Annotated in this window: 48 protein-coding genes, 2 tRNA genes and 3 pseudogenes (2 of these 53 cut by a window edge); 18 read left to right on the top strand and 35 right to left on the bottom strand. The window is 70.5% G+C overall.

Annotated elements, in window-relative coordinates; genetic code table 11:
• Nucleotides 1-380, bottom strand: partial view of a D-alanyl-D-alanine carboxypeptidase family protein gene (locus ACZ5SK_RS10095; protein WP_334578726.1) — the beginning only. It extends 523 nt beyond the left edge of the window; only the first 380 of its 903 coding nucleotides appear in the window; the start codon lies at nt 378-380; its stop codon lies beyond the left edge, outside the window.
• 257 nt (nt 381-637) lie between these two features.
• On the opposite strand from ACZ5SK_RS10095, the gene ACZ5SK_RS10090 reads away from it, so the two are divergent.
• The 5 genes from ACZ5SK_RS10090 to ACZ5SK_RS10070 all read left to right on the top strand — a co-directional run bounded on the left by ACZ5SK_RS10090 (nt 638) and on the right by ACZ5SK_RS10070 (nt 5,617).
• Entirely contained in the window at nt 638-1,345 is a 708-nt protein-coding gene (locus ACZ5SK_RS10090) for a GntR family transcriptional regulator (RefSeq protein ID WP_334578725.1), read from the top strand.
• Nucleotides 1,346-1,407: 62 nt separating this feature from the next.
• On the top strand, nt 1,408-2,655 hold the full coding sequence (locus tag ACZ5SK_RS10085; RefSeq protein ID WP_443041341.1) for an MFS transporter: 1,248 nt from the start codon (nt 1,408-1,410) through the stop codon (nt 2,653-2,655).
• Nucleotides 2,656-3,110: 455 nt separating this feature from the next.
• Nucleotides 3,111-3,186 (top strand) — tRNA-Trp (locus ACZ5SK_RS10080).
• Nucleotides 3,187-3,188: 2 nt separating this feature from the next.
• A tRNA-Pro gene (locus ACZ5SK_RS10075) sits at nt 3,189-3,260 on the top strand.
• A gap of 2 nt (nt 3,261-3,262) precedes the next feature.
• A complete protein-coding gene (locus ACZ5SK_RS10070; RefSeq protein ID WP_468417798.1) occupies nt 3,263-5,617 on the top strand; it encodes a hypothetical protein in 2,355 nt (784 codons plus the stop codon).
• A 63-nt stretch (nt 5,618-5,680) separates the two neighbouring features.
• Here ACZ5SK_RS10070 and ACZ5SK_RS10065 read toward each other — a convergent pair whose 3' ends face one another.
• From ACZ5SK_RS10065 to ACZ5SK_RS10050, 4 genes are all read right to left on the bottom strand, one after another.
• Nucleotides 5,681-7,198, bottom strand: coding sequence for a dihydrolipoamide acetyltransferase family protein (locus ACZ5SK_RS10065; protein ID WP_468157976.1), 1,518 nt, complete (start codon nt 7,196-7,198; stop codon nt 5,681-5,683).
• A gap of 10 nt (nt 7,199-7,208) precedes the next feature.
• On the bottom strand, nt 7,209-8,216 hold the full coding sequence (locus tag ACZ5SK_RS10060) for an alpha-ketoacid dehydrogenase subunit beta (protein WP_079661110.1): 1,008 nt from the start codon (nt 8,214-8,216) through the stop codon (nt 7,209-7,211).
• 1 nt (nt 8,217) lies between these two features.
• Nucleotides 8,218-9,426, bottom strand: a complete 1,209-nt coding sequence (gene pdhA, locus ACZ5SK_RS10055; RefSeq protein ID WP_334578720.1) for a pyruvate dehydrogenase (acetyl-transferring) E1 component subunit alpha — start codon at nt 9,424-9,426, stop codon at nt 8,218-8,220.
• A 425-nt stretch (nt 9,427-9,851) separates the two neighbouring features.
• A complete protein-coding gene (locus ACZ5SK_RS10050; RefSeq protein ID WP_468575739.1) occupies nt 9,852-11,396 on the bottom strand; it encodes a protein kinase domain-containing protein in 1,545 nt (514 codons plus the stop codon).
• A 414-nt stretch (nt 11,397-11,810) separates the two neighbouring features.
• On the opposite strand from ACZ5SK_RS10050, the gene ACZ5SK_RS10045 reads away from it, so the two are divergent.
• Complete coding sequence (locus tag ACZ5SK_RS10045) at nt 11,811-13,445, top strand: protein kinase domain-containing protein (RefSeq protein WP_334578719.1); 1,635 nt, start codon at nt 11,811-11,813, stop codon at nt 13,443-13,445.
• Nucleotides 13,446-13,563: 118 nt separating this feature from the next.
• Here the strand turns inward: ACZ5SK_RS10045 and ACZ5SK_RS10040 are convergent, their stop codons facing one another.
• Nucleotides 13,564-14,109 carry a bacterial proteasome activator family protein gene (locus tag ACZ5SK_RS10040; protein ID WP_334578718.1) on the bottom strand — a complete coding sequence of 182 codons (546 nt, stop codon included), beginning with the start codon at nt 14,107-14,109 and terminating at the stop codon, nt 13,564-13,566.
• A gap of 163 nt (nt 14,110-14,272) precedes the next feature.
• Here ACZ5SK_RS10040 and ACZ5SK_RS10035 point away from each other — a divergent pair, with 163 nt between their 5' ends.
• Nucleotides 14,273-14,824: a hypothetical protein gene (locus ACZ5SK_RS10035; RefSeq protein WP_334578717.1), complete on the top strand. Its 552-nt coding sequence runs from the start codon at nt 14,273-14,275 to the stop codon at nt 14,822-14,824.
• A gap of 76 nt (nt 14,825-14,900) precedes the next feature.
• On the opposite strand, the gene ACZ5SK_RS10030 is transcribed toward ACZ5SK_RS10035, so the two are convergent.
• Together ACZ5SK_RS10030 and ACZ5SK_RS10025 are read right to left on the bottom strand one after the other, a co-directional pair.
• Nucleotides 14,901-15,881 (bottom strand): NAD(P)H-quinone oxidoreductase, encoded by a 981-nt coding sequence (locus ACZ5SK_RS10030; RefSeq protein ID WP_334578716.1) that lies wholly within the window; start codon nt 15,879-15,881, stop codon nt 14,901-14,903.
• Nucleotides 15,882-15,969: 88 nt separating this feature from the next.
• A pseudogene (locus ACZ5SK_RS10025) lies at nt 15,970-16,668 on the bottom strand (potassium channel family protein); the annotation flags it as partial.
• A 120-nt stretch (nt 16,669-16,788) separates the two neighbouring features.
• On the opposite strand from ACZ5SK_RS10025, the gene ACZ5SK_RS10020 reads away from it, so the two are divergent.
• On the top strand, nt 16,789-17,907 hold the full coding sequence (locus ACZ5SK_RS10020) for a potassium channel family protein (RefSeq protein ID WP_334578715.1): 1,119 nt from the start codon (nt 16,789-16,791) through the stop codon (nt 17,905-17,907).
• 99 nt (nt 17,908-18,006) lie between these two features.
• On the opposite strand, the gene ACZ5SK_RS10015 is transcribed toward ACZ5SK_RS10020, so the two are convergent.
• The 5 genes from ACZ5SK_RS10015 to pdhA (ACZ5SK_RS09995) all read right to left on the bottom strand — a co-directional run bounded on the left by ACZ5SK_RS10015 (nt 18,007) and on the right by pdhA (ACZ5SK_RS09995) (nt 23,994).
• Nucleotides 18,007-19,383, bottom strand: coding sequence for a molybdopterin molybdotransferase MoeA (locus ACZ5SK_RS10015; protein WP_334578714.1), 1,377 nt, complete (start codon nt 19,381-19,383; stop codon nt 18,007-18,009).
• Nucleotides 19,380-20,369 (bottom strand): NTP transferase domain-containing protein, encoded by a 990-nt coding sequence (locus ACZ5SK_RS10010; protein ID WP_334578713.1) that lies wholly within the window; start codon nt 20,367-20,369, stop codon nt 19,380-19,382. The genes ACZ5SK_RS10015 and ACZ5SK_RS10010 overlap by 4 nt, the downstream gene beginning before the upstream one ends.
• 105 nt (nt 20,370-20,474) lie before the next feature.
• Complete coding sequence (locus ACZ5SK_RS10005) at nt 20,475-21,857, bottom strand: dihydrolipoamide acetyltransferase family protein (protein WP_334578712.1); 1,383 nt, start codon at nt 21,855-21,857, stop codon at nt 20,475-20,477.
• Nucleotides 21,857-22,861 (bottom strand): alpha-ketoacid dehydrogenase subunit beta, encoded by a 1,005-nt coding sequence (locus ACZ5SK_RS10000; protein WP_334578711.1) that lies wholly within the window; start codon nt 22,859-22,861, stop codon nt 21,857-21,859. Before ACZ5SK_RS10000 ends, ACZ5SK_RS10005 begins: the two co-directional genes overlap by 1 nt.
• Nucleotides 22,858-23,994 carry a pyruvate dehydrogenase (acetyl-transferring) E1 component subunit alpha gene (gene pdhA, locus ACZ5SK_RS09995; RefSeq protein ID WP_334578710.1) on the bottom strand — a complete coding sequence of 379 codons (1,137 nt, stop codon included), beginning with the start codon at nt 23,992-23,994 and terminating at the stop codon, nt 22,858-22,860. The genes ACZ5SK_RS10000 and pdhA (ACZ5SK_RS09995) overlap by 4 nt, the downstream gene beginning before the upstream one ends.
• Before the next feature lie 175 nt (nt 23,995-24,169).
• On the opposite strand from pdhA (ACZ5SK_RS09995), the gene ACZ5SK_RS09990 reads away from it, so the two are divergent.
• A complete protein-coding gene (locus ACZ5SK_RS09990) occupies nt 24,170-24,679 on the top strand; it encodes an Lrp/AsnC family transcriptional regulator (RefSeq protein WP_319676458.1) in 510 nt (169 codons plus the stop codon).
• A 37-nt stretch (nt 24,680-24,716) separates the two neighbouring features.
• Here ACZ5SK_RS09990 and ACZ5SK_RS09985 read toward each other — a convergent pair whose 3' ends face one another.
• A complete protein-coding gene (locus ACZ5SK_RS09985) occupies nt 24,717-25,307 on the bottom strand; it encodes a TetR/AcrR family transcriptional regulator (RefSeq protein WP_079661124.1) in 591 nt (196 codons plus the stop codon).
• Entirely contained in the window at nt 25,304-26,818 is a 1,515-nt protein-coding gene (locus tag ACZ5SK_RS09980) for a 3-hydroxyacyl-CoA dehydrogenase (RefSeq protein ID WP_334578709.1), read from the bottom strand. The genes ACZ5SK_RS09985 and ACZ5SK_RS09980 overlap by 4 nt, the downstream gene beginning before the upstream one ends.
• Nucleotides 26,819-26,977: 159 nt before the next feature.
• Here ACZ5SK_RS09980 and paaN point away from each other — a divergent pair, with 159 nt between their 5' ends.
• Nucleotides 26,978-28,672, top strand: coding sequence for a phenylacetic acid degradation protein PaaN (gene paaN, locus ACZ5SK_RS09975; protein WP_334578708.1), 1,695 nt, complete (start codon nt 26,978-26,980; stop codon nt 28,670-28,672).
• A gap of 89 nt (nt 28,673-28,761) precedes the next feature.
• On the opposite strand, the gene ACZ5SK_RS09970 is transcribed toward paaN, so the two are convergent.
• From ACZ5SK_RS09970 to ACZ5SK_RS09960, 3 genes are read right to left on the bottom strand one after another with little or no spacing between them, the layout of a single operon-like run.
• On the bottom strand, nt 28,762-29,550 hold the full coding sequence (locus ACZ5SK_RS09970) for a TrmH family RNA methyltransferase (RefSeq protein ID WP_334578707.1): 789 nt from the start codon (nt 29,548-29,550) through the stop codon (nt 28,762-28,764).
• Nucleotides 29,547-30,758, bottom strand: a complete 1,212-nt coding sequence (locus ACZ5SK_RS09965; RefSeq protein ID WP_334578706.1) for an HTTM domain-containing protein — start codon at nt 30,756-30,758, stop codon at nt 29,547-29,549. The genes ACZ5SK_RS09970 and ACZ5SK_RS09965 overlap by 4 nt, the downstream gene beginning before the upstream one ends.
• Complete coding sequence (locus tag ACZ5SK_RS09960) at nt 30,755-31,771, bottom strand: DUF5819 family protein (protein WP_334578705.1); 1,017 nt, start codon at nt 31,769-31,771, stop codon at nt 30,755-30,757. The genes ACZ5SK_RS09965 and ACZ5SK_RS09960 overlap by 4 nt, the downstream gene beginning before the upstream one ends.
• A gap of 285 nt (nt 31,772-32,056) precedes the next feature.
• On the opposite strand from ACZ5SK_RS09960, the gene paaA reads away from it, so the two are divergent.
• The 6 genes from paaA (at nt 32,057) to ACZ5SK_RS09930 (ending at nt 37,027) form a co-directional block, all read left to right on the top strand.
• Entirely contained in the window at nt 32,057-33,094 is a 1,038-nt protein-coding gene (gene paaA / locus ACZ5SK_RS09955; protein ID WP_457494616.1) for a 1,2-phenylacetyl-CoA epoxidase subunit PaaA, read from the top strand.
• Nucleotides 33,091-33,378: a 1,2-phenylacetyl-CoA epoxidase subunit PaaB gene (gene paaB / locus ACZ5SK_RS09950; protein WP_319337667.1), complete on the top strand. Its 288-nt coding sequence runs from the start codon at nt 33,091-33,093 to the stop codon at nt 33,376-33,378. The genes paaA and paaB overlap by 4 nt, the downstream gene beginning before the upstream one ends.
• Entirely contained in the window at nt 33,375-34,169 is a 795-nt protein-coding gene (gene paaC / locus ACZ5SK_RS09945) for a 1,2-phenylacetyl-CoA epoxidase subunit PaaC (RefSeq protein ID WP_334578703.1), read from the top strand. The genes paaB and paaC overlap by 4 nt, the downstream gene beginning before the upstream one ends.
• Nucleotides 34,163-34,708, top strand: coding sequence for a 1,2-phenylacetyl-CoA epoxidase subunit PaaD (gene paaD / locus ACZ5SK_RS09940; RefSeq protein ID WP_361706284.1), 546 nt, complete (start codon nt 34,163-34,165; stop codon nt 34,706-34,708). Before paaC ends, paaD begins: the two co-directional genes overlap by 7 nt.
• Nucleotides 34,708-35,769 carry a 2Fe-2S iron-sulfur cluster-binding protein gene (locus tag ACZ5SK_RS09935; protein WP_334578701.1) on the top strand — a complete coding sequence of 354 codons (1,062 nt, stop codon included), beginning with the start codon at nt 34,708-34,710 and terminating at the stop codon, nt 35,767-35,769. The genes paaD and ACZ5SK_RS09935 overlap by 1 nt, the downstream gene beginning before the upstream one ends.
• A 91-nt stretch (nt 35,770-35,860) precedes the next feature.
• The gene (locus ACZ5SK_RS09930; RefSeq protein ID WP_468157988.1) at nt 35,861-37,027 is read left to right on the top strand and encodes an acyl-CoA dehydrogenase family protein; all 1,167 of its coding nucleotides are present in this window, start codon (nt 35,861-35,863) and stop codon (nt 37,025-37,027) included.
• A 62-nt stretch (nt 37,028-37,089) separates the two neighbouring features.
• Here the strand turns inward: ACZ5SK_RS09930 and ACZ5SK_RS09925 are convergent, their stop codons facing one another.
• From ACZ5SK_RS09925 to ACZ5SK_RS09895, 7 genes are all read right to left on the bottom strand, one after another.
• The gene (locus ACZ5SK_RS09925) at nt 37,090-37,419 is read right to left on the bottom strand and encodes a rhodanese-like domain-containing protein (protein ID WP_079661136.1); all 330 of its coding nucleotides are present in this window, start codon (nt 37,417-37,419) and stop codon (nt 37,090-37,092) included.
• Nucleotides 37,420-37,519: 100 nt separating this feature from the next.
• Nucleotides 37,520-38,317 (bottom strand): J domain-containing protein, encoded by a 798-nt coding sequence (locus ACZ5SK_RS09920; protein WP_334578699.1) that lies wholly within the window; start codon nt 38,315-38,317, stop codon nt 37,520-37,522.
• A 310-nt stretch (nt 38,318-38,627) separates the two neighbouring features.
• A complete protein-coding gene (locus ACZ5SK_RS09915; RefSeq protein WP_468157989.1) occupies nt 38,628-40,142 on the bottom strand; it encodes a DUF2252 domain-containing protein in 1,515 nt (504 codons plus the stop codon).
• Between the two features lie 876 nt (nt 40,143-41,018).
• Nucleotides 41,019-41,702: a hypothetical protein gene (locus ACZ5SK_RS09910; protein ID WP_468575732.1), complete on the bottom strand. Its 684-nt coding sequence runs from the start codon at nt 41,700-41,702 to the stop codon at nt 41,019-41,021.
• 155 nt (nt 41,703-41,857) lie between these two features.
• The gene (locus tag ACZ5SK_RS09905) at nt 41,858-42,121 is read right to left on the bottom strand and encodes a hypothetical protein (protein WP_451299867.1); all 264 of its coding nucleotides are present in this window, start codon (nt 42,119-42,121) and stop codon (nt 41,858-41,860) included.
• Nucleotides 42,122-42,567: 446 nt separating this feature from the next.
• Nucleotides 42,568-43,695: a PD-(D/E)XK nuclease family protein gene (locus ACZ5SK_RS09900; protein ID WP_468575730.1), complete on the bottom strand. Its 1,128-nt coding sequence runs from the start codon at nt 43,693-43,695 to the stop codon at nt 42,568-42,570.
• Entirely contained in the window at nt 43,692-44,465 is a 774-nt protein-coding gene (locus ACZ5SK_RS09895; RefSeq protein WP_468575728.1) for a GIY-YIG nuclease family protein, read from the bottom strand. The genes ACZ5SK_RS09900 and ACZ5SK_RS09895 overlap by 4 nt, the downstream gene beginning before the upstream one ends.
• Nucleotides 44,466-44,694: 229 nt before the next feature.
• Between ACZ5SK_RS09895 and ACZ5SK_RS09890 the strand changes: the two are divergent.
• A pseudogene (locus ACZ5SK_RS09890) lies at nt 44,695-45,760 on the top strand (IS630 family transposase).
• A 44-nt stretch (nt 45,761-45,804) separates the two neighbouring features.
• Here the strand turns inward: ACZ5SK_RS09890 and ACZ5SK_RS09885 are convergent.
• From ACZ5SK_RS09885 to ACZ5SK_RS09875, 3 genes and pseudogenes are all read right to left on the bottom strand, one after another.
• Complete coding sequence (locus tag ACZ5SK_RS09885) at nt 45,805-46,185, bottom strand: transposase (protein ID WP_468575726.1); 381 nt, start codon at nt 46,183-46,185, stop codon at nt 45,805-45,807.
• Nucleotides 46,151-46,420: pseudogene (locus ACZ5SK_RS09880) on the bottom strand (IS1380 family transposase); the annotation flags it as partial. The pseudogene ACZ5SK_RS09880 and the gene ACZ5SK_RS09885, both read right to left, overlap by 35 nt.
• A 40-nt stretch (nt 46,421-46,460) precedes the next feature.
• Nucleotides 46,461-46,592, bottom strand: coding sequence for a hypothetical protein (locus ACZ5SK_RS09875; RefSeq protein ID WP_468575724.1), 132 nt, complete (start codon nt 46,590-46,592; stop codon nt 46,461-46,463).
• 202 nt (nt 46,593-46,794) lie between these two features.
• Between ACZ5SK_RS09875 and ACZ5SK_RS09870 the strand changes: the two genes are divergently transcribed.
• Nucleotides 46,795-49,572, top strand: coding sequence for an ADP-ribosylglycohydrolase family protein (locus ACZ5SK_RS09870; RefSeq protein WP_468575722.1), 2,778 nt, complete (start codon nt 46,795-46,797; stop codon nt 49,570-49,572).
• 122 nt (nt 49,573-49,694) lie between these two features.
• On the opposite strand, the gene ACZ5SK_RS09865 is transcribed toward ACZ5SK_RS09870, so the two are convergent.
• From ACZ5SK_RS09865 to ACZ5SK_RS09835, 7 genes are all read right to left on the bottom strand, one after another.
• Nucleotides 49,695-50,066, bottom strand: a complete 372-nt coding sequence (locus tag ACZ5SK_RS09865; protein WP_468575720.1) for a hypothetical protein — start codon at nt 50,064-50,066, stop codon at nt 49,695-49,697.
• Nucleotides 50,067-50,126: 60 nt separating this feature from the next.
• On the bottom strand, nt 50,127-50,642 hold the full coding sequence (locus ACZ5SK_RS09860) for a DUF3293 domain-containing protein (RefSeq protein WP_468575719.1): 516 nt from the start codon (nt 50,640-50,642) through the stop codon (nt 50,127-50,129).
• Nucleotides 50,643-51,272: 630 nt separating this feature from the next.
• Nucleotides 51,273-51,752 (bottom strand): cyclophane-containing RiPP N-acetyltransferase HaaN, encoded by a 480-nt coding sequence (gene haaN / locus ACZ5SK_RS09855; RefSeq protein ID WP_468575717.1) that lies wholly within the window; start codon nt 51,750-51,752, stop codon nt 51,273-51,275.
• A 41-nt stretch (nt 51,753-51,793) separates the two neighbouring features.
• On the bottom strand, nt 51,794-52,957 hold the full coding sequence (locus ACZ5SK_RS09850; protein ID WP_468575798.1) for an FxsB family cyclophane-forming radical SAM/SPASM peptide maturase: 1,164 nt from the start codon (nt 52,955-52,957) through the stop codon (nt 51,794-51,796).
• A gap of 13 nt (nt 52,958-52,970) precedes the next feature.
• Entirely contained in the window at nt 52,971-53,162 is a 192-nt protein-coding gene (gene haaA / locus ACZ5SK_RS09845; RefSeq protein WP_468575716.1) for a HaaA family cyclophane-containing RiPP peptide, read from the bottom strand.
• A gap of 149 nt (nt 53,163-53,311) precedes the next feature.
• The gene (haaT, locus tag ACZ5SK_RS09840) at nt 53,312-56,092 is read right to left on the bottom strand and encodes a cyclophane-containing RiPP biosynthesis TPR protein HaaT (protein WP_468575714.1); all 2,781 of its coding nucleotides are present in this window, start codon (nt 56,090-56,092) and stop codon (nt 53,312-53,314) included.
• Nucleotides 56,093-56,321: 229 nt separating this feature from the next.
• A protein-coding gene (locus ACZ5SK_RS09835) for an IS630 family transposase (RefSeq protein ID WP_468575712.1) occupies nt 56,322-57,066 on the bottom strand; the annotation gives its coding sequence in 2 pieces (ribosomal slippage) (nt 56,322-56,920 and nt 56,920-57,066; 1,071 coding nt in all); it runs 325 nt beyond the window's last position.

Here is a 57,066-nt window from a genome sequence, read left to right as displayed (position 1 = left end):
CCGTAGAGCAGCTGACGGACGGTCACCTTGTCGCCGACGATCAGCCGGGCGGACGACGCGTTGTTCGCCACGATGTAATCGCTGTACGCCTTCTGGATCACGACGGTGGCGTTCAGGTTGAGGTTCGTCTGCGACAGCACGACGTTCGCCGTCATGATCTTCGTCGTGGAGCCGGTGGACAGCTTGGTGTCCATGCCCTTGTTGTAGAGCGCTGCACCGTTCGCGTTGTTCATCACGAAGCCGGTCTTGGCGGCGATCGTGGGCGTCGCGACGGCTTGCGCAGGTGCCGCGGTGAGGGCTCCGGTCGCGAGCACTGCCGCGGCGGTGACACCAACGGCTGCGGCCCTGCGGACTCGGATGCCCTTGATAGCGGTTATCAACTGAAATACCCCGATTACGTCGAATGCCCCTGCGATGCGGCCAAGTTGAAGGGGAAAGCAGAAAGGGGCCGCATGTGTGTGACACGTAAGTAGCACAGAAAGTTGTGCGGCTGCTGGACCGAATTTCCGATTACTTGGCGAGGCTCTTACCTGCGCCTGACGCGGATCGCGTGATCCGTCTCGCCACAACCCCCCTTTCCGGTCCCGCAATATGGACCGGCCCCCCGATGCGTACGTGTTGTATCTATCCTGTGGACATGCCATCGTCCGCGCCGCCCGCCCCCGCTACGACGCCCACTCCCACGCCCGCCCCGACCCCCGCTCCCGTCAAGCAGCCGCCCGCCGCCGACCGTGTGTACGCCCACGTCAAGCAGGGTGTCCTGGACCGCCGCTACGAGGGCGGCACCCTGCTCACCGAGGGCGAGCTCGCCGAGGCCGTGGGGGTCTCGCGCACACCGGTGCGGGAGGCGCTGCTGCGCCTGGAGGTGGAGGGGCTGATCAAGCTCTACCCGAAGAAGGGCGCCCTGGTCCTGCCGGTCTCCGCACAGGAGATCGCGGACGTCGTGGAAACCCGCCTGTTGGTCGAGGAGCACGCGGCGCGCAAGGCCGTCCCCGCGCCGGCCGCTCTCATCGAGCGCCTGGAAGAGCTGCTGGCGAAGCAGCAGGAGCAGGCCGCGGCGGGCGACCTGGCCGGGGCCGCGGTGACGGACCGCTGTTTCCACGCGGAGATAGTCCGCAGCGGCGGCAACGCGATCCTGTCCCGACTCTACGACCAACTCCGCGACCGGCAGTTGCGGATGGGCGTCGCCATCATGCACTCCCACCCCGACCGGATCGCCAAGACGCTCACCGAGCACGAGGAGATCCTCCAGGCGCTGCGCTCCGGCGACGCGGAGGCCGCCGTCAGGATCGTGCACCGGCACGTCGACTGGTTCTCCCACCTGGCCCGCGGGGAGGTCCGATGAGCGCCGGCGCCCGCCGCGTGAACTCCACTCTTCCGGGTGACCCGCCGGGCGGACGGCGTGCGATGGCCGTCTGGGGGATCGGCGTCTCCGTCTACTTCGTCGCGGTCATCTTCCGTACGTCGCTGGGGGTGGCGGGCCTCGACGCCGCCGACCGCTTCCACGTGAACGCCTCGGCGCTGTCCACGTTCTCGATCCTCCAGCTCCTGGTCTACGCGGGCATGCAGATACCGGTGGGCCTGCTGGTCGACCGGCTCGGCACCAAGAAGGTGCTGACCATCGGCGTCGTGCTGTTCACCGCCGGCCAGCTCGGCTTCGCCTTCTCCCCGTCCTACGGCACCGCCCTCGCCTCCCGCGCGCTGCTCGGCTGCGGCGACGCGATGACGTTCATCAGCGTGCTGCGGCTGGGCAGCAGGTGGTTCCCGGCGCGCCGCGGACCGATGGTCGCCCAGATGGCCGGTCTGGCCGGCATGGCGGGCAACCTGGTCTCGACGCTCGTCCTGGCCCGCCTCCTGCACGGCATCGGCTGGACGGCCGCCTTCGCGGGCAGCGCGCTGGCGGGAGTCGTCGTCCTGGTCCTCCTGCTGCTCTTCCTGAAGGACCACCCCGAGGGCCACGAGCCCGAGCCGTTCCCGCACCGGGGCGCGGCGTACGTCCGCCGTCAGATCGTCGCGTCCTGGCGCGAGCCGGGGACCCGGCTGGGGCTGTGGGTGCACTTCACCACCCAGTTCCCGGCGATGGTGTTCCTGCTCCTGTGGGGCCTGCCGTTCCTGGTGCAGGCACAGGGCCTGTCCCGGGCGACGGCCGGTGAACTCCTCACCCTGGTGGTGCTGTCCAACATGCTCGTGGGCCTGGTCTACGGCCAGATCGTCGCCCGCCACCACGAGGCGCGGCTGCCGCTGGCCCTGGGCACGGTGGGCGCGACGGCCCTGACGTGGGCGACGACACTGGCCTACCCGGGCGAACGGGCGCCGATGTGGCTCCTGGTGACGCTCTGCGCGGTCCTCGGCGCATGCGGCCCCGCCTCCATGCTCGGCTTCGACTTCGCCCGCCCGGCCAACCCGCCCGAGCGTCAGGGCACGGCCTCCGGCATCACGAACATGGGTGGTTTCGTGGCGTCGATGACAACGCTCTTCGCGATCGGCGTGCTCCTGGACGCGACCGGCGACAACTACACGGTCGCCTTCTCCTGCGTCTTCGTCCTCCAGGCCCTCGGCATCAGCCAGATCCTGCGCCTGCGCAAGCGAGCCGCCCGCCGGGAACGCGAACGCCTGGTGGCCAGCCGCGTGGAGACGGTGCACGTGCCGGTGTAGGAGCGCTCGCGGCCGCCGCCATGACCGCACGGGGACGGGCACCGGCACGGGGACGGGCACGGGTACCGGCACGGGTACCGGCACGGCCACGGGCACGGGTACGGGCACGGGCACGGGTACGGGTACGGGCACGGGCACGGGTACGGGCACGGCCACGGCCACGGGCACGGGCACGGCCACGGGCACGGGCACGGCCACGGGCACGGGCACGGCCACGGGCACCGGTACGGGCACGGGCACGGGTACGGGCACGGGTACCGGCACGGGCACGGGCACGGGCACGGGTACGGGCACGGGTACCGGCACGGCCACGGGCACGGGTACGGGCACGGGTACCGGCACGGCCACGGGCACGGGTACGGGCACGGGTACGGCCACGGGCACGGGCACGGGTACGGCGCCTCGCGAAATCCGGTTGCCCACACACCCGTTCGACCTCTACCGTCACGTCTCATCGACGTGTAGCTCAGTAGCCAGAGCACCGGGCTCCACACCCGGAGGGCGCGGGGGCGGAACCCGCCACGTCGGCCAATCGGCGTGTAGCTCAGCAGCAGAGCACCGGGCTCGGGACCCGGAGGGCGCGGGGGCAGCACCCGCCATGCCGGCTATGAACGACGACGCTGACCAGCAGCATCCGGCCCCGGCAACCCCGCAGGCCAACCCCGGCTACGCCGCCGGCCAACTCGCCAGGGCGCTCAGGACCGCGCTCACCCACGACGACCCCGACACCCGCAACCGGGCCGAGGAACGCGGGCGTGCGTGGCGGTCCGTGCTGACCGGCATGGCGAACGGGCTGCTCGGCATCGGCTCCCGCACCCCCGTCAAGGGACTGCCCGCGTGGGTCACCCCCGCGGTGCTCCGTGGCGGCTTCGCGACCGGCGAGCCGAGCGCCGGCGGCCCACTGACGGAGTACGAGATCGAGGCCGCGCGCCGGGCCGGAGTCCCGCAGGACCGGCGGGCGCTGTTCGCGTACTGGCTGTCCGAGGACGGGCTGGCGCAGCTCTGCGGACTTCTCGACAGCGGACGGTACGAGGTGACCGTCCCCGAGGAGGCCGCCCTGCTCACCGTGGCCTGGCTGGCCCGGGCCGGGGAGACGGACGCGGCGCTCACGCTCGTCGACGAACTCGCGCCGTTCGCGGATCGACTGCGGTTCGCACCGCGCCCGGCCGACCGCCCGGCGCCCGACATCGCGACGGTCCACCGACGGACCGTCGCCGAGGCCGGTCAGACCCTGGCGCGACGGCGGACCAACGCGGCGGTGGAGACGCAGCGGGAGGCCCTGGCCGTCTGGCAGCCGTTCGGCGACGAACTCCTCGCGCACTGGCTGGAGACCGCCGACGCCGGTCAGCCGGACGCCCGGCAGCCCGACCGGGTGGGAACGCGCGTCCCCGACGACACCTGGCACGAGCGCGGCGCCGAACTGCTGCGCCGCTACCGCGACCTGGCCCGCCGCCACACCCGCTGCACCAAGCACCTGAAGCCCAAGGGGAACCTGGCGATCCTGCGCGGGGCCCTGGAGGAGACCGTCGCCGGGCGGGAGTTGGACGCCCGCCGGCTCGGACTGCTGCGGCACGCCGTCACCTCCATGGTGCGGCGGCGCGGACTGCCCGGCTCGGCGGAGCTCCGGGCGCTGCGCCGGGAGCAGGCCGCCCAGGTCGCGCTGCCCTCGCACCACGCGCTGGCCCAGCTGGTGCTGCGCCGGCTGTCCGGGCTGGACCAGCGGGCGGGCGTGGCCGAGGTCGCGCCGCTGGTCGCCCCGGTGAGCGGCGAGGAGGCGCGGGAGACCGGGCTGCCCGTGGGAGCCGTCGTCCCGGCCGGTGTCCGCCGGCCCGTCGAGGCCGCGTTGAGCGCGCCCCTCGGCACGCTGGTGGAGCGCGGGATCGTGCCCTCGGCGGAGGTGCTGGCGGAGCTCGTCCCGCAGCTCGTCGCCGTCACCGCCGCGCAGGCCCACCCCGACCCGGCCCTGCGGACGCTGGCGGCCGCCCACCACCGGGCGTTCGCGGGCCGCCGTTCGCTGCTGCTGCTCAGCCTCCAGCGGCAGGTACGGGCGGAGGAACTGCCGTGGGTGCGGGCCGTGGCCGGGCAGCGCTCGGACCCCGAGGCGGGCGAGGTGTCGGCCCGCGCGCTGCGGCAGCTCGGCGAGCTGGCCGTGCAGGCCTTTCCCGGCACGCTCCTGCCCAACCCGCTGATCCGCGAGCTGTCCGTACTGGCCCGCCAGGCCGAGCTGGGCGCGCCTCTGGTCGAGGAGCTGGCCGCCGACATCTTCATGGGCACGTTCACCCCGAAGTTCCTCACCGCGGCCCGGATCGCGGCGGAACTGCTGGGCGGCGGCTCGCTCTACGAGCGCTACTACGGCATCGACTACCGGGCCGTCCGCAACCTGGCGATCGTCGAGACCGGAGAGGCGCTGACCCGGTCGTACGGAGCGAGGACCTCGCCCGGGTTCGCGAAGCTGTGCGTCGAGCGGGCCCAGGACGCCTCGTCCTCGTTCGACCGGCGGCACGGACACTGGTCGCCGGCCGCGAACGGCATGGTGATCGAGCAGGCGCAGATCCTCACCACGCACAACCTGGCCACGCTGGTCCATCGGGTGGGCATCGCCCCGGCCGTGGGCTGGGAGGAGCTGGCCCGGCGCTGCTTCGTCACCGTGTGCCGGCTGACCACCCGTGTGCAGGCCAACCCGCGCCCGCTGCCCACGATCAAGGACGTGGCCTACGCCTGGCGGCAGCTGCTGTTCCACCTGTCCCTGTGCACGCCCGAGGAGCGGACCCGCACCCTCGCCTGGCTGCCCGGGGAACTCACCCGCCATCCCGCCCATGTGGCGGCCCGGCTGGCCCCTGCCCTGACCGGACTGCACCAGGTCGCCGAGGGCGGCCGACCGGACGAGGGCACGGGCCGCCTGCTCCTCGGCTGGACGACGGACGACCACTGGCTCCGCGCGGAGCCGGCCTCGACCGCCTGACGTCTCCCCACTGTCGGGAGAGGCCGCGCTCCCGCTCGGGGCGCGCGGCCGTTCTCCTCGCTGCTACCCCCAGGTGATCAGCTTTTTGGGCTGTTCCAGGATGGCCGCCACGTCCGCCAGCACCTTCGAGCCCAGTTCCCCGTCGACCAGCCGGTGGTCGAAGCTCAGGGCCAGCGTCGTCACCTGACGGGGCTTCACCTTGCCCTTGTGGACCCACGGCTGGAGCCTGATCGCGCCGACCGCGAGGATCGCGGACTCGCCCGGGTTCAGGATCGGGGTGCCGGTGTCGACGCCGAAGACGCCGACGTTGGTGATGGTCACCGTGCCGCCCTGCATGGCGGCGGGGGACGTCTTGCCCTCCCTCGCCGTCGAGACCAGCTCGCCCAGGGACTCCGCCAGCTGCGGCAGCGTCTTGGCGTGGGCGTCCTTGATGTTCGGGACCAGCAGGCCTCTGGGGGTCGCGGCCGCGATGCCCAGGTTGACGTAGTGCTTGACCACGATCTCCTGCGCCGCCTCGTCCCACGACGCGTTGATCTCCGGGTGGCGCTTGATGGCGACCAGCAGCGCCCTGGCGATGAGGAGCAGGGGGTTCACCCTGAGTCCCTGCAGGTCCTTGTCCTGCTTGAGCTCCTCGACGAGCTTCAGCGTGCGCGTCACGTCGATCGTCACGAACTCCGTGACGTGCGGCGCGGTGAACGCCGAGCCGACCATCGCCAGCGCCGTCGCCTTGCGGACCCCCTTGACCGGGATACGCGTCTCCCGCGCCGCGTCGTACGACGGTACGGGCGCGGCCGTGAGCGCGGGGACCGAGACCGGGGTCTGCGGCGCCGGAGCCTGCGGCGCCAGTGCCTGCGGCGCCAGTGCCTGCGGCTCGGCTGCCGAAGCCGCCGTCGGAGCCGCAGTCGGGGCCGCCGCCGCGTGGACGTCCTCGCGGGTGATGATGCCGTCCGGGCCGGACGGGACCACCGTGGCGAGGTCGACGCCCAGGTCCTTGGCCAGCTTGCGCACCGGCGGCTTGGCCAGCGGGCGCTCCTTCGGGGCCGGTCCGCTGCCGTGGCCGTTGAGCTCGGTCTGGATCGTCTCCGAGACCTGCGGCACCGAGATGTCGGGGCCCTTGCGCGGCCGGCGCTTCGTGGAGGAAGCGGCCACGCCGTACCCGACGAGGACCGGCTGGCGGCCCGCACCCGCCGGCTTCGCCGCCTGGGTCTTCCCCGCATCCGGCTTCGCCGTCTCGGGCTGCTTCTGCGGGGCGGCCGGCGCCTGCGCGGGAGCCTGCGCCGGCACCTCGGCGACCGGGGCGCCGCCCGCCTCGCCCGCCCCGCCGGCCACGTCCACCGCGATGATCGACGTGCCCACGTCGACCGTGGTGCCCTCGGGGAAGCGCAGTTCGCGGACCACCCCGTCGTAGGGGATGGGCAGTTCGACGGCGGCCTTGGCCGTCTCGACCTCGCACACCACCTGGCCGTCCGTCACCGTGTCACCGGGCTGGACGTACCACTTGAGGATCTCGGCCTCTGTGAGCCCCTCACCCACGTCGGGCATCTTGAACTCGCGTACGGACGCTTCCGTCATCGTCGTCACGACCCTCTCCTCAGTACGCCAGGGCACGGTCGACGGCGTCGAGCACCCGGTCCAGACCAGGCAGGTACTCCTCCTCCAGGCGCGCCGGCGGGTACGGGGCGTGATAGCCGCCGACCCTGAGGACCGGTGCCTCCAGGTGGTAGAAGCAGCGCTCGGTGATCCGGGCGGCGATCTCCGCGCCCGAGCCGAAGAACACCGGCGCCTCGTGGACGACGACCAGACGGCGCGTCTTCTCCACGGACGTCTGGATCGAGTCGAAGTCCAGCGGGGACACCGAGCGCAGGTCCAGGACCTCCAGGTTCTTGCCCTCCTCGGCGGCCGCGTCGGCGACCTCCTGGCAGAGCTTCACCATGGGGCCGTAGGCGACGAGGGTGAGGTCGGCGCCCTCACGGACGACCCTGGCCTTGTGCAGAGGGCCGGGAATCGCCTCGGTGTTGACCTCGGCCTTGTCCCAGTAGCGCCGCTTGGGCTCGAAGAAGATCACCGGGTCGTCGCTCTGGATGGCCTGCTGCATCATCCAGTACGCGTCGGACGCGTTCGACGGGGAGACGATCTTCAGGCCCGACACATGCGCGAAGAGGGCTTCCGGCGACTCCGAGTGGTGCTCGACCGCGCCGATGCCACCGCCGTAGGGGATGCGGACGACGACCGGGAGCTTGACCTTGCCGAGCGAACGCGCGTGCATCTTCGCGAGCTGCGTGACGATCTGGTCGTAGGCCGGGAAGACGAAGCCGTCGAACTGGATCTCCACGACCGGCCGGTAGCCGCGCAGAGCCAGACCGATCGCGGTGCCGACGATTCCGGACTCGGCGAGCGGGGTGTCGATGACGCGGCTCTCGCCGAAGTCCTTCTGCAGCCCGTCCGTCACCCGGAAGACGCCGCCGAGCTTGCCGACGTCCTCACCCATGATCAGGACCTTGGGGTCGGCCTCCAGGGCGTGGCGAAGCGACTCGTTGATCGCCTTGGCCAGGGCCAGGTTCTTCGAAGCCGCAGCCTTGGCTGTCGCGGTCTCGGTCATCTCACTTACCCCCGTCTTCGTCCGCGAACGACGCCTGGTAGGCGGCGAACTGGGCCCGCTCCTCGTCGACGAGCGCATGCCCGTCGGCGTACACGTTCTCGAAGATGGCGAAGTGGTCCGGGTCCGGCATGGCGCGGACCGCTTCGCGCACTCGCCTGCCCAACGCCTCGCTCTCCGCTTCGAGTTCCGCGAAGAATCCCTCGTCCGTGTGGTTTGAGGCCTCCAGGTGGCGGTGAAGGCGCAGGATCGGGTCCTTCGCCTCCCATGCCTCCCGTTCCTCGTCGGCGCGGTACTTCGTCGGATCGTCGGAGGTGGTGTGCGCGCCCATGCGGTACGTGTACGCCTCGACGAGGGTGGGGCCCTCGCCGTTGCGGGCCCGCTCCAGCGCCCACTTGGTGACCGCGAGGCAGGCCAGGACGTCGTTGCCGTCGACGCGGACGCCCGGGAAGCCGTAGCCCTGCGCGCGCTGGTAGAGCGGCACCCGGGTCTGCTTCTCGGTGGGCTCGGAGATCGCCCACTGGTTGTTCTGGCAGAAGAACACGACGGGCGCGTTGTAGACCGCGGAGAAGGTGAACGATTCGGCCACGTCGCCCTGGCTGCTCGCGCCGTCGCCGAAGTAGGCGATGACCGCGCTGTCCGCGCCGTCCTTGGCGATGCCCATCGCGTAGCCGGTCGCGTGCAGCGTCTGGGAGCCGATGACGATCGTGTAGAGGTGGAAGTTGTTGCTGTTGGGGTCCCAGCCGCCGTTGTTCACGCCACGGAACATGCCGAGCAGGTTGGTCGGGTCGACCCCGCGGCACCAGGCGACGCCGTGCTCACGGTAGGTCGGGAAGACGTAGTCGTCCTCGCGGGTGGCGCGGCCGGAGCCGATCTGGGCGGCCTCCTGGCCGAGCAGTGAGGCCCACAGACCCAGTTCGCCCTGGCGCTGCAGGGCGGTGGCCTCGGCGTCGAAGCGGCGGGTGAGCACCATGTCGCGGTACAGGCCGCGAAGGTCTTCGGGGGTGATGTCGGCGACGTACTTGGCGTACTCCGCGTTCCTGCTGTTCTTGACCCGCTTGCCCTCGGGCGTCATCAGCTGCACGAGCTCGGGCTCGGCGCTCTTCCTCGCGGTGGTGCGTGTGGTGCGGGTGGTGCGCTCGGTGCCGGTGGCGCCGGCCTTGCCTCCGGCGCTGCGTCGCGGCTTGCGCGCGGCAGTGCTCTCCACGGTCACGTGTGCTCCTCCGTCGGTCCGGCCCCCGGGGTTGCCGGGTGACCAGTGCGGCTCACCTGTTTCCGACACCCGTTGCACGGGGTGGGTGCCACTCGGCCGGAACAGGCGTGACAGGTGCCCCGGCGAGCGCCCTGCAGTCAACACGTTACCCAGTGCTCCACATATCTGTGAAACCCCTCCTGACCTGCGTTTTTGCTTGGATTTCCAAGTAAATCGGCAAAGTCGGGAAGATTCCTGGTCACAGCCTTGCAGGAGGCCGGAGCAACGGCACGTTATCCCGGCCGGGCAGGCCACGGGAAGAGTCGGTTTTCGAGACCGACCGGGTGAATGGCGGACGACGTCATGGCCGGGAAAACGCGCACGCGCGCGTGGAGCCCTGTTGACAGGCCCACGCGCGCGTGGCTGACGAGACGGCGTATGCCGGTTCAGTTACCGAGGTTCCCCAGAGTGGTCCCCTGGTCGGTGCCGCTCGTGGTGCCCTGAGTCGTGCCCTCGCTGGTCCCGCCGTCCGCCCCCGGGTCGGTCGACACCGGGGCGCTCGGCTGCTCGGACGGCTGGGTCTGCGACGGGTCGGGGGACGGCGCCGAGGAGGCCGACTGCGACTGGCTGTACGACGGCTTGTCCGACGGCGTGTACGACGGCGAGTAGTCCGAGTCGGAGTTCGAACCGGTGCTGTCGTCCGAGGAGTCGTCGGTGGCCGTCTCGGACGGCTCGTCGCTCGGCGTCGGGCTGGGCGAGGTCACGGCCGACGGCGAACTGGACGGCGACTTCGTCGTCTCGCCGCCGCTGCCGCCCGTGCCCTTGCCCTGCAACGCGAGTGCGACGCCCGCGGCGACGGCGATCACCGCGAGGACGGCCAGGATCCACAGCTTGCCGCGGCCGCTGCCCCGGTTGCCGTGGCCCTCGAAACCGCCGTCGTCACCGCCGCCGTAGCCCGTGGGCAGGATCGGCTGCGGGATCTGCGAGGTACTGGAGCCGTCGACGCCGTGCGGCAGCACGGTGGTGCTCGCGAAGCCGCCGGCGGGCGTGCCGCGGCCGTCGGGCGCGCCGGCCGCGCCGACTGGGCCGGTGTTCCAGGTGCCGGTGTGACCGCCCTGGTCGTACAGCATCTGCAGCCCGTACTGGACGAGGCCGCGCATCTCCTCCGCCGTCTGGAACCGGTCGTCCGGGTCCTTGGCCAGGGAGCGCATGACGAGGCCGTCGAGCTCCGGCGGGCACCCCCCGTCCGAGGTCTGCGACGGCGGCACCGGGATGTCCTGCACATGCTGGTAGACCACCGACAACGGTGTCTCGCCCGTGAACGGGGGCCGCAGCGCGAGGAGTTCGTACAGCAGGCAGCCCGTGGCGTACAGGTCGGAGCGGTGGTCGACGGCCTTGCCGAGCGCCTGCTCCGGCGAGAGGTACTGCGGGGTGCCCATGACCATGCCGGTCTGCGTCATCGTCGTGGACGCGCCGTGCAGGGCGCGCGCGATGCCGAAGTCCATCACCTTGACCGCGCCGTTGTGCGTGATGATGACGTTCGCAGGCTTGATGTCGCGGTGCACGATGCCGTGCTGGTGCGAGTAGGCGAGCGCCTCCAGGACCCCGGAGACGATGATCAGTGCCTGCTCGGGGCCGGGCGCCTCGGCGTTGAGGAGAAGGTCGCGGATCGTGCGCCCCTCGACGATCTCCATCACGATGTACGGCACGCTCTGGCCGCCCACGAAGTCCTCGCCGGAGTCGTACACGGCGACGATCGCATGGTGGTTGAGGCCGGCCACCGACTGGGCCTCGCGCGTGAAGCGTGCCTTGGACACGGGGTCCTCGGCGAGGTCGGCGCGCAGTAGCTTGACCGCGACGGTCCGTCCGAGGCGCACGTCCTCGGCCGCGAACACCTCGGCCATGCCGCCCCGGCCGAGTCTGCGGGTCAGCCGGTATCGGCCGTCCCCAACCAGCCCGCCGTTGCCCCAGTTCTCCGGCGCATCTGACATACCGCCGCCAGTCGCCTCGGGGTCGGACGGGCCCTGAGCGCGCTGCTGTGCCATCAGTCCTCGCCGTCGTTTCTGCCCGCGGTGCGCGCGGTGTTGTTACGGTCTCCGTCGGCCACGCTACAGCCTCCGCGCAAGCCGCCGGTCCGGGACGATCCCCGCAACGATGCCCCGAGCGGTCCCCGGGCACCGGTCCGGGTCGGACCGGCCATGAAACCCGTACGCCGTACCGGCGTGCAAATTCTGTGTACCGGCAGTACGGCACCTGTAACGCTTCCGCGACGCTTCTTTCTCGTAGGGTCACGGAACGGGCACCGAGCTTGACGTGTCAGTGCCCTACGGCAGACTTGGCCGGGAATAGCTCTTTCGATCAACAACAAGTCAACGGCGCCTGAGGGCCTACGGGGGACGCAGAACATGAGCCAGGACGGCGCGCAGGGCCGGTACGCGGGGCGGGCGCTCGCCGCGGGCCGCTATCAGCTGCGCGACTTGCTCGGCGAGGGCGGCATGGCCTCGGTGCACCTCGCCTACGACGCCGTGCTCGACCGTCAGGTCGCGGTGAAGACCCTCCACACGGAACTGGGCCGTGAGCAGGCCTTCCGTGAGCGCTTCCGCCGCGAGGCCCAGGCCGTGGCCAAACTCACGCACACCAACATCGTCTCCGTCTTCGACACCGGCGAGGACGAGGTCGAGGGGTTGACGACGCCGTACATCGTCATGGAGTACATCGAGGGCCGCCCGCTCGGCTCCGTGCTCGACGAGGACGTGCGGCAGCAGGGCGCGATGCCCGCCGACAAGGCACTGAAGATCACCGCGGACGTGCTGGCGGCGCTGGAGATCAGCCACGAGATGGGGCTCGTCCACCGCGACATCAAGCCCGGCAACGTGATGATGACCAAGCGCGGCGTCGTCAAGGTGATGGACTTCGGCATCGCGCGCGCCATGCAGTCCGGGGTCACCTCGATGACCCAGACCGGCATGGTCGTCGGCACCCCGCAGTACCTCTCGCCCGAACAGGCCCTGGGGCGTGGGGTGGACGCCCGGTCCGACCTCTACTCGGTCGGCATCATGCTGTTCCAACTCGTCACCGGGCGGCTGCCGTTCGAGGCGGATTCACCGCTTGCGATCGCGTACGCGCATGTGCAGGAGGAGCCGGTGGCTCCCTCCTCGATCAACCGGGCGCTGCCCCCGGCTGTGGACGCGCTGATCGCCCGCGCGCTGAAGAAGAACCCGAACGAGCGCTTCCCGACCGCCGTCGCCATGCGCGACGAGTGCCTGCGCGTCGCCGCCTCCTTCCAGCCCGCCCCGCCGAGCATCGTCCCGGGCGCGCCGACGTCGAGCGGCGCGGGCGTCGGCTCCGCGGTGTTCCCGCCGGTCGGCCAGGGCACCCCGGCGCCCCAGGCGGGCGTCCAGACGCCCTACCAGCCGGCCCCGAACCCGAACCCGTACGGCGCCCCGACGCCGTCGCCGTCCTACGGTTACCCGCAGCAGGGCGGCTACCAGACGCCCGCTCCGGCGTACGGCCACCAGCAGGCGCCGCACACCCCGCCCGCCTACAACCTCGCCCCGCAGCCGTCGACCACAGTGTCCTCGGGCGGCGGCAGCCGCAAGAACAGCAGGACGGTGCTCATCGGCTCGGCCGTCGTCGCCGTGGTGGCGGTCGGCGGCCTCATCACCAGCCTCATGCTGGGCGGCAGTTCCGACGACGCCAAGGGCGGCACGACCAGCGCCTCGCCGTCGGCGACGAAGGCGGCGGACTACCGCGGGCCGGACGCCTCCAAGACGATCGAGTCGACCGAGTGCTCCGAGCCGGAGGAGTCGTACAACGACCCCGCCAAAATCCGGGTGCCGAACTTCAAGTTCAAGTACATCGGCTCGGTCAAGGCGTGTTTCCAGGCCGCCGGCTGGCTGTACAAGATCACGAAGGTGGACGAGAACACCTACGGCGACGGGGCGGTCATGGAGCAGTTCCCCTCCGCCGGAACGGACGTCGACCCGAAGGACATGCCCGAGATCGAACTCAAGGTCTCCTCGGGCAACCCGGCTTCGTGACGCCCTGACCCCGTCGAGAAGGGCCCGGCGATCACGCCGGGCCCTTCCTTTGTGTACGTCTGCCGTGTCGTCTGCTGTGTCGTCTGCTTGTGAACGTCTACGGGTACGGGACTGCGGCCTACAGGTAGGGTCCGCCCGTGCGGCCGCCCGCGCGTGGGTCGTCGACGCCCTCGTGGCTCACGCCCGGCGGCAGCGCGCGGCGCATCTGCTCCAACTGAGCGCGCGCGGCCATCTGCTGGGCGAAGAGGGTCGTCTGGATGCCGTGGAAGAGGCCCTCCAGCCAGCCGACCAACTGGGCCTGCGCGATGCGCAGTTCCGCGTCGCTCGGGGTCGAGTCCTCGTTGAACGGCAGCGACAGCCGCTCCAGCTCCTCGACCAGCTCCGGCGCCAGGCCGTCCTCCAGTTCCTTCACCGAGCTCGCGTGGATCTCCTTCAGCCGGGCCCGGCTCGCCTCGTCCAGAGGAGCCGCGCGCACCTCCTCGAGGAGCTGCTTGATCATGCTGCCGATGCGCATGACCTTCGCGGGCTGCTCGACCATCTCCGTCACCGGGATCTCACGGGAATCCTCGTCAGCGTCGATGCCGCCGAGCGCCATGCCGTCCTGACCTACGACCAGGATCTTCTGGGCGTTCTCCGGCGACCTTTCGTTCCTCGGCATCTCCATGCCGCCATTCTCTCGCACGTCCCCACCTCATCACCGTGGTGCCCCCCATGAAAGGTGATCCACCGTTTCCGTTCGGCGTAGTCCGTAATGCGCCGACAATTCCGTGATGTGAGGCTTGTTGCGACTTTTCTTGGCAACCGGGTACCGGGAGGGGGTCACGGACGTGACTCCATGGCAGCGGGCATTGTGCGGGATGCGCGTCGGCGCCGTGGGCGCGGTGGGCGCACTGGGAGTGGTCGTGCTGCCCTGCGGGGCCACCCCGGCGTACGCGGCGGTGCCGGCGTACGGGCACGTCCCGCCGCACGCCACCGTGTCGGCGTCCGCCACCCCCGCCCCCTCCTCCCCCGAAGCGGACCGGGCCGGCAGCCGCGCGGGCGAGGGCCGCGAGCGGCCCGGGCGCAAGGTCGACCAGGGGGAGGACGAGGACGAAGAGGCGCCGGATACGGCGGGGGAGGACACCGGCGAAGAGGATTCGGACGAGGGGAGCGGCGACGCGGAGGCCGGTGACGGCGACCCCACCGGGTCCGAGTCCCCGCAGGCCGTCGTCGCTCCCGCGACCTCCGCGACCCCCCAGGACGCCGTGCGGCAGCCGGACGCGCAGTCGGAGCGGGCCGACGGCCCCGTGCTGCAGATCCTGCCGCTCGGCACCGGCCTCGTCCTCATCGGCCTGGGCATCGCCCTCGCCCTGGCCGCCCTACGCCTGCGCCGCGGCTAGAGACCGATCAGCGCAGGCGGGCGGGGTGTGGTGCGTCCGCCGGGACAGGACCTGGCGCTGGTGGCCACGACGGTGGCTACGGCGCGACCAGAAGCACCTTGCCGACGTGGCCGCTGTCCTCCACGACCCGGTGGGCGGCGGCGGCGTCGCTCATCGGAATTTCACGGTCGACCACGGGGCGTACGTGGCCTGCGGCGAGCAGCGGCCAGACGTGCTCGCGGACGGCCGCGACGATGGCCGCCTTCTCCTCCAGGGGACGGGCCCGCAACGAGGTCGCGCTGATGGCGGCGCGCTTGCCGAGGAGCGCGCCGATGTTCAGCTCGGCCTTGACGCCGCCCTGCATGCCGATGATCGCGAGCCGGCCGTTCACGGCGAGCGCCTGGACATTGCGGTCCAGGTACTTCGCTCCCATGTTGTCGAGGATGACGTCGGCTCCGGCGCCGCCCGTGGCCTGCTTCACCTCGGCGACGAAGTCCTGCTCGCGGTAGTTGATCAGGATGTCGGCGCCCAGTTCGGCGCACTGCTCCAGCTTCTCCTTGGTGCCCGCGGTGACGGCGACCTTCACGCCGACGGCCTTGGCCAGCTGGATCGCCATGGTGCCGATGCCGCTGGAGCCGCCGTGCACGAGCAGCGTCTCGCCGGGGCGGAGGTGGGCGATCATGAAAACGTTCGACCAGACGGTGCTGGTCACCTCCGGGAGCGCGGCGGCCTGAACGAGGCCGACGCCCGTCGGCACGGGCAGCAGCTGGCCGGCCGGCACCACGACCTTCTCGGCGTAGCCGCCGCCCGCGAGCAGCGCGCACACTTCGTCGCCGACGACCCAGCCGGAGACGCCCGGGCCGATCGCGGCGATCCGGCCGGAGCACTCCAGGCCGGGGTAGGGGGAGGCGCCGGGCGGCGGGTCGTAGAAGCCCTGGCGCTGCAGGATGTCGGCACGGTTGACGGCGCTGGCCACCACCTCGACCAGGACCTCGCCCTCGCCGGGTACGGGATCGGGGACCTCGTCCCACACGAGCGCCTCGGGACCACCGGGTTCGGGAATCGTGATCGCATGCATGAGAGGGACGCTACTCCTCGCCCCCGGCCGGAGGTCGCCTGGTCGGTGGAGTGGGCAGCGCTGTTCATGCTGCCCTTCGGGAGGCCTCTCAGGCCGGCGGGAGAGGCGGGACGCCGGGCATGCCCGGCGTCCCGAGGGTGGCCCGTGCGCTGTCCGGACCCACCCGCATGATCGTGACCAGTCGGTCCGTCGGTTCCAGCACGCCGATCGCCGGGTCGTCGTAGGCGAGGACACGGTGCCCGCGGACGACGCTCACCACCAGGTCGTCCGTCTCACGCGGGCCGCGGCCCGCCTCCGCCTTGGTGACGGGCCGTTCCACCAGGTCGAGCCCGTCGCCCTGCTGGATGAGGTCCTCCATGACCCGGCCCGCCGCCGGGCTGAGCACGGACAGGCCGAGCAGCCGGCCGGCCGCACCCGCGCTGGTGATGACCTCGTCCGCGCCGGACTGCTTGAGCAGCGGCGCGTTCTCCTCCTCGCGGACCGCCGCCACGATCTTCGCCCCGGGGTTGAGCTGGCGCGCCGTCAACGCCACCAGGACGGCCGTGTCGTCGCGCTGCGTCGCGATGACGATCCGCCCCGCCCGCTGCACCTCGGCCCGCCGCAGCACGTCACTGCGCGTCGCGTCTCCGACGATGCCCTCGTAGCCCTCGGCCGTGGCCGCCTCGATCACCTTCGCGCTCGGGTCGATCACCATGACCTGTTCCTTGCGCAGGCCCGCCGCGCAGGCCGTCCGGATCGCGGACCGCCCCTTCGTACCGAAGCCGACGACGACAGTGTGGTCGCGCAAGGGGACCTCCGGGATCATGGACAGGCGCGGGCTCATGGACATGTGTTGCTTCATGACGGGCACGACCCCGCCGGGAACCATGGTGCCCACCGAACGGACGACCACCACAGGGGGCACGCGATGAAGGACCACCCACGACAGCCCGTCGGCCCGGTCAGGTTCTCCCTCTTCAGGTCCCTCTGGTACCGCTCGCGCACCGAGGCCCGGGACGACGCCGAGGCGGGCCGCTCCATCACGATGCCCGTGCGCACCGGCGTCCCCCCGCTCCAGCAGGTGCTGCGGCGCCTCGCCATGGGCCTGCTGGTACTGGCCGTCACCACGCTGATCGTCTACGCCGACCACGACGGCTACAACGACAACGCGGACGGCTCCGTCGGTCTCCTCGACTCCGCTTACTACGCCACCGTCACCCTCTCCACCACCGGCTACGGCGACATCACCCCGGTCAGCGACACGGCCCGGCTCGTCAACATCCTCGTCATCACACCGCTGCGCGTGCTGTTCCTGATCATCCTGGTCGGCACCACCCTGGAGGTGCTCACCGAGCGGACCCGGCAGCAGGTCCGCATCCACCGGTGGCGCGCCCGCACCAGCGATCACATCGTGGTCGTCGGATACGGCACCAAGGGCCGCCATGCCGTGGAGACCCTCGTCGGGCAGGGCATCGCCAAGGACCGGATCGTGGTCGTGGACGCGCAACGCAAGGCCGCCAACCTGGCCGGCGACGACGGGCTGGTGGCGGTGACCGGCGACGCCACCCGCTCGGAGACGCTCCTCAAGGCCGAGGTCCAGCGGGCCTCCCGGGTGATCGTCGCCCCGCAGCGCGACGACACCACCGCCCTGGTCACCCTCACCGCCCGCCAGCTGAACCGACGCGCGACGATCGTCGTCGCCGCCCGGGAGGACGAGAACGTGCCACTGCTCAAGCAGAGTGGCGCGGACACCGTGATCACCAGCTCCAGTTCCGCCGGCCGACTGCTCGGTGTCTCAATGGTCAGCCCGACCGTGGCCAGGACCCTGGAGGACCTGATGACTCTCGGCAGCGGCCTGGACCTCATCGAGCGCCCGATCACCGAGGCGGAGGCGGGACAGGCACCCCGCACCTGCGCGGACCTGGTGGTGGCCGTCGTCCGCCGCAAGGAGCTGCTGGACTACGCCGACCCCCGGCTCACCCGCCTGCAGCCGGGGGACCGCGTGATCACGGTCAGCCGGGCAGTCCCGGTAGCCGAACAGGCGTGACGACGTTTCACGTGAAACACCCACGGTTTCACGTGAAACAGGCGCTGTGGTTTCACGTGAAACAGGCGCTGCGGCTTCACGTCACACACGGAGCGTGTTTCACGTGAAACAGGCGCCGATCCCGGCCGTCGCCCACGGCAGATCGAGGAGTTCGGCCTCCTGACCCGCCCGTGCGCCGCCCGGCGGTACAACGGCGAGGGCATCGGCCGCCGCGATGCCCCGCAGCATGGCCGGCCCGTTGTAGTGCAACGGCACGGCATGATCGCCCCGCAATACGACCGGAACGAGCCGGGTGTCGTACGGATGCCCGTGCGCCGCCTCCCTCAACGGCAGCGCGTACGGCTCGGGAACCGGGCGGGCGGCGAGGGTGCGCAGGAGGGGCTCGGCGAGGGTGAGCAGACCGGAGACGGCCGCGAGGGGGTTGCCGGGCAGACCGACGAGGTGCTGGTCCTCCGTGAGACGGGCCAGCAGCATGGGGTGACCGGGGCGCACCTGGACGCCGTCGACGAGGAGTTCGGCGCCGAGGTGGCGCAGGGTGGGGTGCACATGGTCGAGCGGGCCCGAGGCCGTTCCCCCGGTGGTGACGATCAGATCGGCACCGGACGCGGTGATGGCCTTGCGCAGGGCCTTCGCGTCGTCGCGGAGCCTGCGCACGGCGGTGACCTCGGCGCCCAGCGCCCGCAGCCACGGGGGCAGCATCGGGCCGAGAGCGTCCCGGATGAGGCCGTCGTGCGGGCGTCCCTCGGAGAGCAGCTCGTCGCCGAGGACGAGCACCTCGACCCGGGGACGGGGCACAGCGCTCAGCGTGTCGTACCCGGCGGCCGCGGCGAGACCGAGCACGGCCGGGGTCACCACCGCTCCGGCGAGCAGCAACTGGTCCCCGCTGCGGCACTCCTGACCTCGCGGGCGGATGTCCTGCCCGTGCTGCATCTCGCGGGTCGCGTGCAGCCGGCCGTTGTCGTCGGTGCGGCCGTGCTCGCTGCGCAGCACCGCGGTGGTGTCCGCGGGGATCCGGGCGCCGGTGGCGATCCGGACGGCCTCGCCGTCGGCGAGGGGCGCGGGCGCGGCGCTGCCGGCGAGCACGCCCTCGTCCCGTACGTGCCATGGGCCGGGACCTGCGACCGCCCATCCGTCCATCGCGGAGGTGTCGAAGGAGGGCAGGTCGGTGAGTGCGGTCAGGGGGGCGGCCAGGACGAGGCCGAGGGCGTCGCCGAGGGTCACGGAGACGGGCGCGCGGCGGGCGGCGCGGGACCGGGCGGCACGGGCAGCGATCGTCCGGGCCTCCGGCCAGGAGGTGGCCTGGTGGCGGTGCTCCTCGGCGGCCCGGTGACCGGTCTGCGGGGCGTGGGAGGACGGGGATCCGTTGCCGTTGCCGTCCCGCTGCGTGGGGCCGTTGCCGTCCTTCACGAGGGCGAGCGCCTCCTCGACGTCGAGGTCTTCGGCGTCTAGGCCCTGCCGGGTGCCGCGGGGCGTCATCCGGCGCCCGGTCCAGAGCCGCCGGGCTCGACGACCTTGTCCTGCTTGTCCTGGGGGACCTGATCCTGGGGGGCCTGGTCCTGTGGGGCCTGATCCTGTGGGGCCTGGGCTTTGTCCTGTGGGGCGGCGGTGTCCTGTTCGGCCTCCTGCGCCCAGCGCAGGGCCAGCGCTGCGGCCTTGCGGGCGGCCTCGGCGACGGCCTCGGGGCCTCCCTGGGCCTGCGCGGCGGCGTAGCCGACCAGGAAGGTGGTCAGCGGGGCCGCGGGCCGGGCCACTCCGTGGGCGGCGTCACGGGCGAGATCGAGGAGGACGCCGGTGTCGACATCGAGGTCGATGCCCAGCTCGTCCTTGACTGCGGAGATCCATTCATCCAACACGTGGCCATGCTCCCTGATACGTGCCCTGGCGGTGGCGATGTCGTCCCAGGTGTCGCAGTCGAAGGACGCGACAGGGTCGGAGACGCGGGTGAGATCGAGGCCGGCGGTCAGCCGGCGCAGGGGCAGCCCGGTGAGGCCGCCGTGGTCGGCGGTGAGCACCGCCAGTTCACGGCGCAGGGCGGCCGTGCGGTACGCGGCGACGAGCGGCTGGTCGCGGCCGTCGGCGTCGGTGAGCAGCGCGCCCTCGGCCTCGCCGGCGCGCAGGGCGGTCAGCAGCCGCCGCACGGTGTCCGCCGCGAGGAAGGGCAGGTCGGCGGAGAGGACGAGCACGTCGTCCGCCGCGGTGTGCCGTACTCCTGCGTCGAGCGCGGCGACAGGGCCCGCGCCGGGCGGGTCCTCGCGCGCCCAGTGCACGGGCCGGGCGGTGGGGCGGGGGTCGGCGACGACGACGGTGGTGCGCGCGTCGGCGCAGGCACCGAGCACCCGGTCCAGCAGCGCGCGCCCGCCCACCCGCACGCCGGGCTTGTCGGCGCCGCCGAGCCGCCGGGCGCCGCCACCGGCGAGCACGACGGCGTCGTACGCCGGCTCGGAAGGCTCGTTCGAGGTCACCCCCCGAGTATGGGGGTCACCCCGGCGATGCGTTCTTCGCGATCACGGGAAACGCGGGGAACGCTGGGGACGCCGACGCGAAGAACGCCTGGGCCGTGTTCGTGATCACAGGGTGCGCAGGAGCACCGCCGGTTGCTCCACGCAGTCCGCCACGTAGCGCAGGAAGCCTCCCGCGGTACCGCCGTCGCACACCCGGTGGTCGAAGGTGAGGGAAAGCTGCACGACCTGGCGCACCGCCAGCTCGTTCTCGTGCACCCACGGCTTGGGGACGATGCGGCCGACGCCGAGCATGGCCGCCTCGGGGTGGTTGATGATCGGCGTGGAGCCGTCGACGCCGAACACGCCGTAGTTGTTCAGCGTGAAGGTGCCGCCGGTCAGCTCGCCCGGGGTGAGGTGCCCGTCCCGGGCGGCCTCGGTGAGCCGGGCGAACTCGGCGTTGAGCCCCTCGGCGTCGAGGCCGTGCGCGTCGCGGACGACGGGCACGACGAGTCCCCGCTCGGTCTGCGCGGCGAACCCGAGGTGGACGTGGTCGAAGCGGACGACCTCCCGGGCCGCCACGTCGACGCTGGAATTGAGCTCCGGGAACCGGGCCAGGGCAGCGGTGCAGATACGGGCCAGCAGCGCCAGCAGGGAGATCTTCGACCCGCCCGCAGCGTTCATGGCGGCGCGGGCACGCATCAGTTCCGTCGCGTCGGCGTCCACCCAGCAGGTCGCGTCGGGAATCTCCCGACGACTGCGGGAGAGCTTGTCGGCGACTGCACCCCGGACGCCCTTGAGAGGGAGGCGATGGGCGGAGGCGGCGGGGGCGGAGCCGCCGGGAGCGGGGGCAGCAGCGGGAGTGGGCGTCGCCGGGGAGACCGGCGCGGGCTGCGGGGCGGGCTGCGGGGCTGCGGCTGCCCGCAGCGCGTGCTCGACGTCCCCCCGAAGGATCAGCCCCTCGGGGCCGGAGCCGGCGAGCTGTCGCAGGTCCAGGCCGTTCTCGCGGGCGAGGCGGCGGACCAGCGGGGAGATCACAGGAACGGGACTGTCCGCCGCCTTGTGGGCAACAGCGGCCGGAACATCAGCCGGGACGGCAGCCGGAACATCAGCCGGGACGGCGGGAGCAGCCGTGGTCGCGGGGGCGGTGGGCGGCGGCTGAACCGGCCGCACCCGCCTGCGCCGCGCCGGTGCCTCCGATGTGCCGTAACCCACCAGCACGTTGCCCGAGCCCTCGGTGGGAGCGGCCGCCCCGCCGGAGGCCGGCGCTCCGACCGCCACCGTGATCAGCGGGGCCCCGACGGGCAGTTCCGTGCCCTCCTCGCCGAAACGGGCGGTGACCACGCCGCCGTAGGGGCAGGGCACCTCCACCATCGCCTTGGCCGTCTCGACCTCGACGACCGGCTGGTCGACGGCGACCACGTCACCGACCTGGACCAGCCAGCGGACGATCTCCGCCTCGGTGAGCCCCTCCCCGAGGTCGGGGAGCTTGAACTCCAGCACCTGTGCCATCAGTTCTCGGCCTCCCACTGCAGCCGCGCCACGGCGTCCAGGATGCGGTCGACGCCGGGCAGGTGGTGCCGCTCCAGCATCGGCGGCGGGTACGGCAGGTCGAACCCGGCGACCCGCAGCACCGGCGCCTCCAGGTGGTGGAAGCAGCGCTCCGTGACCCGGGCCGCGATCTCTCCGCCCGGCCCGCCGAAGGATCCCGACTCATGGACGACGACCGCGCGGCCGGTCCGCCGTACCGAGGCGCAGACCGTCTCGTCGTCGAAGGGCACCAGGGAACGCAGGTCGACGACTTCGAGGTCCCAGCCCTCGGCGCGCGCCGCCTCCGCGGCTTCGAGACAGACCGGCACCGACGGCCCGTACGTGATCAGTGTCGCGCTGCGGCCCGGGCGCCGCACCACAGCGCGGCCTATCGGGTCGACGGTCTGTGGGTCCTGCGGGTTCCAGGAGTCCTTGGACCAGTACAGGCGCTTGGGTTCGAGGAAGACGACCGGGTCGTCCGAGGCGATGGCGGCGCGCAGCAGGCCGTAGGCGTCGGCGACCGTGGCGGGGGTGACGACATGGAGGCCCGGGGTCGCCATGTAGTACGCCTCGGAGGAGTCGCTGTGGTGCTCGACGCCGCCGATGCCGCCGCCGTAGGGCACGCGGACGGTGATCGGCAGGGGCATGCGTCCCCCGGTGCGGTTGCGCATACGGGCGACATGGCTGATGAGCTGCTCGAACGCCGGGTAGGCGAAGGCGTCGAACTGCATCTCCACGACCGGACGCAGCCCGTACATGGCCATGCCGACGGCGGTGCCGAGGATGCCCGCCTCGGCGAGCGGGGTGTCCGTGCAGCGGTCCTCGCCGAACTCCTTGGCGAGCCCGTCGGTGACCCGGAAGACGCCGCCGAGGGTGCCCACGTCCTCGCCCAGGACGTGCACGGACGGGTCGGCGGCCATCGCGTCGCGCAGCGCGCGCGTGAGGGCCTGCGCCATGGTGGCGGGCTTGAGGGCGACGGTGGTCATCGGTGCGCGCCTTCCTGCTCCGCCTCGAGCTCGGCCTGCAACAGGGCGCGTTGTTCCCGCAGTTGGGGAGTGTCTTCGGCATACACGTGGGCGAACAGGTCCATCGGGTCGAGGACCGGGTCCTGGTTCATGCGGGCACGCAGATCGGCGGCCATCGCCTCGGCGGCGTCGCGCGTGGACTGCTGTGTGTGCTCGTCGAGCAGCCCTCGCACGGTCAGTTCACGCTCCAGCAGCCGGATCGGGTCGTGCTCGCGCCAGGTCTCGACCTCGGCGTCGCCGCGGTAGCGGGTGGCGTCGTCGGCGTTGGTATGCGCCTCGATGCGGTAGGTCACCGCCTCCACCAGGGTCGGACCGCCGCCCTCGCGCGCCCGGCGCACGGCGTCGGCCAGCACCTCGTGCACGGCGACGGCGTCGTTGCCGTCGACCAGGCGGCCCGGCATGCCGTACCCGACGGCCTTGTGGGCCAGCGAGGGGGCGGCGGTCTGCTTGGCGAGCGGTACGGAGATCGCGAAGCCGTTGTTCTGCACGAGGAAGACGACCGGCGCCTGCCAGACGGCGGCGAAGTTCAGTGCCTCGTGGAAGTCACCCTCGCTGGTGCCGCCGTCACCGACCATGGCGAGCGCGACCACGTCGTCGCCCTTGAGGCGGGCTGCGTGCGCGAGGCCCACCGCGTGCGGAAGCTGAGTGGCGAGCGGCGTGCACAGGGGCGCGACGTGGTGCTCGTAGGGGTCGTAGCCGGTGTGCCAGTCGCCGCGCAGCAGGGTGAGGGCCTCCACGGGGTCCACCCCGCGGGCGACGACGGCGAGGGTGTCGCGGTAGCTGGGGAAGAGCCAGTCCTGCTCCTGGAGAACGAGCGCGGCGGCGACCTCGCAGGCCTCCTGGCCGGTGCTGGAGGGGTAGACGGCGAGTCTGCCCTGCTTGGTGAGGGCGGTGGCCTGGACGTTGTAGCGACGGCCGCGCACCAGCTGGGCGTACAGCCGGCGCAGCAGCTCGGGGTCGGCCTGCGCGGCCGCGTCGGTGCCGAGGACGCGGTACGGCTCCGCGTCGGGCAGCAGCGGCGCGGGGTCGGTACGGGGCTGCCAGGCGGGCGGCGGCGTGGGCCGGTACGTGCCCCGCTGCTCCATGACCGTCATGACGGCACCTCCTCGTGGAAGCGGCTACGGGAGGCGCGTCGAAGGTGATGCGCCTCACCTACCGATTGTTCGGTCGTCGGCACATTTTGGCTACGGGGCCCCTCAGGCTGTGGACAAACGGTTCTCCACAGCCTGAGATGGACGCAGTACGTCCATGGTAGGGAGGCGGGGGGACATGGCACCTGAACAAATGGCCGAAGAGGGGGCGCTCCCGGAGAGCGGTGTCCCGCTGCAGCCGCCGCGCCCGCTCGACGCCATCGATCAGGACATCCTGCAGATGCTCCAGGCGGACGGCCGCGCCTCGATACGGTCGGTCGCCGAGCGGGTCCACGTCTCGCGCGCCAACGCCTACGCGCGGATCAACCGGCTCATCGAGGACGGCGTCATCCGCGGCTTCGGGGCCCGCGTGAACCACGAGCGGGCGGGCCAGGGCACCAGCGCCTACATCACGCTGAAGATCGTGCAGAACTCCTGGCGGACCGTGCGCGAGCAGCTCAGACAGCTGCCCGGGGCCTCCCACATCGCCCTCGTCGGGGGCGATTTCGATGTCCTGCTCCTGGTGCACACGCCCGACAACAGGGCGCTGCGCGAGGTGGTGCTCACCCGGCTCCAGGAGATCCCCGAGGTGCTCAGCACGCGCACACTGCTGGTGTTCGAGGAGGAGGACCTGGAGCCACAGGGCTGACCGGTCACAGGGCTGACCGGCCACAGAGCCGGTCGTCTCAGTCCGCCGTGCGCAGGCCCTCGAAGACCAGCCGCACCACCGCGTCGGCCACCTCGCTCTCGACCATTCCCCGGCCGCCCGGCCGGTACCACTCGACGAGCGAGTTGATCATGCCGAAGACCAGTCGCGTCGCCAGCCGCACGTCCATGTCGCCGCGTACGTCCCCGTCGGCGGCGGCCGCCCTCAGCAGCTCGGCGACCCGGTGGTCGAAGTCGCGGCGCCGCTCCAGGGCCCACCGCTCGGTGTCGGTGTTGCCGCGCACGCGCAGCAGCAGCGTCACGTACGGCAGTTCGCCGATGAGCACCTCGACCATGCGCCGCACGACGTACTCCAGGCGCTGTGAGGCGTGCCCCACGCGCGCGTGCTCCTCGTCGAGGATCCCGAAGAGGCCGTCCAGGGCCCGGCTGACGGCCCGCCGCAGGAGTTCCTCCTTTCCGGCGACGTGGTGGTAGATCGACGACTTGGAGATGCCGGCGGCCTTGGACAGGTGCTCCATGGAGGTGCCGTCGTAGCCGCGCTCGTTGAAGACCTGTACGGCGACGGAGAGCAGGGTCTCCGGGGTGTACGTGTCGCGCTTGGCGGTGGTCACGAGGCGCCCTCCCGCTTCTCGGTGGCGTAGGAGTGCCGGTAGAGCGCGAGGGACGGCGCGTAGCGGCCGGAGGGGTCGCGTTCGTGCAGGTCGTCCAGGAGGGAGCAGGCCCAGGTGCGGCCCAGCCTGCGGCTCCACTCGAAGGGGCCGAGGGGGTAGTTCACGCCCAGGCGCATCGCGGTGTCGATGTCCTCCTCGGTGGCCACGCCCTTGGCGACGGCGTCGTGCGCGAGGTCGACGATCCGCGCGACCGTACGGGCGACGATCATGCCGGGGACGTCACCGATGACGCTGACGTCCTTGCCGAGCGCCTGGAACAGGCCGATCGCCTCGGACATGGTCTGGGCGGAGGTGTCCTGGGAGGCGGACAGGGCGATGCGGGTGGCCTTGCGGTAGTCGAGGGCGAGGTCGAAGTAGACGACGTCCCGGAACTCCACGGAGGTCTGGCCGTCGGCGAGGGCGAGCTGGCCGTCGCCGGGGAGCACCAGGCGGCTGCCGTGGTCCTCTTCCTCCTCGCGGACCTGGATGCCCGCCTCGCGGATCAGCGCGAGCAGTTCGCAGGCGGGGCCCAGGTTGCCCTCGGCGACGACGTACGCGGGCGGCTGGGCCTTCTCCGCGGTGTGCGGCTCGGCCGGCTCGGCGCCCTCCCGGTAGTCGTACCAGCCCTGGCCGGACTTGCGGCCCAGCCGGCCCGACTCGACCAGGCGGCGCTGGGCGAGCGACGGCGTGAAACGCACGTCCTGGAAGAAGGACTGCCACACGGAGTGCGTGACCGACTCGTTGACGTCCTGCCCGATCAGGTCGGTCAGCTCGAACGCGCCCATCCTGAAACCGCCCGACTCGCGCAGGATCGCGTCGATGGTGGCCGGGTCGGCGCCCTGGGCCTCGTAGACGGCGAAGGCCTCGGCGTAGAAGGGCCGCGCGATGCGGTTGACGATGAAGCCGGGGGTGTCGGCGCAGGCGACCGGCGTCTTGCCCCAGGAGCGGGCCGTCTCGTACGCGCGCGTGGCCGACGTGACGTCGGTGACGTACCCGGAGACGACCTCGACGAGCGGCAGCAGCGGCGCGGGGTTGAAGAAGTGCAGTCCGACGAAGCGGCCGGGGTTGCGCAGGGCGCCGGCGATGGCGGTCACCGACAGGGAGGAGGTGTTGGTGGCGAGCAGGCAGTCCTCGCCGACGACGTCCTCCAGCTGCCGCAGCAGCTCCTGCTTGACCTCCAGGCGCTCGACGACGGCCTCGACGACCAGGGAGCAGTCCGCGAGGTCGGTGAGGCTCTCCACGGCCCGCAGGCGGGCGCGTGCCTCGTCCCGGTCGGTGGCGGCGAGGCGGTCCTTCTCGACGAGCCGGTCGAGGCGCGCGCCGATCGCGGCGGCCGCCTCCCGGGCCCGTCCGGGAACGGCGTCGTACAGCCGCACCGGGTGGCCGGCGACCAGCGCGACCTGGGCGATGCCCTGGCCCATGGTGCCCGCGCCGACGACGGCCACGGGGCTGCTGAGGTCGAGTGCTGTCATGTGCGCGATCCTCCCGCACGGGGTTTTCCACAGATGCGGCAGGCCCCCTTGTCCCGACCGATCGTTCGGTTACTCTAACCCTGACTGGCCGTTCCTGCCCAGGGTTCCGCCAGGTCATGGGCTCGAAGAAGAGTTCTCACGACGAGGAGTTGGTCCCGCATGGCCACCGCCGAACTGACCACGCACGATCTGATCGCCCAGCACCGGCCCACCCTCGACCAGGCCCTGGAAACGATCCGCACCCGGGCGTACTGGTCCCCGCACCCGGAACACCCCAAGGCCTACGGGGAGAACGGCAGCCTGGACGCGGCGGCGGGCAAGGCCGCCTTCGAAGCCGTGCTGCACACCCGCCTCGACCTCGGCCAGCCCGGCACCGACGACTGGGTGGGCGACGAGGTCTCGCCGTACGGCATCGAGCTGGGCGTGACCTACCCGCACCCGGACCTGGAGACGCTGCTGCCCGCCATGCGGGCCGGACAGCGCGCCTGGCGTGACGCGGGCCCGGAACTGCGCGCGGTGGTCTGTCTGGAGATCCTCAAGCGGATCAGCGACCGCACGCACGAGTTCACGCACGCGGTCATGCACACCTCCGGCCAGGCCTTCATGATGGCGTTCCAGGCGGGCGGCCCGCACGCACAGGACCGTGGCCTGGAGGCGGTCGCCTACGCGTACGCCGAGCAGGTCCGCACCCCGGGGACGGCGGAGTGGACCAAGCCGCAGGGCAAGCGCGACCCGCTGTCGATGACCAAGAGCTTCACACCGGTCCCGCGCGGCACCGCCCTGCTCATCGGCTGCAACACCTTCCCGACGTGGAACGGCTACCCCGGCCTGTTCGCCTCCCTGGCCACCGGCAACGCTGTCCTGGTCAAGCCCCACCCGCGCGCGGTGCTGCCGCTCGCGCTGACCGTGGGCATCGCGCGCGAGGTGCTCGCCGCGGCCGGCTTCGACCCGAACCTGGTCGCACTGGCCGCCGAGCGCCCCGGCGAGGGCATCGCCAAGACCCTGGCCACCCGCCCCGAGATCCGGATCATCGACTACACCGGCTCGACCGCCTTCGGCGACTGGCTGGAGGCCAACGCCCGCCAGGCGCAGGTCTTCACCGAGAAGGCCGGCGTCAACACGGTGATCGTGGAGTCCACCGCGAACTACCAGGGCATGCTCGCCAACCTGGCGTTCTCGCTGTCCCTGTACAGCGGCCAGATGTGCACCACCCCGCAGAACCTGCTGATCCCCCGTGAGGGCATCCGCACCGACGAGGGCCCGAAGACCTTCGACGAGGTCGTCGCCGACCTCGCCCGCGCCGTCGACGGTCTCCTCGGCGACGACGCGCGCGCGAACGGCCTGCTCGGCGCGATCGTCAACCCGGACGTCAAGGCCCGCCTGGAGGCCGCGGCAGGGCTCGGCGAGGTCGCCCTCGCCTCCCGCGAGGTGAGCAACCCGGAGTTCCCGGACGCGGTCGTGCGCACCCCGGTCATCGTGAAGCTGGACGGGGCCAAGCCGGACGACGAGGCCGCCTACATGAGCGAGTGCTTCGGCCCGGTCTCCTTCGCCGTCGCCGTCGACTCCGCGGCCGACGCGGTCGCCCTGCTGCGGCGCACGGTGCGCGAGAAGGGCGCGATGACGGTCGGCGCGTACACCACCGACCAGGAGGTCGAGGAGGCGATCCAGGAGGTCTGCCTGGAGGAGTCCGCCCAGCTGTCCTTCAACCTCACCGGCGGGGTCTACGTCAACCAGACGGCCGCGTTCTCCGACTTCCACGGCTCGGGCGGCAACCCGGCGGCCAACGCGGCCCTCACCGACGGCGCGTTCGTCGCCAACCGCTTCCGGGTGGTCGAGGTCCGCAGGGACGTCTAGGGACGCCTGGGGGACGTGGGGGACGCCTTGGGGACGCCTGGGGGACGCCTGGGAATGTTCCAGGGACGCCCAAGTGCATCCAGGGGCGTCTAAGGGGCCTGCTGAGGGGCGTGTGGTGCGCCGCCGGTGGCACTCCAGTGGTACAGCGTCATGGCCACACTGGTCGCGAGGTTGTAGCTGGAGACCTGGGGGCGCATCGGCAGGGCGAGAAGATGATCGGCACGCGCGCGCAGCTCCGCGGAGAGCCCGCTGCGCTCGGAGCCGAAGGCGAGAAGGGCGTCGTCCGGGAGCTTGACGCCCCGGATGTCGTCGCCCTCCGGATCCAGCGCGAACACCGGCCCTGCCGGCAGCTCGTCGACGGTCAGCCGCTCCACGGCGGTCGCGAAGTGCAGCCCCGCCCCGCCACGCACGACGGTCGGATGCCAGGGGTCGAGCGTGCCGGTGGTGACCACCCCGGTCGCCCCGAACCCTGCGGCCAGCCGGATCACCGCCCCCGCGTTGCCCAGATTGCGCGGGTTGTCGAGAACCACCACCGGACTACTGCGGGGCGCGCGCCCGAGCCGCTCCAGGTTGTTCTCCCGCAAGGGCCGCACGGCCAGGGCCGCGACCGCCGTGGGATGCGGACGCGGCACCAGGGAGGCGTACGTCGCCTCCGGGACCTCCGTCAGGAGCGCCGCCAGCGCCTCGCGCACGTCGGGAGCGAGCTCGTCGGCGAGAGCGAGCGCCGCCCGCCGGTCGACAGTGACCGCCACCGGCACCTCCGCCCCGAAGCGCACGGCGTGCTTGAGCGCGTGGAAGCCGTCGAGCAGGACGGAGGCGTCGGCGAGCCTGCGCCACCGGCCGAGCGGGTCGCAGCCGGCGCTCACGGGGTCGGTCATGCCGTGAACCCTACGCGCGCGTGCTCGGCATCCTCCTGGGCCCGCGGCTCCGCCGCCGCCGTACGGCCGCCGTCGGAGAACAGCCGTCCACGCGCGCGTGCCGCCCAGCCGCCCAGCCGGTGCAGGAACGACGTCGGCAGGAACACGGCGTCCGTCGCGATCATCGCCAGCGAGAAGAACGGCAGGCCCAGCACCACGGCGATCACCGCGTGCTCGACCATCATCAGAGCCAGCAGAACGTTCTTCAGCCGCCGGTTGAACAGGGTGAACGGGAAGGCGACCTGCACGATCACGGTCCCGTACGTCGCGAGCAGCACCATCGTGCCGCTGCCCGCGAGCAGGTCGGCTAGCGCGGGCCAGGGCGAGAAGTAGTCCAGGTGCAGCGGGTAGTACACGGCGGTGCCGTCCTGCCAGCGCGAGCCCTGGATCTTGTACCAGCCGGCCGTCGCATAGATCAGACAGGCCTCGGTCATGATCACGACCAGAGCACCGTTGTGCAGGATGTTGCCGATCACGTCGACCAGGATCCGCGGCTCCGCCGACTTCCGCAGACGGCCGACGGCCCACCACAGACCCTGCGCGACCCACGCCGCCCACAGCAGCGCCGGAATGCTCCACTCACTGTGGAAACGGCCCGCGACAGTCACCGTGACCAGCACAAACCCGCCCACGGCCCACAGAACGGGACCGACCCGGTCCGCGACCCGCTCCCCACGCGCGCGTGCCGCCTGCTCACGCCGCGCCCGCCGCGCGTCCAGCGACCACACCCGACCGCAGCGCATGAACACGAGGTAGATCGACATCAGGTGCAGGACGTTGTCGCCGCCGTCGCCCATGAAGACGCTGCGGTTCTGCAGCGAGAGCACACCGACCATGAACAGCACCGACATCGCACGGGTGCGCCAGCCCAGCAGCAGCAGCGCGCTGGAGAGCAGCGCGAGCGCGTACACGGCCTCGAACCAGCCCCGGCCGTCCGACCACATCAGGGCGGTGAACGCGCCGTTGGAGTCGATCAGCTGCCGGGCCAGCTCCCAGTCCCACGGGCCGTCGGGACCATAGAGCTCCTGGCGGTGGGGGAACTCGCGCACCAGGAACAGCAGCCAGGTGGCGCTGAAGCCGATCCGGACCACGGCACTCTGGTACGGCCCGAGCGCCGACTCGGTGACGCGGGCGATGGCGGTGGACACCGTCAAGGAGAACCGGTTCACCTCGCACCTCCCTCGGCCCCGCCGTCCGGCACCGACCACCAGGGCAGCTCGCGGTACACCGGGCTCATCGACACCTTCTCGTCGCTCCACTTCGGCGGGGTCACATTGGTGGTCTGCGAGCGGACCTGGACCCGCTCGACGACACCGCCGTCACCGGCCGCCCCGCCACGCTCCAGCCGCAGCACCACGATGCGGCGCAGATACGTCTCCGAGAGCGCGCCGCGTATGCCAACCGGGCGGTTGTCGTTGCCGTGCGTGGACGTGTAGAAGTCCCAGGCGCGGCGCAGCTCGTTCTGCTGGGTGTGGCTCGGCAGCAGGTTGCCGTCGATGGCCCGGCCGTCCTGCGCGGACAGGTCGTACCAGCCGGTGGTCCTCGACCCGCCCTCCGCGGTGCGGACCTGGGCGCGGACCTGGACGGCGATGTTCTGCTGCAACGGGTTCGGCGCGAACAGCTTCCAGTTCTGCTCGAACTCCGGATAGATCCATTCGTCGATCGCCTTGCCGTGCGCCTTGGTGACCGTGTTCGACGGCGCGACGTGCAAAAACACCATCCCGACATGCACACAGACGGCGACCGCGACGACGGCGAGCGCCAGCGCGGCGCCGATCTGATAGCGCGGAGAGAGCGCGGCCACACCGGTACGGGGCTCGGGGTGCGGAGGCGCGGGGTGAGGGGGCGCGGCCACCACACCGGCGGCGGGGACGACACCGGTGGACGGGACGACGGTCGGCCAGGCGAGGGGGCCGGTCGGCTCGGCCGGAGGGCCTGGTGCAGCGCCGGCCTCAGGAATGGCAGCCCCGGCCTCAGGAATGGCAGCCCCGGCCCGGGGGCCCGGAACGGCGCCCTCCGCGGGGGACGCCCCCGCCACGGCGCCCGTTTCCGCTGCGCTTTCCGCTGCCCTCTTCGCTTCGGTTTCCGCTGCCGTTTCCGTCCCGGCCGCCGTCTCCTTGTCCGCCTCCCCTGGCGTATTGGCCCCCTGCGGAGCGCCAGAGCCTCCGTCGTACGCGTCCATTCCGCCCCGTTCCCCGATCCCGGTCGTCTTCGCGCTGCGTCGCGCAATCGCGAACGGTACTCAGCCTCACCCGTTCGGCGCAGCCTTCCCCCCGCGGCGCCCGGGCCTGGGCGGGGCGGGGTGGTGTTGTCCACAGGGGACGCCCGCAGGTTATCCACAGCGGTTGACACCTTACGACGGCCGTCCCACCATGGAATCGCACGGACCGAACGATCGGTCGGGAGAAGGCTCGGGCAGAGCCGAGGCCGGGGCGCCTAGCCCAGGCCCAAGGTGAAGGGGGACCGCATGGCGACAGCAGCCGCGCACCAGACGGCCCGCACACAGCCGCACACCGCACAGAACGGCGGACGCGACGAAAGCGGCCGAAGCGGCGCCGACGAGGCGTACGAGCGCGCCTTCGACGCCACCGTGGCCGCCGACGAGCGCATCGAGCCACGCGACTGGATGCCCGACGCCTACCGCGCCACGCTGGTGCGCCAGATCGCCCAGCACGCCCACTCCGAGATCATCGGCATGCAGCCCGAAGCCAACTGGATCACCCGCGCGCCCTCCCTGCGCCGCAAAGCCATCCTGATGGCGAAGGTCCAGGACGAGGCGGGCCACGGCCTCTACCTGTACAGCGCGGCCGAAACCCTCGGCACCGGACGCGAGGAACTCCTCGACAAGCTCCACACCGGCCGCCAGAAATACTCCTCCATCTTCAACTACCCCACGCTGACCTGGGCGGACGTCGGTGCGATCGGCTGGCTGGTGGACGGCGCCGCAATCACCAACCAGGTCCCCCTGTGCCGCTGCTCCTACGGCCCGTACGCGCGCGCGATGGTCCGCATCTGCAAGGAGGAGTCCTTCCACCAGCGCCAGGGCTACGAACTGCTGCTCGCCCTCAGCCGCGGCACCGCGGAGCAGCACGCGATGGCGCAGGACGCGGTGGACCGCTGGTGGTGGCCCTCGCTGATGATGTTCGGCCCGCCCGACGACGAGTCCGCGCACTCCGCGCAGTCGATGGCCTGGAAGATCAAGCGCCACTCGAACGACGAACTGCGCCGACGCTTCGTCGACATCTGCGTCCCCCAGGCCGAGTCCCTCGGCCTCACCCTCCCCGACCCGGACCTGAAGTGGAACGAGGAACAGGGGCACTACGACTTCGGCCCCATCGACTGGACCGAGTTCAAGGAAGTCCTCAAGGGCAACGGCCCCTGCAACGAACAGCGGATAACCCAACGCAGGCGCGCACACGACGAGGGCGCATGGGTACGAGAGGCGGCCGCGGCCCACGCGGCCAAGCGCACCAGCGGGACGAAAACGGAAGTGGAGCAGGCATGACGAACACCGACTGGCCCCTGTGGGAGGTCTTCGTGCGCTCCCGGCGCGGACTCTCCCACACCCACGCCGGCAGCCTGCACGCGCCGGACGCCGAATTCGCCCTGCGCAACGCCCGCGACCTCTACACCCGGCGCGGCGAAGGCGTCTCGATCTGGGTCGTGCCGTCCTCCGCGGTCACGGCCTCCTCGCCCGACGAAAAGGACCCGTTCTTCGAACCGGCCGCCGACAAGCCCTACCGACACCCGACGTTCTACGAGATCCCGGAGGGGGTGAAGCACCTGTGACCACGACGACGAACACGCACACCCACGCCGCCGCCCTCGCCCTCGGCGACGACGCCCTGGTGCTCTCCCACCGCCTGGGGGAGTGGATGGGTCACGCGCCCGTCCTCGAGGAGGAGGTCGCCCTCGCCAACATCGCGCTCGACCTGCTGGGCCAGGCCCGGATCCTGCTGTCGATGGCCGGCGACGAGGACGAGCTGGCCTACCTGCGCGAGGAACGCGCTTTCCGTAACCTCCAGTTGGTCGAACAGCCCAACGGCGACTTCGCCCACACCATCGCCCGCCAGCTGTACTTCTCCACCTACCAGCACCTGCTGTACGCACAACTGGCCGCCCGCGAGGGCCCGTTCGCCGGGCTCGCGGCGAAAGCCGTCAAAGAGGTCGCCTACCACCGCGACCACGCCGAACAGTGGACACTGCGGCTCGGCGACGGCACCGAGCTCAGCCACGAGCGGATGCAGCGCGCCTGCGATGCGCTGTGGCGGTTCACCGGAGAGATGTTCCGCCCGCTCCACGGCCTCGACCTCGACCTCGACGGCACGAACCGCGACGGCACAGACCGCGACGGAACGGCCCCGGACGGGTCGTCCCCGGCCGGGACGGACCTGGACTCGGCCTGGCTGGAGTCGGTGAAGGACGTGCTGGCGCGGGCCGACCTGGCAGTGCCCGAAGGGCCGCGCACCGGAGCCTGGAGCGCCGGCGCGGGCCGCGAAGGCATGCACACCGAGTCGTTCGGCCGGCTGCTCGCCGAGATGCAACACCTGCACCGCAGCCACCCGGGGGCGTCATGGTGACACTCACCCCGCTGGAGGCGGAACTCCTCGCGGTCGCCGGCTCGGTGCCCGACCCCGAGCTGCCCGTGCTCACCCTCCAGGAACTCGGCGTGCTGCGCGCGGTGCACATCCGCGACACGGACACCGTCGAAGTCGAACTGACCCCCACCTACACCGGCTGCCCAGCGGTGGAGGCGATGTCCGTCGACATCGAAAGGGCGCTGCACGAGCACGGCGTACGTGAGGTCACCGTGCGCACCGTCCTCACACCCGCCTGGTCGACCGACGACATCTCCGCCGAAGGACGCCGCAAACTACGGGAGTTCGGCATCGCCCCACCCCGCAGCACCCGGGCCGCCCCAGGCCCGGTGCCCCTGACGCTGGGCCCGACGCACACCCTCCACAACGAACCCGAAAACGTGCCGGACGAACCGGTCCGCTGCCCGCACTGCGGTTGCGCCGACACCGAACTGCTCAGCCGCTTCTCCTCCACCGCCTGCAAGGCGCTACGTCGCTGCCTCGCCTGCCGAGAACCCTTCGACCACTTCAAGGAGTTGTGATGGCCCGCTTCCACCCGCTCCAGGTGGCCGCGGTGGAGCGCCTCACGGACGACTCCGTCGCCCTCACCCTCACGGTCCCCGACGAACTCCGCGAGGAGTACCGGCACACCCCCGGACAGCATCTCGCCCTGCGCCGCGTGGCCGACGGGGCCGAGGTCCGGCGAACGTACTCGATCTGCTCGCCCGCACCCGACCCCGACGGCGAGGGACCCCGCACGCTGCGAGTGGGCGTACGCCTCGTCGAGGACGGGGCCTTCTCGACCTACGCCCTCAAGGAGATCAACGTCGGCGACGAGCTGGAGGTGATGACTCCGGCCGGCCGGTTCACCCTCGACCCCGCGCCCGGTCTGTACGCGGCGATCGTCGGCGGCAGCGGCATCACCCCGGTGCTGTCGATCGCCTCCACGCTGCTGGCCCGCGAGCCCGCGGCCCGCTTCTGCCTCATACGCAGCGACCGTACGGCCGCCTCGACGATGTTCCTGGAGGAGGTCGCCGACCTCAAGGACCGCTTCCCCGAGCGACTCCACCTGGTCACCGTCCTCTCCCGCGAGGAACAGCAGGCGGGACTTCCCTCCGGGCGGCTCGACCAGGAGCGGCTCACCGGGCTGCTCCCGTCGCTGCTGCCGGTGCAACACGTCGCGGGATGGTTCCTGTGCGGACCGTTCGGGCTCGTACAGGGCGCGGAGCGGGCACTGCAGGAACTCGGGGTCCTGCGGTCCCGGATCCACGAGGAGATCTTCCACGTGGACGTCGCGGCACCCCCGGCACGCACGGCCGCCCCCGCCCACAGCACCGTGACCGCCCGGCTCGACGGCCGCGGCGGAAGCTGGCCCGTGCGCGACGGGGAGTCGGTCCTGGAGACGGTCCTGCGCAACCGGCCCGACGCGCCCTACGCCTGCAAGGGCGGCGTGTGCGGAACCTGCCGGGCCTTCCTGGTCTCCGGCGAGGTCCGCATGGACCGCAACTTCGCGCTGGAGCCGGAGGAGACGGACTCCGGGTATGTGCTGGCGTGCCAGTCGCATCCGCTGACGGAGGCGGTGGAGGTGGACTTCGACCGGTGAGGAGCAGGGCCCCGGCTACTGTTCCCTTCTTCTAGAACCTGTTCTATCTTGACGCTCCGTCAGATCAGCTGACCCGTCGGGAGGACAGGCCGTGGACTTCACCTTCACCGAGGAGCAGCAGGCCGCGGCCGAGGCGGCGCGGGGAGTCTTCGCCGGAGTCGCCCCCGACGCCGTGCCGAGCCCCGCGCTCACCAAGGGCGCCGTGGCCGACGGCTTCGACCGCGCACTGTGGTCCAGGCTCGCCGCGGCGGACCTGCTGAGCCTGCTGCTCGACGAGGAGTCCGGCGGTGCGGGCCTCGACGCGATCGCGCTCTGCCTGGTCCTGCGCGAGTCGGCGAAGGTGCTGGCGCGGGTACCGCTGCTGGAGCACAGCGCCGCCATGGCCGCCGTACAGGCCTACGGCAGCCCGCAGTTGAAGTCCTCCCTCCTCACCCGGGCCGGACAGGGCGAGGTCGTCCTCACCGTCGCCACGAACGGCCGCACGGGCCACGACCCGGCCGAACTAGCCGTCACCGCCCGCCAGGACGGCGCCGACGCCATGAGCGGCGCGGGAGACTCCGGGGGTCAGTGGGTGCTGGACGGGGTGCAGACGGCGGTGTCGTGGGCGTACGACGCCGACTTCGTCGTCGTACCGGCGCGCACCGAGGACGACCGGAGCATCCTCGCCGTCATCCCCCGCCAACACGAAGGGGTCGAGCTCGCCGAACAGATCTCCACCACCGGCGAGCGGTTCGGCGAACTACGCCTCGACTCGGCCCGGATCGCCGCCCGGGACGTCATCACCGCCGACGACGCCTGGGAGTGGCTGCGCGCCCTGCTGGCCACCGGGACCTGTGCGCTGGCGCTCGGTCTGGGCGAACGCGCACTGGCGATGACCAGCGACTACGCCGGCAAGCGGGAGCAGTTCGGGCACCCCATCGCCAGCTTCCAGGCCGTCGCCGTGCAGACCGCCGACCGCTACATCGACCTGCGCGCGATGGAGGTCACCCTGTGGCAGGCCGCCTGGCGGATCGCCTCCGGGGCCCCGGGAGCACTGCCCGCCTCCGGTGACGTCGCCGTGGCCAAGATCTGGGCCTCCGACGGCGTACGGCGGATCGTGCAGACCGCACAGCATCTGCACGGGGGCTTCGGCGCCGACGTCGACTACCCACTGCACCGCTACCACGCCTGGGCCAAGCACCTGGAACTGTCACTCGGCCCCGCCGCGGCACACGAGGAGGCACTCGGCGACCTACTGGCCGCCCACCCCCTCGGCTGACCGACCCGACACGCACACAGGACTTGCCTGCCGCCTGCCGCCTGCCGCCTGCCGCCTGCCGCCTACAGAACGAAGCCCGGCCGGCCTTCGTCCGTGACGACCGGGCGGCCCGCGGCGGCCCAGATCTGCATGCCGCCGTCGACGTTCACGGCCTCCAGGCCCTGCTGGACGAGATACATCGTGACCTGGGCCGAACGCCCGCCGGAACGGCAGATCACATGGACCCGCCCGTCCTGCGGAGCCGCCTCGGTCAGCTCGCCATAGCGGGCGACGAACTCACTGATGGGGATGTGCAGTGCCCCTTCGGCGTGGCCCGCCTGCCACTCGTCGTCCTCACGGACGTCCAGCAGAAAATCGCCGTCCTTGAGGTCTCCGACCTCGACCGTGGGCACACCAGCTCCGAAACTCATGCCTCGACGCTACCCGACCCCGCAACCGCCACGACGCCCCCACCAGCCCACCGGCCCGGCACCGGCACCCATCAGCTCGGCACTAACCCACCAGCTCGGCCAGCTCCGCCTCACGAGCGGCGACATCAGCGAGAAGCTTGTCGGCGATCTCGTCCAGCAGGCGATCTGGGTCGTCCGGGGCCATCCGAAGCATCGAGCCGATCGCGCTGTCCTCCAGCTCCCGGGCGACCAGCGTGAGCATCTCCTTGCGCTGAGCGAGCCACTCGAGGCGGGCGTAGAGCTCCTCACTCGGGCTCGGGCTACGCTCGGCAGGCACCGGACCGGCCGCCCACTCCTCGGCCAGCTCACGCAGGAGCACCTCGTCGCCGCGGGCGTAAGCCGCGTTCACACGGGTGATGAACTCCTCGCGCCGGGCCCGCTCGGCGTCCTCCTGCGCCAGGTCGGGGTGAGCCTTGCGGGCCAGCTCGCGGTACAGCTTGCGGGCCTCCTCGCTCGGCCGCACCCGCTCCGGAGGCCTCACCGACTGCTCCGTGAGCATCGCCGCGGCCTCAGGGAACAGCCCCTCGCCGTCCATCCAGCCGTGGAACAGCTCCTCCACCCCGGGCATCGGCATCACCCGCGCCCGCGCCTCGGCCGCCTTGCGCAGGTCCTCGGGATCACCGGTGCGGGCCGCCCTGGCCTCCGCGATCTGCGCGTCCAGCTCGTCGAGCCGGGTGTACATCGGACCAAGTTTCTGGTGGTGGAGCCGCGAGAAGTTCTCGACCTCGACGCGGAAGGTCTCCACCGCGATCTCGAACTCGATCAACGCCTGCTCGGCGGCCCGCACGGCCTGCTCCAGCCGCGCCTCGGGCCGGGGCTGCTCAGCTTCGGGGGTCGTCACCCGACCAGCCTAGGCCAACGCCACCCCAACCACCGCTGCCAACCACCGACCGGCCCCGGCGGGGAGGGGGCGGTCGGCTCGGACAGCTCGGGGGGGGCTCCCCCTCCCTCCCCCCTCCCCTCCCTCCCCCTCCCCCCACCCCACACCCGCCCACCCCGCTTCCCGGTCTCGGCGGACCGCCACCGGCGTCCCGGGGCGGCAGGCAGACACTGGTCTGCCCGCCGAGATCGGCCTACCTGCTCGCTGAGATCGACGTGCCTCAGGTTGTGAGGTCTTCCCGCCGAGGTCGACGTACGTCAGCGAACGCTGCTCACACCCCTGTCTCGGCCGCGATCCGTCCCGCCCGTACGGCCGTCACCAGGTCCGTGTGGTCGGCTTCGGTGCGGTCGGCGTAGGTGACGGCGAACGCGGCGATCGCGTCGTCGAGTTCCTCGTTCTTGCCGCAGTAGCCGGCGATCAGGCGCGGGTCGGCGCTGTGGGAGTGGGCGCGGGCCAGGAGGGCTCCGGTCATGCGGCCGTAGTCGTCGACCTGGTCGGCGGCGAGCGCGGACGGGTCGACGCTGCCCTTGCGGTTGCGGAACTGCCGTACCTGGAAGGGGCGACCGTCGACCGTCGTCCAGCCCAGAAGTATGTCGCTGACGACCTGCATGCGTTTCTGCCCGATCACCACCCGACGGCCCTCGTGGTCCACCTCCGGCGTTTCGAAGCCGGCCGTCAGCAGGTGCGGGACCAGGGCCGACGCGCGGGCCTCCTTCACCTGGAGGATCAGTGGTTCGCCGCGGTGGTCCAGCAACAGCACCACGTACGACCTGGTGCCCACACTGCCGGTGCCGACGATGCGGAAGGCGACGTCGTGCACGGCGTGACGGGCCAGGAGGGGATGGCGGTCCTCGGACAGGGTGGTCAGGTAGTGCTCCAGGGACGCGGCCACCGCGGCGGCCTCCGCGTCCGGGACTCGGCGCAGCACCGGTGCAGCGTCGACGAAGCGGCGGCCTCCGTTCTCCGTCGGCTCGGTCGATTTGGCCGCGAACCGCCCGCTGGTGTTGGCCCGCGCCTTCTCCGAGACTCGTTCCAGTGTGCCCAGCAGGTCGTGGGCGTCGGTGTGGGAGACGAGCTCCTCGTCGGCGATGGCGTTCCACGCGTCCAGCACCGGGAGCCTGGCCAGGAGTCGCATGGTGCGGCGGTAGGAGCCGGCCGCACCGTGCGCTGCTCTGCGGCAGGTGTCTTCGTCCGCGCCGGCTTCCCGGCCTGCGAGCACCAGGGAGGCGGCGAGGCGCTTGAGGTCCCATTCCCAGGGGCCGTCGACCGTCTCGTCGAAGTCGTTCAGGTCGATCACCAGTCCGCCGCGGGCGTCGCCGTACAGACCGAAGTTGGCGGCGTGGGCGTCACCGCAGATCTGCGCGCGGATGCCGGTCATCGGGGTGCGGGCCAGGTCGTACGCCATGAGGCCCGCCGAGCCGCGCAGGAACGCGAATGGCGTCGCCGCCATCCGGCCGACCCTTATCGGCGTCAGTTCCGCGATGCGGCCCTGGTTGGACTCCTCGACCGCCGTCACGGCGTCCGGGCGGGAGGCGTGCAGGTCGAGTGCGGCATGCGCCGACCGGGACACCCGGCCACGCAGCGCCCTGCCCTCTTCCTTGGGCGAGCGCAAACCATCCCCCTCCGCCGGCCCCGCCTCATCAGCAGACCGCTCGACGGGCCACTCCGCGAACCCACGCACCCGGGGAAGCCTGCGCGCCCCGCCCGTCTCCACCCCGGTCCCCGTACCGGTGCCGACGCCCACACCGACACCGACACCGACACCACCGACTGCCTCGGTCGCCATGACCGCCTCCCCCGCACGCATACGTCCATCGGCTCGACGAGCCGAACATCAACTCGTGCCGACCGTACAGCGCGGCGGCCAAGGGGTGGCAGCCCCTGTGGATAACTCCCCAGCTGTGGACAACGCCTCCACCGGCCGCCGCCAACCGGCAGGTGTTTCACGTGAAACGTGACACGGTCGCCGTCCGGATGGTCTTCGCCATACACGCGACGCCAGGTCGCGGTCCGGGCGGGTGCGGTGCGGTGCGCTACACCCTCGCCTGACGCCGGTCAGCGCCCTGAGATGTTCCTCACACACTGTGAGCATCCGTGGCCAGTACTCGCCTGTACCTACCTGCACTCGTCGGTACGGGCGAGTGGCCCCGGGATACGCAAAAGCCCCGCAGGTCCTAGACCTGTGGGGCTTTCAGCTGGTGGGGCACCGACGGAACTCGCTGGTCAGGGGCCATACACCCCTGCGAGAAGATCGTTTCCCACGCTGTGCTGTTACTTTTCCCACCGCCCTGGCCAGAAGCCGGGCAGAGGTTCAGCGGTGACGGCCAATCCAGGAGGGGTCGGATGTCCAGCCAGCAGGCCGTACGGCAATCGACCGGCGTCCCGCAGGTGACAAGCGTGCGCGACGACCATGACATCCCTGTAGCAGTCGCCTATCAGGTGCAGCTACTACTTGAAAACGATCCGGGAGGTCGACCTCCCGGATGCCGTCCGCGCTGCAGCCGTGGAAGGCTCCCAGCCCGGAGAGAGATGCAACAGCTTCGCCTATTCGGCTCCCACGTCCTCTACCGGTATCGCGCGCGTCCGCATGTGACCGGCGAGAGTCTGTCCCGACGCGGTGGGCCTCAATGTGTTCCTCCGCAAGGAAGGAAACGGCACGACCCTACACCCGGTCGCGCCTGAGAGTCGTCTCGCCGAGCCCGAGGGCCATGCTGCCCATGAGCTGACGAGCGAAGTCCTCCAGGATCGAGGGGTTGGTAGCGAGAAACTCCATGACCCGCTCGGTTCGCTGCTCAGGCGAAAGCTCTTTCAGTTCCTGCTGCCATGCCAGGGTGGCAGCACCGCCATCCTCGACCTCGGCATTCACGATGAGGCTCCAGAGCGCCTGCTGGGCGTCCTCACGAGCGAGCCAAGTCATGAACATCTGCTGGAACTGCTCGCTCGTCACAGTGACCTTCGGGTCGCTGGGCGTGGTGGCCAGATCTTGGGAAGGCGCGTCAGCCTCGACCCCCGGGACAGCAACAGGAGGTGTCGTCGTGACCCCGGCCCGCAAGGCCTTCTTCTGGGCTCTGCGGGCCTGCTGCTTCAGCACCAAGGCTTCGCCTTTTGCAACGAGGACCGGCACGGCCTGGGTGTGCCACCAGTGGGCAACGAGAGGCTTTGCGATTTCTACGAGACCATCGATGATCTGGCCCGCGATGTCAGCCCTGGCCTGTTGGCCGGGGGTGAGCTGAGGACGCTGATCCTCCACGTACTCGGTGACGTAGACGATCTCGGGCTTGTCTGTGAAACCTGACTCGTCTTCGGCCTTCAGGCGGATCTCGTCGTACTCCTGGTCCTCGGCCATGCGTCCTCGTCAGTGCTCGGGTCTTCCTCGGCGCTCGGTCGACGAGGAAGTTGCGGTAGGAGAACCTCACCCATAACCGTATCTGTAGCGTCCGACAATTCGGCAGGTTCGGCGAGCATCGCATCAGCCGCCATAGAGCCGCAGGTCCAAGGCTGTCACCAGTCCCCTTGCCGGATCCGCTCGTCAGACACGATCCCGTAGACGTACCGCCCAGAACGTTCGGGGCATCGTGGAATCTCCGACGGCCCCGCGATCGGCCATGCCTCCAGCGCTGACCTGATCTCGTGCCACTGCACGTTGCGCCGGCTCTCGACGATGACCAGGGTGTAGCGGTTGGTCCGGTAGGTGAAGGGCTTGCCGGTCTTCGTGTAGAAGACCTCTCCCTGGTGCTCCTCGATCCGAGGCCTCGCCGTCTCCATATTGGGACCGACCGGCACCGGCTCGGGCGGAGGTGGCGGTGGCACTGGATGCCCTGCCCACCGGAGCCGTTCCTCCGGCGTTGGCTCCCGGCTACTCCGATACCAGGATGCGCTCCCTCGCACGGTAATCGAGGTGACCGCCAGCTCTGTTCCGTCCGGCAGCACCCCACGGCCAGGCTCTCGGTAAGGCTCCGAAATCGTGATGTCACGCCGCTCATAGCCGAGCCTGCTGGCAACTGACTCCAGGGTCCCCATCTGAATGTTCCCGACGTACGACCACTGGTCCTCGCTGGCATCGTCCGAGAACTCCACGACGCCTACAAGGTAGACCCCGTCCTCGTTCGGGTCCCCGAAGAGCTGCCGCAAGCGGTCGGGTCCAAAGTCGCCCGTCATCTATCCGTCCACCCCTGCATCGCCGCTATCAGATTCTCCGTCGATCAACGCGATCACAGTCTCCCCCGCGGCTGAGTCGTGTGCTGCGCCATCCGGGATCCGATCACGGCCACCCTGCTGAGCACCCCGACGGCTTCCTTCAGTGTGGTTGAGGGCGGCAGCACGAAACGCGCGCCGAACTCGACCTCACCGCTGAGCTTGGCCTGCCCCTCGCCATAGCCACTGCCGAGGAACGCTGGAGCGCCGAGTTCCTTGAGTCGAGCCACGCCATCCTTCTCCCACTGCAACGTCTTGCGCGGCGGATGGGGTCTCCACGGAATCCAGTCCTCTTGGGCGAGGTACTCCTGCCAGAGCAGCGCCAGGTGATCCCAGTCGTAGGCCTTGGAGGAGGTGACCTGCTGCTGCACGAGGAAGAAGCGGAAGTCGACCCCACGAAGCCCGCTGCTGTCGACGAGCTTGCCAACGTCCTGAGTCGGCAAACTCTCGGTGGCTTCCCAGCGGACGGTGTAACCGCTGCCCGGAATCGGGGCGTCCACGATCGCGACGTACAGGCCACCGGAGCCGATCTCCTGGATGGACTTCGATGAGCCGCCGGGCAAGGCGACGTTGCCGTACATATAGGCAGCACGAAGCCGGAGGGCGAGGTACAGGTCGATACCGTCGATTTGATTCCAGACGGTGTCGCCATCCACCTCCGGCACCTGGGACTCGATGTGGCTCGTCCAGGCTGTGGCGGTCGTCGCGGCCCACGGCACCGGGGACGAGGCGAAGGGAGCGATGAGCTCCTCCCAGGTGAGGTTCTGCCAGTCCTGGGCATGGGTGGTGTCGAGGCGGATGCGCTGAAGCGAGACCGCCACGAACCGGCAGTCGTCTCGGTCCTCCTCGGCGACGTATTTGTAGTACCGCTCCAGCTGTTCAATTCCGAGGCCAGCAAGCAGCTTCACTTCGACGACAGCGACAACCTGACCGTTCGCCTCCACCACCAGGTCGGGTCGATCCGATGCCTTCCGGCCCCGCGACTTCGAGACCTCCCGACGAATCTGGAGCGGGCCAACAGCCTCGATCCCGAGCACGGAGCGGGTGATCGCCTGGTCGGCATTCATGAGGGTGGCGAGCAGATCGCTCCACGCGTTCTCGCTGTTGATCGAGAGCAGGAAGCGAAGGTCCGGGAGACTACTCACTCGCTGTCCTCTCCCAGCTCCGCGTCGATGTTGAGCACGCGGATCCCGGACTGCGACTGCGCGAGGAGCACCGCAGCGTTCTCGGCAAGGCGACGGGCGGACTTGAGCCGCAGGTCCAGCTCGACATCGTCACCCCAGCGGACTGACGTTGCGATGGCGAATTCGATCGAACCACCGGACTCCAAGTGGCCGACGATCTCCTTGTGGATGCGGCGGCTGGTGCGCTGACGAGAGCGATCCGTCTTGGCGTTGCGGTAGTTGCCGGCTCGCCTGGCCAGCTCCACGGACTCCCCGATGTAGAGCACGCGGATGCCGTCGTCGTCCACACCGAAATCGTAGCGGTAGAGCCCTGGCACTCGCGGGAGTCCGGGAAACCTCGGCAGGCTGGCTTCGTCAAGCGTGATCGGGCCGGCGCTCAGCCACGAGAACGCAACACGAACGTCGAGCGCCTCCAGTTCCTTGAGCTGGGACGCGTCGAAAGACCCACGACGAGACGCGCCGGCCAGCCGCGGGACCGAGCCGCTCTCGGTGGCCGAGGATCCGGCACCGATCAAGAACCCGAGGTTCTGCAGCCACCGCCGAGAGTCATGCGACTGAAACCGGCTGCGCTTGGCACCTGTCGCAAGGGAGATGACCTGCTTGACCGGCCAACGCACACCATCTACTTCGACCCAGTACTCGCGGATCTCCTCGGGCACGTGACCAGCAAGACGCCCACGAACAAGCGTGGGCGTCAGCTCGAAGGATTCACCATCGAGAGTGAACTGCATGGAATGGAGGTTAGCCTCGATCGTTCACGAGTCCTCGTCAGTTCGCTGACGGGGATTCTGTGCGTATGGGGTGCGGCTTTTCCGGGGGTGGGGCAGGCTGATGGCCCGGTTGTCGCGTGGGGTGGGCGCCGGGTTCCACTCCCGGGGTGGTCGTGCGGGTTGTTACTGACCTTCAAAGCGTGGTGTCGGTAGGGCTGACGGTCCATGATCCCTGCGGTACGCCAAGTTCATGAGGTATGCGCAAGGGGGCGGGCTGACCGATGAACGGCGGGCCTTCCGAGAGAAGTTGCGGTTGCAGGCGGCCGAGCGGTTCCGGCAGGGTGACGAGAATGCGGTCATCGCTCACGACCTGCGGGTCAGTGTCCGGTCGGTACAGCGGTGGCGCAAGGCTTGGTCTCTCAGGACGGGCCGAAAGCCCTGGCCTCGAAGGGGCCGGCGTCGCTGCCGCTGCTCAGCGACGAACTCTTCGCCGCCCTCGAGCGGGAACTGCTCAAGGGCCCGGTCGCGCATGGCTGGCCGGACCAGACCTGGACACTGTCACGGATCAAGACCGTGATCGGGCGACGGTTCCACAAGAGCTACACAGTCCAGGGTGTCGCCGCACTGCTCAGACGGCATGGCTGGACCTGCCAGGTTCCCGCCCGCCGCGCCATCGAGCGAGACGAGGCGGCGGTGGCCGGCTGGGTGAAGGAGACCTGGCCCCAGGTGGAAGGACCGTGGCGGCGCTCGACGCCTGGCTCGTCTTCGAGGACGAAGCCGGATTCTCGATGACGCCGCCGACCACCCGCACCTGGTCCCGCCGCGGCCACACCCCTGTGGTCCGCGTCCGGGGCCGCTCCCGCCGCCGCTTATCGGTGGCCGCCCTGGCCTGCTACAAGGCCGGCGAACCCTCGCGGCTGATCTACCGGCCCTGCCCAGACGCCCGGCCCGACGGGCGCAAAAGCTTCTCCTGGAAGGACTACCGCGACCTGATCCAGACCGCCCACCAGCAGCTCGGCGGCCCGATCGTGCTGGTCTGGGACAACCTCAACACCCACCTCACCGCCGGCATGCGCCGCTATATCACCGACCGCGACTGGCTCACCGTCATCCAACTGCCGCCCTACGCACCCGACCTCAACCCGGTCGAAGGCATCTGGTCCGTCCTGCGACGCACCACCACAGCCAACCGCGCCTTCGCCAACCCCGACGACCTGATCACCGCCGTCCGACGCGGCCTACGCCAGCTCCAGTACCGCCACGACGTCCTCGACGGCTGCCTCACCGGCACCGGCCTCCGACGCCAGCCACCATGACGACATCACGCATTCAAGGTCAGTAGGACGGTCGAATTAGCTGGTCAGCCGGGGTTCGGGAGGGTCTGGAGCCGGTTCATGGCGCTGGTGATCACGGGCGTCCATGGCCATCGGGTGGGCAGACGCAGCCAGTGGCGGCGGCCGGTGTTCACGAACTGGGCGGCGGCGGAGAACAGCCGTAGGCGGAGCTTTTTGGGTTCCCAGTGGCGGGTGTCGCCGGTCAGAGCGAGCACCGGCAGCCAGGCGAGGAGGTCGAGTGCGATGGAGACGATCTCCAGCCAGATCCGGTTCTGGGCGGTGTCGTGCGGGGGCAGCGTTGCGCAGGCCAGTGTCGCGGGCGCCCCGGATGGGGTCCTCGCAGCGGGCCCGCCGTCGGTGACGCAGTTCGAGATCGGCGAGCCGGCCGCCTTTGATGTTGGTCGCAAAGCAGGTCAGCCGCAGTCCGTCGAGGTCGGTGAAACGCAGTTGGGCGCCGGGGTGAGGCCGCTCCTTGCGGACGACCAGCCGCATCTCCCTTGGCCAGGTGCCCAGGTCGGGCATTCGGTCATCTCCGCGACCCAGGCGCCGGGCCGCTCGGTGCCGCTGGCGCATTAGGGCCGGCGTCCACGCCTTCTTCGGGATCTTCAGCAGGGCCTGGTGGATGGCGTCGGTGATGGTCATTCCGACGGAATACCACCGCCACCGCCACCGCCACTGCCCATTAGGTGTGGGTGCCGCCGCCGGAGTCGGTGCGGATCAGTGTCTGCCGTCCCCGCCGCAGAGCCTTGGGGAGTTGTGCCAGGGCGAGTCGGACGGTTTCGATGTGGTCGATCGTGTGGTTCGAGGCGCTCACCTTGGCAAATCTTTCTTATCGTTCCATTGACGATAAGTCGGGGACGCTGCCAAACTAGCGGAGCGTCAATGTGTCGATGAGCAGCACTTTTTCAGCATTCCGCGCCTACGTCGTCCTGGTCGATTCCGACCGGGACCGCTGCCTGCATGCCACCGCCCGCTTGGTTCGCCTTCCGCACGCCACCGCACCTTATGGAGTGTCCATGACCCATGCTCCACAACCCCGCCTGAACCCACAGGCCACCGACCGGGCCGCCGGTGTACTTCTCGGCGCGGCCGTGGGCGATGCGTTGGGCGTGCCTTACGAGTTCAAGGCGACGCTGCGCGAGGACCAGCGGCCGCGCATGATCGGTGGCGGCCTGGGGCCGTACGAGCCTGGCGAGTACTCCGACGACACGCAGATGCAGGTCTGCGTCGCCGAGGTCGCGGCCGGCGGATCGGATCTGCGTACGCCGGAGGCCCTTGACGCGATCGCCGTCAACTTCCTGAGCTGGCTGAGCGGCGGCGCCAGTGACGTCGGCGCCCAGACCCGCGCCATCCTGGGCGCCGCCCGCAGCGCCCCTGGGAATTCGGGCGCGGCAATGTTGGCCGCCGCCAGTAGCTTCACCACCGGCAACGGCCGCAGCGCAGGGAACGGCTCGTTGATGCGCACCGGCATCGTCGCCCTCGCCTATCTTGGCGACGTCGCCGAGATGGCCGAGGCCGCCATCGCCGTCAGCTCGCTCACCCACCCGGACCCGGACTGCGCCGATGCCTGCGTGCTGTGGTGCTCCGGCATCCGCACCGCGGTGCTGAACGGAACCTTCGACGGTGTGCGCGCCGGCCTGGACCTGATCCCCGCCGAGCGGCGCGAGGTGTGGGCGAAGCGGCTGAACGAGGCGGAGGCCAATCCGCCGCACCACTTCACCAACAACGGCTGGGTCGTCCACGCCCTCCAGGCTGCCTGGTCGGCGATCACCCGCACGGCCGTCCCCGAGTCGATCCCCGCCGAGAACAGTTTCCCCGCACAGCACTTCGGCCTCGCCTTGGAGGCGGCGGTGCGGGCCGGCACGGACACCGACACCGTCGCGGCGATCGCGGGCGCCCTGCTCGGCGCGCGCTGGGGCTGCTCCGGCGTCCCGCTGGAGTGGCAGCAGGCCGTGCACGGCTGGCCGGGCCTCACCGGAGCTGACCTGGTCAGGCTGGCGGTGCGCACGGCCCAGGGTGGGAGCGACGACGCCCAGGGCTGGCCCTCGGCGCCCCGCATGTCCGTCGGCGGCCACCGTGGCTTTGCCATCGCTCACCCGCACGATCCCGGGGTGGTGCTGGGCAACCTGGCGCTGGCTCAAGGCTGCGAGCCGGTCGACGTCGAGTCCGTGGTCTCGCTGTGCCGTACCGGTACGGATCCGGTCCTGCCCGGCAGCGATGTCGAGCACATCCGCGTGTGGCTGGTGGACACCCAGGGGGCGAACGCCAACCTTCACTACGTTCTGGACCAGGCCGCCCGCCAGGTGCTGAGGTTGCGTCAGGATGGCAAGAGGGTCCTGCTCCACTGCCTTGCCGGGCAGAGCCGCACCCCGGCCGTCGCCGCGATCTACAGCCACCTGGCCACCGGCGCCGACTCCAAGACCGCGCTCAACGACCTGCGCCAAGTGCTAACCAGCGGCTGGCACCTCGGGGCACACCCAGAGATGCACGATGCGGTGCACGAGTTGACCGCCGGACGCGCCAACGGCGGGCAGCCAGCCGGTCCAGGCGTCGCATCGACCGATGCGGCCACGGCCGGTCCGGCTCCGGTCCACCGCCCTGCACCGCGGGAACAGGACCGGGCGCCTGCCGGGCAGAGGCAGGACGAGCTGGACCTGGGCCCTGACGAGGAGCCAGAGCGGCAAAGGGAGTTCCTGACGGAGAAGGGGGCGCCGTCCCGGGTGCGCGGGATGATGCTGGGCCTCGCCCTGGGCGACACGCTGGGAGCGGCGAAGGGCAAACTGCCGACGGACGGTCCACTGCGGGCCGGGGTCAGCACTCAGTTGGCCTGCTTCACCGCCGAGGGGACGATCCGCGCGTGGGTGCGTGGCAATCAGAGGGGTGTCTGGGGGCCGGCGGAGGTGGTGTGGCACGCCTACTGCCGGTGGGCTGCCCTGCAGGGGATCGAGGTCGAGCGGATGCGGGAGCGCTGGGCCCACGGCGACGAGGTGTGGCCGGACGGCTGGCTCGCCCAGGTGCCCGTGCTGGCACAGCGGCGTGGTTCGGCACCGGCAACCGTGACGGCCCTGTCCAAGACCGAGCACGGAAACATGGGGATACCGACGGCCAGCCGGGGCTGCCACGCGCTCACCCGCACGCTCCCTGTCGCTGTTGTTGGCACCGCACACGGCTCGGAGCAGTCGGCCCAGTTGGCCCGGGAGGTCGCCGGCCTCACCCACGGCGACCCGGCCGCGCAGTCCGCGGCAGCCCATGCGGCCGTGCTGGTCAGCCACTGCCTGACCAGCACTCCGATAGCGCAGGCTTCTCTGTTCGGTGAGCGGTCGCGGGTGCGGCAAGCTCTAATGGACGGCATAAATGCCCTTGCCGAGGCCGACCCTGGCCTGACCCACGCCGGGAAGAAGCAGCTCGTCAGGGTGCTGCAGCGGGCCGAAGACCAGCCCGCGGACGCGGGCCGCCTCGCAGGACTCGCCCCGGACGCCACCGCGCCCTCGGCGTTGCTCGGCGGCATGTACGCCGCCGCTTCCTTCCCCGAGCCGAGTCAGGTGCACGACGCGCTGCGCTTCGCCGCCGGGGCGCCGGACGGCGACTCCGTTGCCTGTGTGACCGGCGCGCTGCTCGGGGCGGCACACGGCATCGAGGCACTGCCCGTCGATCTGATCAGCCGCCACGAACTAGCCTGGGTCCTCGACACCCTGGCTCGCGACCTCGTCGCCCAGTTCGCTGACTCCCCCAGCGGTGGCGGGTACTACGGCGGCTGGGACCCGTACTGGCTGGACCGCTACCCGGGCGGGTGACCGACCAGTCCCGCCTCAACGACGTCGCTGAATCAGCCGAGGGTGTCGAGGCGGGGCCGGAAGAGTGTCTCCTGGGAACAGAAGCGGCTGCCTGACGACAGGGCCGAGTGGAATCGCATTTCCTATGACCGTGAGTCAAGCAAGGCGTTCAGATCACAGGAGGACGTTCCCTGGCCGGTCCCAGAGACCATGGACGGCTTGAGATCGGGCGCGGTGGTGGAGTAGGACTCGAGGCGGACTCCGGTGCGCTGTTCACACGCCTTCCGAAGAGCGTAGATGTGCTCCACGCGGTAGGCGAGTCGGCTGGTCCACTGAGCGACCTCAACGGGTGTCGCTGAGAGGGCACATTGCCGCAACCACCTGACGGGGTCGAAGCGCTGGCTGGTGCCGGTGAGTGCGTCGGCCAAGTCGAAGGCGAGGATGCGCCGGGCCCGGTCGTCAACGTCGCTGTCGGCGATGGCAGCGGCGAGGGTTTCGTAGTCTCCGCGGTTCATGGGAGCGGCTCCTTCGGGTTGCAAAGTGATCGTCTTGGCGTGTGTGACTGATCGTTGGGGTTACGCGGCAGGTGACCGGGAATCCCGGTGGGATGGTGGCGTGAGGAGGGCGGCCTGCCACCCGGCGATGACCGTGTCGTGGGCGGCGTCAGTGCAGGCCAGCAGTCGCCATGAGGTCGACGACCAGGCGAATACGGCATCCTGGCCGAACCGTCGGCCCAGAGCCCGGGCCTGGGCGTCGTCCATTCCGACGACGGCTGCGCTGATTTCCGCGTGGTGGCCAGCCGGGTCTCCTCCGACGGCTGGCCACCATTGCAGCCCGTGAAGACCGATGTCGTGCAGCAACTCGTGCTGCGCCCAGAGATTGGCCCGTGCGGTGGCATTACGTCCGCAGGGGTTGAAGGCAGTGATGATGTGGATCGCGTGCGCGTTGTCGAGCGGATACGGGAGACCCGCCACGCCGTCCAGAGGACCCGGCGTAACGCGAACGCTGTACGCGGGGAAGGCGATATCCACGACTGCGCGCAAATAGTTCGGCCACTGCGTGGGCTCGGCGAAATGAGAAACGGCAGGCACAGGAGTCTCCTTCAAAAGGGGACCCCCTTACCTGCCGGCAGGGAGATCTGTAGACCCGCTAACGCGGGACGATCACAGCACCAGGTGTTGATCACCTGATGAGCGCGATGCTGCCACATGGCCCTGCTCGAAGTCCAGGGGTCGTCCCCAATGAATGAGTTCCGCCGCCGAACACCCCGCGCCATGCCGTGGCAGCCGCCCAATCCCCCACCCGCACCGGCACGTTGAAGATCAACTTTCCGATGGGTTTCATCATCCCGTCAACGAAGCCTGACACTCCTCACACCGCCGCGTCGCCCGCCGACTGGTGTTACCGGCGGTGGCCACCGCCGGACAACTACCGCTCAGACGGTCCCAAAGTCCAGGCTGAGGATCGTGAATCCACCCCCACCGCGGCGGCTTCACAAGCTCCTCTGTGAGGTGTGTACAGGCCCCCGGGAGGTGAGCGTACTGCGTGGGTGAGATCAGGATCGTGTCAGCAGGGAACCGCCGCCATTCCTGTCGTGGCTGTGACGCGGAACGCGCCTTCGGCACGAACCCGTCAGGTGGACAGCCGCACCCCAGACCGATGATGCACTCACACCGTTCACAGCGTTCTTCCTTCACAACCCCGCTCGTTCCCATGCCTTCTCATGCCTCGCCGACTTCGACCCTGTAGACGATCTTCCCGTCGAACTCCGCGAACCCGAGCGACTTGTAGAAGGCTCGGGCGCCCGGGTTGTCTCGGTCCGTCATCCACTCGATGCGGCTGCACCCGGGGCGCGCCGCAGCGATGGCGCGCAGCTCGTTCATGAGGCGTTCACCGACTCGCTGCCGACGGAGCTCATCACGGACGTAGAGCTCCTTGAGGAAGAGGGAGTGGGTCGACCCCGCCGACGGCCACAGGAACGAATACGCGGCGAGACCGACGATGTGCCCGGCCTCGTCCTCGACCAGCAGGGCGGAGGCGAGCGGCGGTGAGCCGAAGAGTGCTTCCTCGACCTGGTCCTGGCGCTCGTCGAAAGGCTGGATATCGGCGTCGGCCGTGCCGTAGAACCGTTCGATCTCCTCGATCAGTTCGGCCAGTCCTCGGACGTCACTCTTCTCGGCGGGCCGGATCGTCACGGTCATCGGCGTATAACTCCTGTCGTTTGCACTGTCATTCACGGTGGCTACGAGGACCCGCCGGCAGCAGCCCCGAGCGCCCAGCCGTGCCGTTGTAGAGAACCCTGGACATGCCGGATGAGATACGCCAGGTCCGCGCAGTAGACGGACGGGTTCCTGTACTCGCGTGCCGCGCTGAAACGGTGCGGCAGGTAACCACCGCCGCATACGGCCACCAGCGGACAGCGTTGGCACTCCTCAGAGAGGGCGGCCGTCCCGCTCTCCTGCCGATGCAACAACTTGGGGTGATGAATGGCGGCGTCGAAGGAGTCGCTGAAGACGTCGAGCCCGAGCCAGGACTCGCCCTCCTCCACCGAGCGCAGGGTGTCCACGCCCTCAACAGAGCCGTCGGATTCGATCACGACGCTGGCGGGCGGCGCGAGCCCAAGGGTCTCCACCGCGCCGCGCGCGCCGGAGCTGAGCGCCACGATGTCTTCCAGCATGCGCACGCTGTGCTGGTACTCGGGCCGGGCAAGCCAGGCGTCGTAGACGCGGCTCATCCACACCCCGTACTCCGGGACGGCGGGATCATTCCGATGCGGCGGCGCATCGTGGGTTCCGTGCGGCAGCCCGAAATCGATCACAGGAGGCTCGAACGACGCAAGGTAGTCGTGCACCTCCACGGGATCGTTCGCCAGGTCCACCACGGCAAGCAGCCCCGCGAACAGCCCAGGCCGGGATCGCAGCAGCTCGATGCCCCGTACCGCCGAGGCCGTGCTCGACCGGGAGGCGTGCGTGAGCCGGTGCCGGTCGTTGGCGGCAGGCGGCCCGTCGAGGCTGACGCCCACCGTCACCGCGTACTGCTCGAACAGGTCGAGCCACGCCTCCGAGACGAGCGTCCCGTTGGTCTGCAGCTCAAAGCGGACCTCGACGTCGGACGGGATGCCGTCCTTCAGCACGCGGAGAAGTTCACCCAGGTGGCGGGGCCCGGCGAGCAGTGGCTCGCCACCATGCAGCACGGCGTGGACGGTCCGCAGCCCGTACGTCGTCACATGCTCGGTGATCCTCCGAGCCGCCGCCCGAGCCACCTCTACGCTCATCCGCGCCGGCAGGCTCCGCCACGCCTGGTCCTTGGAGTTGAAGACATAGCAGTAGTCGCAATCAATGTTGCATCGATTTGCGACCTTGAGGATGAAGGTGTGGAACGGCGTATGAGTAAGCGTCGGCGTCATCAAGCAGCAGCGACTACAGCGGCCACGGCCAGGTCAGTGAGGCGGCGTGGGAGCCGTCCCCGATGCTGTTCGAGGCGGCCCGCTCAGCCGCCAGGCGGCGCTGCACGCGGGCGGCGACACGGCCCAGGACTTCGGGAGCGGGCGCGGACTCCGTGGTGTTCAGACCGTGAGCCGAAGGGGAGGGAACACTCGTGCTGGGCGGCATTGAACGCTCCTTGTGATGGGTGCCGAGAGACTGGGACGCTGCGATGGCAATGGAAGCAAAGGGCGGTTGAAGCTATAGATCGGCTGGCAACGTAGCAGCGTCGCCACTCACCGCGACATACGGAAAATGGTCACGTATTTCGCTCCGGCTCATCCCGTCTGCGACACCAAGAGCCGCTCGACGTCGTCGGCCGACGCGCTCACGCCCAACTGTCGGTACATGGTGAGCGCTTCACGCAGCATCCCCTCGGCCTGGGCGGGGCCGTCGATCGTCCAATCGCAGCGGCCGATCCCCTCCAGCGCCCGTGCCTCCTCCAACGGACAGCGGATGTCCCGAGCCAGAACCAACGCCTGTTCGAAGTGCTCGCGCCCGGCGGTCGGGTCACCGGACGTCCGCAGCAGCGCTCCCCAGTGGTTGAGCACCTCCGCCTCGCCACAGCGATCGCCGAGATCACGCAGAATCTCCAGGCTCTGCCGGAATGCCTCAACAGCAGCGTCCTGCTCACCGATGATCCCGCGGGCGATCCCCAACTCGCTCAACGAGGCGGCTTCGCCGCCACGGCTGCCGAGATCGCGATACACCTCCAGAGCCTCCTCGAGCACACGGATCGCTGTCAGCATGTCCCCGGACAGACGGTTCAGCACACCGAGGTGGCGGACGCTGTTCGCGCGGCCGAAGCGTTCGCCGAGCTCGGTGTAGTGCTCCAGCGCCTGGGTGTGGGCGTCGCGAGCGCCCTCGAGATCACCGGTGAGCCGCTGCACCACACCCAACTCGTTGAGGGCGTACGCCTGGTGGACCCGGTCGTCCAGCGCCTTGTAAATGTCGAACGCTTCGCGCTGCCGCTCGGTGGCGAGGCCGTACTCACCCATGAGGCAGTGCACAATGCCCAGGTCCCGCAAGGAGTTGGCCTCCCCGTACCGGTCGCCGAGCTCACGGTAGATCGACAGTGCTTCGGACTGGGCCTCGACGGCCTCATCGAACCTACTGGTCTGGCGCCGCACCATGCCGAGGTCGGCCAGCGCGTTGGCCTGACCGAGCCGGTACCCGAGTTCTCGGTAGAGGGCGAGCGCCTCAGTCTGGGCACGGGCCGAGGCATCGTTGTCCGCGATCAGATACCACACGATGCCCACCTGGTTCAGGGCATCCGCCTTGCCACGCCGGTCCCCGACCGCGTCGTACCGCGTCACAGCCTCGTTCAGGGCCTCGATCGCTTCGGGATAGGACGCCATGAAGCGCCGTACGACACCGAGCTCGGCCAGAGCGCCGGCCAGCGCCTGCTGGTCTCCGGTGTGCTGGGCCGCCCCGGCAGCCGTCCGGTGAAGCCCGACGGCCTGGTCCCAAGGGCCGGCCTGCCGCAGGAAGGGTGCCATGGCCGCGGCCAGACGAATCACGAGGTCGTGCAGAGCGAGCCCGCTGGCCTGCCGGATGCAGGCCAGGATGTTGGGCCGCTCGTTCTCCAGCCAGCCCAGGGCCGCCGTACGCGACTCCATGGCCGGAGTCTCGACGTGTTCCGCGTCGTCCGCTGAAGGTGGCACCACGGAGCCGCCGCGGACTATGTGCTCATTCGCGACGGCCAGAGCGGCCAGGTAGTAGGTGCACACACGCTGAACGGCCGGTACGTGGTCCATGCTGTCTCCTTCGTCAGCGAGACCGCGCGCGTAGTCGCGTAGGAGATCGTGAAGCCGGTAACGGCTCCCCGGGTGTTCGTCGATCAGGTGGGCGTCGTAGAGCGCTTCGAGTTGTCGGCGGGCTACCACCACCGAAACCGATCCGAGCGCGGCCCCGACGTACGCGTCGAGTTCCGTGCCTGGGTAGAAACCGAGGCACCGAAAGAAGTGCTGGCGTTCCGGTGCGAGGTCCCGATAGGACAGATCGAACGTCGCGGCGACCGCGCGCTCGCCGGCGCGCAGTTCTCCCAGCCGGTTCCGGGCCGCCACCAACCGCCCGTGCAGGTCCTCGGCGCTCCAGGACGGATGGTGCCGTAACCGCGCGGCGAGCAATGACACCCCCAACGGGAGGTACCCACAAAGCCGCACCAGATCCTCGACTACATCCCGGTCGACTGAGTCCGCCGTCCGCCCGCTGAGCCGTATGAACAGGTCCACCGCATGGTTGGACGGCAGCGCCTCGACCGGCAGCACCACTTCCTCGTGGGCAGCCAGCCGCTTGCGGCTGGTCACCAGCACGAGACAGTCGCTCCCACCGGGAAGCAACGGCTCCAGCTGCCGGTAGCTGGCCACGTTGTCGAGGATGAGCAGCGCCTTCTTGCCCGCGAGCCTGCTCCGCCACATGGCAGCCCGCGCCTCCGTGATCGCCCCGACATCGTCGCCCACGGGTATCTGCTGCGTCGGCACACCGCTGGCCGCGAGGAGCGACGCGAGAGCCTCGGTCGCCTGCACCGGGCTGCGCCCCGTTGTATGTCCGTTCAGGTTGACGAAGAGCTGCCCGTCGGGGAACCGCTCGGAGAGCACGTGCCCAGCGTGTACCGCGAAGGTCGTCTTCCCCACCCCGGGCATCCCGTCGATGACGTGGACCAGTAGGGCCTCACCGGTCTCCTGCGCAGCACGTACGGAGCGCACCAGCGACTCCAGCTCGGCTGACCGATCGGTGAACGCCGTGGTGTCTCGCGGCAGCGACCGCAGCACCAGGGCAGCCCCGGGCGGACCTGAGCCGTCATCCGGGCGCGCTGCCGGCTCGGGACTTTGCCCCGGCGCCCGGTGATCGTCCAACGCAGTAAGCAACGCTGTCAGCCCGGCCGTGACCACCCCAAGGATGACGAACGACAGCCAGGGATGCGTCTGTAACCAGCCCAGCCATGAGGGCCAATGCGACTGTGCAGAAACGGCGTTCGTCACCAAGCCCACGAGCATGGTGGTGATCGCGCCTCCGCCGGCGATGACGGCAATCGCCGCGCCGCGCCGCGCTCTCACGAGCGCGTCACCAGGTCGGCTGCGCCATACCCAACAAGCCCCGCTCTCCGGCCATCGGACCGGGGCAGCGCAGGCAGAACCGACCTGAGCACGTAGGCAACCCCCAGAAAGAAATCCAACTGACCAAGCGGACCAGCCTCAATGCGCTTGGTCAAGGTCACCTATGCGCCATCGGCCCTCCGGTCTGTCAGAGGACGACCGCTACTGAGGTTTTCGGTTCGGGGTGACGTCATGGCGGTGTCGTGATCAGTCCGGTCTCGGCGATGAACCCGGCGAGTAGGTCCGGCCGGTACTGCATCCGTTTGAGGCGGGTGCGGACCAGCCCGGCGAGGTCATCGATGCTGCACGGGGTGAGGTTGCCCAGGCTCTTCTTCAGGTGCGCCCACACGCCCTCGGCCGGGTTGAGGTCGGGGGTGTAGGTCGGGAAACGGAAGACCGTCAGCCAGGGCCGCTTTCCGATCAGCTCGCGCATGGCAGCGTCGACGTGGTGGCTGTAGTTGTCCCAGACCAGCACGATGTTGCCGCCGAGCTGCTGGTGGGCGGCGTCCAACAACGAGGCGAAGTCCCTCTCCCGAAAGCCCTTCTTCTCACCCTTGCGGCCGTGGTGGACCAGCATCCGGAAGACCAACCGCGTGCGCCGGCCGGCCTTGTGACAGACCAAGCCCGCCAAGGAGATGCGGCCCGAGCCGGCCGCGCGAACCCTGACCAGGGGTGGACGGCCACGGCGGGACCAGGTGCACGCCTTCGGCGGCCGCAGCAGCTGCCCTGCCTCGTCCGCGAAGCACAGCCAGGCATCCCGGTCCCTCACCGTCTTTCCACCCGCGGCCACGTCTCCTTGATCCACGTCGCCACGGCCTCCTCGTCGCGTTCGGCAGCCCGCCGTACCGGCACCTGCACCGTCCAGCCCATCTCGCGCAGGATGCGCCAGGTCTGGGCCTGGCTGAAGCGCACGTGGAAGCGCCGGGCGATCACCG

It is taken from the genome of Streptomyces sp. NPDC031474, assembly GCF_055581185.1.
This window is presented reverse-complemented; position numbering and strand designations above follow the sequence as displayed.

Bases quoted from the DNA above. Each gene is read 5' to 3' on its own strand.
- haaN (WP_468575717.1), bottom strand. From the start codon at position 51,752: ATGACCGTGACGATCCGGCCCGCCGAGAAGAGTGACGTCCGAGGACTG.
- ACZ5SK_RS10050 (WP_468575739.1), bottom strand. From the start codon at position 11,396: ATGTCAGATGCGCCGGAGAACTGGGGCAACGGCGGGCTGGTTGGGGAC.
- ACZ5SK_RS10020 (WP_334578715.1), top strand. From the start codon at position 16,789: ATGAAGGACCACCCACGACAGCCCGTCGGCCCGGTCAGGTTCTCCCTC.
- ACZ5SK_RS10015 (WP_334578714.1), bottom strand. From the start codon at position 19,383: ATGACGCCCCGCGGCACCCGGCAGGGCCTAGACGCCGAAGACCTCGAC.
- haaA (WP_468575716.1), bottom strand. From the start codon at position 53,162: ATGCCGCCCAGCACGAGTGTTCCCTCCCCTTCGGCTCACGGTCTGAAC.
- ACZ5SK_RS10040 (WP_334578718.1), bottom strand. From the start codon at position 14,109: ATGGAGATGCCGAGGAACGAAAGGTCGCCGGAGAACGCCCAGAAGATC.
- ACZ5SK_RS09935 (WP_334578701.1), top strand. From the start codon at position 34,708: ATGGCCCGCTTCCACCCGCTCCAGGTGGCCGCGGTGGAGCGCCTCACG.
- ACZ5SK_RS10070 (WP_468417798.1), top strand. From the start codon at position 3,263: ATGAACGACGACGCTGACCAGCAGCATCCGGCCCCGGCAACCCCGCAG.
- ACZ5SK_RS10090 (WP_334578725.1), top strand. From the start codon at position 638: ATGCCATCGTCCGCGCCGCCCGCCCCCGCTACGACGCCCACTCCCACG.
- paaD (WP_361706284.1), top strand. From the start codon at position 34,163: ATGGTGACACTCACCCCGCTGGAGGCGGAACTCCTCGCGGTCGCCGGC.
- ACZ5SK_RS10045 (WP_334578719.1), top strand. From the start codon at position 11,811: ATGAGCCAGGACGGCGCGCAGGGCCGGTACGCGGGGCGGGCGCTCGCC.
- ACZ5SK_RS09990 (WP_319676458.1), top strand. From the start codon at position 24,170: ATGGCACCTGAACAAATGGCCGAAGAGGGGGCGCTCCCGGAGAGCGGT.
- ACZ5SK_RS10060 (WP_079661110.1), bottom strand. From the start codon at position 8,216: ATGACCGAGACCGCGACAGCCAAGGCTGCGGCTTCGAAGAACCTGGCC.
- ACZ5SK_RS09970 (WP_334578707.1), bottom strand. From the start codon at position 29,550: ATGACCGACCCCGTGAGCGCCGGCTGCGACCCGCTCGGCCGGTGGCGC.
- ACZ5SK_RS09980 (WP_334578709.1), bottom strand. From the start codon at position 26,818: ATGACAGCACTCGACCTCAGCAGCCCCGTGGCCGTCGTCGGCGCGGGC.
- ACZ5SK_RS10005 (WP_334578712.1), bottom strand. From the start codon at position 21,857: ATGGCACAGGTGCTGGAGTTCAAGCTCCCCGACCTCGGGGAGGGGCTC.
- ACZ5SK_RS09915 (WP_468157989.1), bottom strand. From the start codon at position 40,142: ATGGCGACCGAGGCAGTCGGTGGTGTCGGTGTCGGTGTCGGTGTGGGC.
- ACZ5SK_RS10085 (WP_443041341.1), top strand. From the start codon at position 1,408: ATGGCCGTCTGGGGGATCGGCGTCTCCGTCTACTTCGTCGCGGTCATC.
- ACZ5SK_RS09850 (WP_468575798.1), bottom strand. From the start codon at position 52,957: ATGACGCCGACGCTTACTCATACGCCGTTCCACACCTTCATCCTCAAG.
- ACZ5SK_RS10000 (WP_334578711.1), bottom strand. From the start codon at position 22,861: ATGACCACCGTCGCCCTCAAGCCCGCCACCATGGCGCAGGCCCTCACG.
- pdhA (WP_334578710.1), bottom strand. From the start codon at position 23,994: ATGACGGTCATGGAGCAGCGGGGCACGTACCGGCCCACGCCGCCGCCC.
- ACZ5SK_RS09960 (WP_334578705.1), bottom strand. From the start codon at position 31,771: ATGGACGCGTACGACGGAGGCTCTGGCGCTCCGCAGGGGGCCAATACG.
- ACZ5SK_RS10030 (WP_334578716.1), bottom strand. From the start codon at position 15,881: ATGCATGCGATCACGATTCCCGAACCCGGTGGTCCCGAGGCGCTCGTG.
- paaB (WP_319337667.1), top strand. From the start codon at position 33,091: ATGACGAACACCGACTGGCCCCTGTGGGAGGTCTTCGTGCGCTCCCGG.
- ACZ5SK_RS09865 (WP_468575720.1), bottom strand. From the start codon at position 50,066: ATGAACCGCGGAGACTACGAAACCCTCGCCGCTGCCATCGCCGACAGC.
- ACZ5SK_RS09905 (WP_451299867.1), bottom strand. From the start codon at position 42,121: ATGGAGACGGCGAGGCCTCGGATCGAGGAGCACCAGGGAGAGGTCTTC.
- ACZ5SK_RS09895 (WP_468575728.1), bottom strand. From the start codon at position 44,465: ATGCAGTTCACTCTCGATGGTGAATCCTTCGAGCTGACGCCCACGCTT.
- paaN (WP_334578708.1), top strand. From the start codon at position 26,978: ATGGCCACCGCCGAACTGACCACGCACGATCTGATCGCCCAGCACCGG.
- ACZ5SK_RS09870 (WP_468575722.1), top strand. From the start codon at position 46,795: ATGACCCATGCTCCACAACCCCGCCTGAACCCACAGGCCACCGACCGG.
- paaA (WP_457494616.1), top strand. From the start codon at position 32,057: ATGGCGACAGCAGCCGCGCACCAGACGGCCCGCACACAGCCGCACACC.
- ACZ5SK_RS09910 (WP_468575732.1), bottom strand. From the start codon at position 41,702: ATGGCCGAGGACCAGGAGTACGACGAGATCCGCCTGAAGGCCGAAGAC.